Annotated in this window: 48 protein-coding genes (2 of these 48 only partly in view); 14 read left to right on the forward strand and 34 right to left on the reverse strand. The window is 52.7% G+C overall.

The window, feature by feature from the left end; genetic code table 11:
• Both MKY59_RS30015 and MKY59_RS30020 read right to left on the reverse strand, forming a co-directional pair.
• Window positions 1-564, reverse strand: partial view of a HAMP domain-containing sensor histidine kinase gene (locus MKY59_RS30015; protein ID WP_236413404.1) — the start only. It extends 729 nt beyond the left edge of the window; the window shows 564 of its 1,293 coding nt (coding positions 1-564); its start codon is at window positions 562-564; its stop codon lies off the left edge, out of view.
• Window positions 564-1,241: a response regulator transcription factor gene (locus tag MKY59_RS30020; protein WP_236413405.1), complete on the reverse strand. Its 678-nt coding sequence runs from the start codon at window positions 1,239-1,241 to the stop codon at window positions 564-566. Before MKY59_RS30020 ends, MKY59_RS30015 begins: the two co-directional genes overlap by 1 nt.
• 300 nt (window positions 1,242-1,541) lie before the next feature.
• On the opposite strand from MKY59_RS30020, the gene MKY59_RS30025 reads away from it, so the two are divergent.
• The 3 genes from MKY59_RS30025 to MKY59_RS30035 are packed head-to-tail and all read left to right on the forward strand — an operon-like array spanning window position 1,542 to window position 5,402.
• Window positions 1,542-2,360 carry a polyphosphate polymerase domain-containing protein gene (locus MKY59_RS30025; protein ID WP_236413407.1) on the forward strand — a complete coding sequence of 273 codons (819 nt, stop codon included), beginning with the start codon at window positions 1,542-1,544 and terminating at the stop codon, window positions 2,358-2,360.
• On the forward strand, window positions 2,353-3,033 hold the full coding sequence (locus MKY59_RS30030) for a DUF4956 domain-containing protein (RefSeq protein WP_236413408.1): 681 nt from the start codon (window positions 2,353-2,355) through the stop codon (window positions 3,031-3,033). Before MKY59_RS30025 ends, MKY59_RS30030 begins: the two co-directional genes overlap by 8 nt.
• 38 nt (window positions 3,034-3,071) lie before the next feature.
• Complete coding sequence (locus MKY59_RS30035) at window positions 3,072-5,402, forward strand: carbohydrate-binding domain-containing protein (protein ID WP_236413409.1); 2,331 nt, start codon at window positions 3,072-3,074, stop codon at window positions 5,400-5,402.
• Between the two features lie 122 nt (window positions 5,403-5,524).
• On the opposite strand, the gene MKY59_RS30040 is transcribed toward MKY59_RS30035, so the two are convergent.
• Together MKY59_RS30040 and MKY59_RS30045 are read right to left on the reverse strand one after the other, a co-directional pair.
• A complete protein-coding gene (locus tag MKY59_RS30040; protein WP_339275217.1) occupies window positions 5,525-6,100 on the reverse strand; it encodes a class I SAM-dependent methyltransferase in 576 nt (191 codons plus the stop codon).
• 33 nt (window positions 6,101-6,133) lie between these two features.
• A complete protein-coding gene (locus MKY59_RS30045; RefSeq protein WP_236413410.1) occupies window positions 6,134-6,814 on the reverse strand; it encodes an FHA domain-containing protein in 681 nt (226 codons plus the stop codon).
• 179 nt (window positions 6,815-6,993) lie between these two features.
• Here MKY59_RS30045 and MKY59_RS30050 point away from each other — a divergent pair, with 179 nt between their 5' ends.
• Window positions 6,994-7,134, forward strand: coding sequence for a hypothetical protein (locus MKY59_RS30050; protein WP_236413411.1), 141 nt, complete (start codon window positions 6,994-6,996; stop codon window positions 7,132-7,134).
• A gap of 204 nt (window positions 7,135-7,338) precedes the next feature.
• On the opposite strand, the gene MKY59_RS30055 is transcribed toward MKY59_RS30050, so the two are convergent.
• The 4 genes from MKY59_RS30055 to MKY59_RS30070 form a co-directional block, all read right to left on the reverse strand.
• Complete coding sequence (locus tag MKY59_RS30055) at window positions 7,339-9,936, reverse strand: DUF2339 domain-containing protein (RefSeq protein WP_339275219.1); 2,598 nt, start codon at window positions 9,934-9,936, stop codon at window positions 7,339-7,341.
• A gap of 248 nt (window positions 9,937-10,184) precedes the next feature.
• Window positions 10,185-11,501, reverse strand: a complete 1,317-nt coding sequence (locus tag MKY59_RS30060; protein ID WP_236413413.1) for an MFS transporter — start codon at window positions 11,499-11,501, stop codon at window positions 10,185-10,187.
• A 269-nt stretch (window positions 11,502-11,770) separates the two neighbouring features.
• A complete protein-coding gene (locus tag MKY59_RS30065; RefSeq protein ID WP_236413414.1) occupies window positions 11,771-12,415 on the reverse strand; it encodes a bifunctional 2-keto-4-hydroxyglutarate aldolase/2-keto-3-deoxy-6-phosphogluconate aldolase in 645 nt (214 codons plus the stop codon).
• Between the two features lie 72 nt (window positions 12,416-12,487).
• Window positions 12,488-13,285 (reverse strand): IclR family transcriptional regulator, encoded by a 798-nt coding sequence (locus MKY59_RS30070; protein WP_236413415.1) that lies wholly within the window; start codon window positions 13,283-13,285, stop codon window positions 12,488-12,490.
• 279 nt (window positions 13,286-13,564) lie between these two features.
• Here MKY59_RS30070 and MKY59_RS30075 point away from each other — a divergent pair, with 279 nt between their 5' ends.
• Window positions 13,565-14,149: an ATP-binding protein gene (locus MKY59_RS30075; RefSeq protein WP_236413416.1), complete on the forward strand. Its 585-nt coding sequence runs from the start codon at window positions 13,565-13,567 to the stop codon at window positions 14,147-14,149.
• Between the two features lie 95 nt (window positions 14,150-14,244).
• Here the strand turns inward: MKY59_RS30075 and MKY59_RS30080 are convergent, their stop codons facing one another.
• Complete coding sequence (locus tag MKY59_RS30080; RefSeq protein WP_236413742.1) at window positions 14,245-15,300, reverse strand: LCP family protein; 1,056 nt, start codon at window positions 15,298-15,300, stop codon at window positions 14,245-14,247.
• 115 nt (window positions 15,301-15,415) lie between these two features.
• Between MKY59_RS30080 and MKY59_RS30085 the strand changes: the two genes are divergently transcribed.
• Complete coding sequence (locus MKY59_RS30085; RefSeq protein WP_236413417.1) at window positions 15,416-16,393, forward strand: aldo/keto reductase; 978 nt, start codon at window positions 15,416-15,418, stop codon at window positions 16,391-16,393.
• A gap of 111 nt (window positions 16,394-16,504) precedes the next feature.
• On the opposite strand, the gene MKY59_RS30090 is transcribed toward MKY59_RS30085, so the two are convergent.
• Window positions 16,505-16,978, reverse strand: a complete 474-nt coding sequence (locus MKY59_RS30090; RefSeq protein WP_236413419.1) for a MarR family transcriptional regulator — start codon at window positions 16,976-16,978, stop codon at window positions 16,505-16,507.
• Window positions 16,979-17,194: 216 nt separating this feature from the next.
• Complete coding sequence (locus tag MKY59_RS30095) at window positions 17,195-17,872, reverse strand: TIGR00266 family protein (protein ID WP_236413421.1); 678 nt, start codon at window positions 17,870-17,872, stop codon at window positions 17,195-17,197.
• A 306-nt stretch (window positions 17,873-18,178) separates the two neighbouring features.
• On the opposite strand from MKY59_RS30095, the gene MKY59_RS30100 reads away from it, so the two are divergent.
• Complete coding sequence (locus MKY59_RS30100; RefSeq protein WP_236413423.1) at window positions 18,179-19,024, forward strand: aldo/keto reductase; 846 nt, start codon at window positions 18,179-18,181, stop codon at window positions 19,022-19,024.
• Window positions 19,025-19,192: 168 nt separating this feature from the next.
• On the opposite strand, the gene MKY59_RS30105 is transcribed toward MKY59_RS30100, so the two are convergent.
• The 6 genes from MKY59_RS30105 to MKY59_RS30130 all read right to left on the reverse strand — a co-directional run bounded on the left by MKY59_RS30105 (window position 19,193) and on the right by MKY59_RS30130 (window position 25,953).
• A complete protein-coding gene (locus tag MKY59_RS30105; RefSeq protein ID WP_236413425.1) occupies window positions 19,193-20,236 on the reverse strand; it encodes a pectinesterase family protein in 1,044 nt (347 codons plus the stop codon).
• A 51-nt stretch (window positions 20,237-20,287) separates the two neighbouring features.
• Complete coding sequence (locus tag MKY59_RS30110; protein ID WP_236413426.1) at window positions 20,288-21,256, reverse strand: LacI family DNA-binding transcriptional regulator; 969 nt, start codon at window positions 21,254-21,256, stop codon at window positions 20,288-20,290.
• A 21-nt stretch (window positions 21,257-21,277) separates the two neighbouring features.
• Window positions 21,278-22,870, reverse strand: a complete 1,593-nt coding sequence (locus MKY59_RS30115) for an extracellular solute-binding protein (RefSeq protein ID WP_236413427.1) — start codon at window positions 22,868-22,870, stop codon at window positions 21,278-21,280.
• A gap of 58 nt (window positions 22,871-22,928) precedes the next feature.
• On the reverse strand, window positions 22,929-23,810 hold the full coding sequence (locus MKY59_RS30120) for a carbohydrate ABC transporter permease (RefSeq protein WP_339275224.1): 882 nt from the start codon (window positions 23,808-23,810) through the stop codon (window positions 22,929-22,931).
• Window positions 23,811-23,887: 77 nt separating this feature from the next.
• The gene (locus MKY59_RS30125; RefSeq protein ID WP_236413429.1) at window positions 23,888-24,805 is read right to left on the reverse strand and encodes an ABC transporter permease subunit; all 918 of its coding nucleotides are present in this window, start codon (window positions 24,803-24,805) and stop codon (window positions 23,888-23,890) included.
• A 305-nt stretch (window positions 24,806-25,110) separates the two neighbouring features.
• Complete coding sequence (locus tag MKY59_RS30130; protein ID WP_236413430.1) at window positions 25,111-25,953, reverse strand: helix-turn-helix domain-containing protein; 843 nt, start codon at window positions 25,951-25,953, stop codon at window positions 25,111-25,113.
• Window positions 25,954-26,069: 116 nt separating this feature from the next.
• Between MKY59_RS30130 and MKY59_RS30135 the strand changes: the two genes are divergently transcribed.
• Window positions 26,070-27,299, forward strand: coding sequence for an MFS transporter (locus MKY59_RS30135; protein WP_236413432.1), 1,230 nt, complete (start codon window positions 26,070-26,072; stop codon window positions 27,297-27,299).
• Window positions 27,300-27,423: 124 nt separating this feature from the next.
• Window positions 27,424-28,206 carry an ABC transporter ATP-binding protein gene (locus tag MKY59_RS30140; protein ID WP_236413434.1) on the forward strand — a complete coding sequence of 261 codons (783 nt, stop codon included), beginning with the start codon at window positions 27,424-27,426 and terminating at the stop codon, window positions 28,204-28,206.
• Window positions 28,207-28,445: 239 nt separating this feature from the next.
• Here the strand turns inward: MKY59_RS30140 and MKY59_RS30145 are convergent, their stop codons facing one another.
• The 5 genes from MKY59_RS30145 to MKY59_RS30165 form a co-directional block, all read right to left on the reverse strand.
• On the reverse strand, window positions 28,446-29,741 hold the full coding sequence (locus MKY59_RS30145; protein ID WP_236413436.1) for a glycosyltransferase: 1,296 nt from the start codon (window positions 29,739-29,741) through the stop codon (window positions 28,446-28,448).
• Entirely contained in the window at window positions 29,734-29,877 is a 144-nt protein-coding gene (locus tag MKY59_RS30150; RefSeq protein ID WP_236413438.1) for a hypothetical protein, read from the reverse strand. Before MKY59_RS30150 ends, MKY59_RS30145 begins: the two co-directional genes overlap by 8 nt.
• A gap of 20 nt (window positions 29,878-29,897) precedes the next feature.
• Complete coding sequence (locus MKY59_RS30155; protein WP_236413439.1) at window positions 29,898-30,773, reverse strand: diguanylate cyclase; 876 nt, start codon at window positions 30,771-30,773, stop codon at window positions 29,898-29,900.
• Window positions 30,774-30,898: 125 nt separating this feature from the next.
• A complete protein-coding gene (locus tag MKY59_RS30160; protein ID WP_236413440.1) occupies window positions 30,899-32,002 on the reverse strand; it encodes a glycosyl hydrolase family 8 in 1,104 nt (367 codons plus the stop codon).
• Between the two features lie 104 nt (window positions 32,003-32,106).
• A complete protein-coding gene (locus MKY59_RS30165) occupies window positions 32,107-32,574 on the reverse strand; it encodes a MarR family transcriptional regulator (RefSeq protein ID WP_236413744.1) in 468 nt (155 codons plus the stop codon).
• A 334-nt stretch (window positions 32,575-32,908) separates the two neighbouring features.
• On the opposite strand from MKY59_RS30165, the gene MKY59_RS30170 reads away from it, so the two are divergent.
• On the forward strand, window positions 32,909-33,349 hold the full coding sequence (locus tag MKY59_RS30170) for a GNAT family N-acetyltransferase (protein WP_236413441.1): 441 nt from the start codon (window positions 32,909-32,911) through the stop codon (window positions 33,347-33,349).
• 156 nt (window positions 33,350-33,505) lie between these two features.
• Here the strand turns inward: MKY59_RS30170 and rlmN are convergent, their stop codons facing one another.
• The 3 genes from rlmN to greA form a co-directional block, all read right to left on the reverse strand.
• On the reverse strand, window positions 33,506-34,591 hold the full coding sequence (gene rlmN / locus MKY59_RS30175) for a 23S rRNA (adenine(2503)-C(2))-methyltransferase RlmN (RefSeq protein WP_236413442.1): 1,086 nt from the start codon (window positions 34,589-34,591) through the stop codon (window positions 33,506-33,508).
• Between the two features lie 239 nt (window positions 34,592-34,830).
• The gene (locus tag MKY59_RS30180; RefSeq protein WP_236413443.1) at window positions 34,831-36,186 is read right to left on the reverse strand and encodes a sodium-dependent transporter; all 1,356 of its coding nucleotides are present in this window, start codon (window positions 36,184-36,186) and stop codon (window positions 34,831-34,833) included.
• A 396-nt stretch (window positions 36,187-36,582) separates the two neighbouring features.
• The gene (gene greA / locus MKY59_RS30185) at window positions 36,583-37,062 is read right to left on the reverse strand and encodes a transcription elongation factor GreA (protein WP_236413444.1); all 480 of its coding nucleotides are present in this window, start codon (window positions 37,060-37,062) and stop codon (window positions 36,583-36,585) included.
• Window positions 37,063-37,225: 163 nt separating this feature from the next.
• On the opposite strand from greA, the gene MKY59_RS30190 reads away from it, so the two are divergent.
• On the forward strand, window positions 37,226-37,930 hold the full coding sequence (locus MKY59_RS30190) for a 4'-phosphopantetheinyl transferase superfamily protein (RefSeq protein WP_236413445.1): 705 nt from the start codon (window positions 37,226-37,228) through the stop codon (window positions 37,928-37,930).
• Window positions 37,931-38,013: 83 nt separating this feature from the next.
• Here MKY59_RS30190 and MKY59_RS30195 read toward each other — a convergent pair whose 3' ends face one another.
• The 9 genes from MKY59_RS30195 to MKY59_RS30235 all read right to left on the reverse strand — a co-directional run bounded on the left by MKY59_RS30195 (window position 38,014) and on the right by MKY59_RS30235 (window position 54,076).
• Entirely contained in the window at window positions 38,014-38,250 is a 237-nt protein-coding gene (locus MKY59_RS30195) for an MbtH family protein (RefSeq protein WP_236413446.1), read from the reverse strand.
• Between the two features lie 106 nt (window positions 38,251-38,356).
• Complete coding sequence (locus MKY59_RS30200; protein ID WP_339278501.1) at window positions 38,357-45,562, reverse strand: amino acid adenylation domain-containing protein; 7,206 nt, start codon at window positions 45,560-45,562, stop codon at window positions 38,357-38,359.
• Window positions 45,563-45,597: 35 nt separating this feature from the next.
• Window positions 45,598-46,605 carry an isochorismatase family protein gene (locus MKY59_RS30205; RefSeq protein WP_339275228.1) on the reverse strand — a complete coding sequence of 336 codons (1,008 nt, stop codon included), beginning with the start codon at window positions 46,603-46,605 and terminating at the stop codon, window positions 45,598-45,600.
• A 60-nt stretch (window positions 46,606-46,665) separates the two neighbouring features.
• A complete protein-coding gene (locus tag MKY59_RS30210) occupies window positions 46,666-48,300 on the reverse strand; it encodes a (2,3-dihydroxybenzoyl)adenylate synthase (RefSeq protein ID WP_339275230.1) in 1,635 nt (544 codons plus the stop codon).
• Window positions 48,301-48,302: 2 nt separating this feature from the next.
• The gene (gene dhbC, locus MKY59_RS30215; RefSeq protein WP_339275232.1) at window positions 48,303-49,634 is read right to left on the reverse strand and encodes an isochorismate synthase DhbC; all 1,332 of its coding nucleotides are present in this window, start codon (window positions 49,632-49,634) and stop codon (window positions 48,303-48,305) included.
• Window positions 49,635-49,659: 25 nt separating this feature from the next.
• The gene (locus MKY59_RS30220; RefSeq protein ID WP_339275234.1) at window positions 49,660-50,445 is read right to left on the reverse strand and encodes a 2,3-dihydro-2,3-dihydroxybenzoate dehydrogenase; all 786 of its coding nucleotides are present in this window, start codon (window positions 50,443-50,445) and stop codon (window positions 49,660-49,662) included.
• Between the two features lie 136 nt (window positions 50,446-50,581).
• The gene (locus tag MKY59_RS30225) at window positions 50,582-51,442 is read right to left on the reverse strand and encodes an alpha/beta hydrolase-fold protein (protein WP_339275236.1); all 861 of its coding nucleotides are present in this window, start codon (window positions 51,440-51,442) and stop codon (window positions 50,582-50,584) included.
• A gap of 320 nt (window positions 51,443-51,762) precedes the next feature.
• The gene (locus tag MKY59_RS30230) at window positions 51,763-52,812 is read right to left on the reverse strand and encodes an ABC transporter substrate-binding protein (RefSeq protein WP_339275238.1); all 1,050 of its coding nucleotides are present in this window, start codon (window positions 52,810-52,812) and stop codon (window positions 51,763-51,765) included.
• A gap of 49 nt (window positions 52,813-52,861) precedes the next feature.
• Entirely contained in the window at window positions 52,862-54,076 is a 1,215-nt protein-coding gene (locus tag MKY59_RS30235; protein ID WP_339275240.1) for an AraC family transcriptional regulator, read from the reverse strand.
• A 393-nt stretch (window positions 54,077-54,469) separates the two neighbouring features.
• Here MKY59_RS30235 and MKY59_RS30240 point away from each other — a divergent pair, with 393 nt between their 5' ends.
• From MKY59_RS30240 to MKY59_RS30250, 3 genes are all read left to right on the forward strand, one after another.
• On the forward strand, window positions 54,470-54,847 hold the full coding sequence (locus MKY59_RS30240; RefSeq protein ID WP_236413458.1) for a MerR family transcriptional regulator: 378 nt from the start codon (window positions 54,470-54,472) through the stop codon (window positions 54,845-54,847).
• Window positions 54,848-55,129: 282 nt separating this feature from the next.
• Window positions 55,130-55,873, forward strand: a complete 744-nt coding sequence (locus MKY59_RS30245; RefSeq protein ID WP_339275244.1) for an SDR family oxidoreductase — start codon at window positions 55,130-55,132, stop codon at window positions 55,871-55,873.
• A gap of 860 nt (window positions 55,874-56,733) precedes the next feature.
• Window positions 56,734-57,671: the 5' portion of a PLP-dependent aminotransferase family protein gene (locus MKY59_RS30250; RefSeq protein ID WP_339275246.1), read on the forward strand. The gene runs 517 nt beyond the window's last position; only the first 938 of its 1,455 coding nucleotides appear in the window; its start codon is at window positions 56,734-56,736; its stop codon lies off the right edge, out of view.

The following is a 57,671-nucleotide window of genomic DNA, read 5'->3' on the forward strand; positions in this document are numbered from 1 at the left end:
GAAAAAAATGACGATCAACATCACCAATCCTACAATGGCAAATGTATAAACCAGGTTCGTCAGAATGCCTTGCTGCGCCGTAACGTCCATAAATACGATCATGTTGCTTGCACTGCCGGAATCGACGACGTACGCCCACTCCGTTCCGTTCAGCGAAAACTGTCCGACTGCACGGCTCGACCGTTCGGAACGGTCGACTTTCGCGAGCGCCTCTTCATAGAAGCTGTCTTCCGCCTCGAATCTGGACTGCTTCTCCGTCATGTTCCACTGGCTGTCCGTCTTTACCATGAACGACAAGGAACGCGAAGGCGGAGAATTGGGGTCGTCCATGGGGCCTCCCCCGAACCCCGGCGAACGCATGTCTCCCAAGCTGCTGTTTCCCTGTCCGTTATGCGACATTTTGGGCGCATGATAGAAGTCGGATACTTTGTACAGCTCCATGTTCGTATCCCGCTGCACGTTCTGATACGTGATCACATAGATGGTCGTGAAAGCAACCAGCATCATGATGGAGATGGATACCAGATTGACGACCAGGAATCGGTTCCGAAGCTGCCGGAACATCAGGAAGTCTCCTCAAGCACATAACCTACGCCCCGAATCGTATTGATCCGAACTTCGGAGTGCAGAAACGTCAATTTTTTGCGCAAAAAGGAGATGTACACTTCGACGTTGTTGTATTCCACGTCGGAGTCGAAGCCCCACAGCTTTTCGATGATCTGCTCCTTGGACGTAATCGCCTGCTTCCGGGTAATCAGCAGTTCGAGCAGCTCGTTTTCCTTCAGGTTCAGCTTGATCTCTTTGCCTTGTACCTTCAGCTTCAGCTGCGCGGTGTTCAGTTCGATGTCCCCAAACTTCAACGCATCCTCGGGTACAACCTCGCCCTTCCGTCTCAGCGCCGCCCGAATTCGGGCCAGCAGCTCCTCTGTCGCAAACGGCTTGGCGATATAATCGTCTGCGCCGTAATCCAGTCCGGCGACCTTGTCCGAAATTTCCCCTTTGGCCGTCAGCAAAATGACCGGCGTATGATTTCCTTCTGCACGCAGCTTCTTAAGTACGGTAATGCCATCCATTTCCGGCATCATGATGTCCAGCAGCAGCAGATCGTAAATGCCGCTGAGCGCATTATCCAAACCCGATCTTCCATCATGTACGATATCCACGGAGTAATTGTGTTTTTTCAATATTTGCGACACGGCTTCTGCCAGGTGAACCTCATCTTCCGCAATTAATATTCTCATCGTCTTTCCATCCCTCTGCATGTGAATTGGTTTCCTATGTTTTCTTCTATTATACCTGCTCATTGTATCCTTCCAACCTTGAATCAACCTTAATTCGGAGACTCTTCCCCCCTTATCAATAAACGGGTTTGGCCCTTGTTCCAAATTTTTTTCACACAACTATTATAGGAAGGTAAAGAAATGTTAACGGAATGTAAAACCATTTAAGATTCATTCAAGGTTGGCGCTCTAAGATACAGACATAACAGCAAGACATGATGCACCACAACATACAAAACACAGCGAAAGGAATGACATGAAATGGCGATTGAAGTATTCAACCGATACGAGAGCAAATACCTCCTGACGGATGAGCAATACGAAGCCTTCTACAACGACTTGCTGCATTATATGGAACTGGACGAGTACAACAAAAAGCATGAGTTCTACTCCATAAGCAACCTCTACTTCGACACGCCGCAGGATTCGCTGATCCGGGCCAGCCTTTCCAAACCGAAATACAAGGAGAAGCTGAGACTCCGGGCCTACGGCGTACCCGAACAGAATGCCAAGGTATATCTGGAGATCAAAAAGAAAGTGTTCGGCCTGGTGAACAAACGGCGCACCGCGTTGAAGCTGGACGAGGCTTATGAATTCGTCCGCACCGGACAGGCGCCTGACCTGGCTGATTATATGAACAAACAAGTCGTTGAAGAAATCAAATATTTCCTCCGCCTGTACGACCTGGAGCCTAAAGTTTATCTGGCTTATGAACGCAAGGCGCTGTTTGACAAAAACAGCCGCGATCTCCGGATCACCTTTGATACCAACATCCGCAGCCGCCGATATGACCTGAAACTGGAGCAAGGAGATTACGGCGAACCGCTTGTCGAGGATGGGCGATGGCTGATGGAGGTCAAAGCGGAAAAAACCGTTCCGTTCTGGCTGTCGCAGCTGCTGTCTGAGCACGGCTTGTACCGTGTCGGGTTCTCCAAATACGGCAATGAGTTCAAACGACTGGCGAGAACCACCAACTTGAATTACCAAGGCGAGCGCATGCTCGTACCCGGCACGGACTTCAATCCGGCCATGCAACCAAATCAAAAGATCAGAGAAAGAGAGAGTGTAGTATATGCTTGATTCCATTTTCAGTTCCGCCCTGACCGATACCACCCTGACATTCAGCAGCGCCGTACTTACGATTGGCCTGGCCATCCTGATGGGGGCCATCATCAGCCTCACATACATGAAGACCAACGCTAACACATACTCGCAAAGCTTCACCTTGACCATGGTTGTGCTCCCCGTCATCGTCGCCATCATCATCCTGCTCATCGGCAGCAACGTAGCCCGCGCCTTCAGCTTGGCCGGCGCCTTCTCCATCATCCGGTTCCGAAGTGCGCCCGGCGACCCGAAAGACATTGCTTACGTCCTGTTCACCATGGCTTCCGGTCTGGCCTGCGGTGTCGGCGCTTTCGGATATGCAATCCTGTTCACCATCATCTTGTGTGTATTGATGTTTGTACTGAGCCACTTCAAATTCGGCGCCAAGAAGAGCCAGCAAAAATTGCTTAAAGTCACCATTCCCGAAAATCTGAGCTATGAAGAAGCTTTTGACGAAGTCTTCAAACAATTCAATGTGCAGTATCAGTTGAACAAAGTGAGAACGACCGAACTTGGCAGCTTGTACGAACTGGTTTACCTCGTCCACATCGGCCAAAACGTCAATCAAAAGGAATTCCTCGACGCCGTTCGTACACGCAACGGCAACCTGGACATCTCCCTGAACATGGCCCCGACGCCAGAATATTAAGCACCACACATTTCTAATAATGAAGGGAACGATATTGTATGAATAAGAAAACATGGATTGCAGGAAGCAAATTATGGTCCGTCGTCATGATTGCCGCCATTGCTACGGCATGCGGCGCCCCCGCAGCAACCAATACCAGCGCCAGCGCGGCAACCACATCAACTGCGGTGACAGCTTCCAAATCCGTCACCGCCAATGAGCAAACTTCCGTTAAATTCGCCGACCTCGTCTCATTGGATGCGGATGACACCAATGTAAGCTGGAGCGAATCCGATGCTACAACCATCAAACTGAACGGCACGACGGCAGCCATTACCGGTTCGGGTGCCAAGGCAGCGAACGGATCGGTGACGATCTCCGAAGCCGGAACTTATGTACTGAGCGGCAAACTGACAGACGGCCAGATCATCGTCAATGTGACCGACAAGGAGACCGTGCACATCGTGTTGAACGGCGTAACGATCCATGACAACGACAGCTCTGCCATCTACATTCAAGAAGCGAAGGGCAAAGCCGTCATTACGCTGCAGGAAGGCACCGTGAACACCTTGTCCGACGGCAAAGAGTATGTATATGCCGACGACGCCACGGATGAGCCTGATGCAGCCGTCTACAGCAAAGGCGACCTGACCTTTAACGGAACGGGCACGCTGAATGTCACAGGCAATTACAACGAAGGCATTACGAGCAAAGACGATCTGAAAATCGTCAGCGGCACATTTAACGTTAAATCGGTAGGGAGCGGCATCAAAGGTAAGGACATGCTGGCTATCAAAGACGGCAATATTACCGTGGATGCCGGCGGGGACGGTATTAAGTCCAACAATGACACGGATGCGGACAAAGGATTCGTAGCCATTGCAGGCGGTACATTCAACATCACCAGCGCCAACGACGGCATTCAAGCAGAGACGATGCTTGTCACGGATGGCGGTACATTCAATATCGTCACCGGCGGCGGCAGCGCCAATGCACCCGAGAAAGTGGAAGAAGGCCCTAGCGGGGGCGGCTTTGGTGGAGGACGGTTCGGCGACGGCATGACTCCTCCGGATAGACCTTCGGGCGATGGCAGCTCGACTTACGGAACACCTTCATCGGGATCGGCTTCTACCAGCTCCAGCGGTTCGGCAACGGCAGCCCCAACAGCGCCGCCAACCAGCCAAAGCACAATGAAAACGGACACCACTGGCAGCTCCACCGATGCGAGCACGACGGAAACGACGGATACCACCGAAACCGAAAGTACAAGCGCCAAGGCGCTCAAAGCAGGAACCAACATTGTCGTGAATGGCGGTACGTTCACCATCGACGCGATGGATGATTCCGTACACAGTAACGGCAACGTCACCGTGAACGATGGCAAACTATCCATCCTCACTGGCGATGACGGGCTCCATGCCGACCTTACCCTTACCATTAACGGCGGTACAATCGACATCGACAAGAGTTATGAAGGCCTTGAAGGCAGCATCATTAACATGAATGGCGGCGACGTCGATCTGATCGCTTCGGATGACGGCGTGAATGCATCTGGCGATGGAACCGCTGCTACAGCGACAACGGACGCCGCGACAGATACTTCTGCGGACACAAGCACGGATGACGCTGCTTCCACAGAAGCAACAGACAGCACAACAACAGCAGATTCCGCAACAGACAACGGCGCTCCACAAGGCTTCGGCGGTCCTGGCGGCGGCGGAAACAGCAATAACGAGCTGAACATCACCGGCGGTACACTGACTCTTGATGCTGGCGGCGACGGGCTGGATTCGAACGGTTCGATCACGATGACGGGCGGTACAGTTATCGTGAACGGCCCGACAACGGACGGTAATGGGCCACTCGACTATGACGGTACCTTCGAAATGACGGGCGGATTCCTCATCGCTGCAGGCAGCGCAGGCATGGCTCAAGCTCCTGGCGACACATCGAGCCAGTATTCTATCGGGATGACATTTACCGATACGCAAAAAGCAGGCACGCTCGTTCATCTGGAAGACAGTGAAGGCAATACGATCATGACCTTTGCGCCAAGCAAATCCTATCGCTCCGTCGTCATCAGCTCTCCGGATCTGAAAGAAAACGGAACGTACACGTTCTATACGGGCGGTACATCGACAGGAACCGAAACAGACGGCCTGTACACCGACGGCACTTACTCGGGCGGTACCAAAGTAGTTGAATTCCAAACGTCCAGTGTCATTACCTGGGTCAATGAATCCGGCGTAACGACTGCTCCATCGGGCATGGGCTTTGGCGGTGGCGGTCGCGGCATGGGCAGACCGGGAAGCAGCACCCAAACTCAAGGCGGAACGACGGAAACGACGGGAACCGTCGTGGATAACAGCACGACAAGCTCCGAGAAGTAAGCACGCCTCCCGGCAGCACAGGATAAAAAAACAACCTAAGTCCACCAATATGGGCTTAGGTTGTTTCGTTGTCGGATCGTTGTGCGGTCATGTTGTGGCCAATATCAGCCCGAACAAACTTTTTAAAATACATACACGTACACCTTGGTGCGCTGCGCATCCCTGCACGTAATCGTACGCAGCGGCTTCTTGCCCGGCAGCGCAAAACAGACGCTGATCACCCGCGCTCCCGGAGGAAGCTCCTTGCTGAACTTGTCCATAAGCCGTTCCATCGCGCCAGGGAACAAATAACAAATAACCCCGTCGGCATGCTCGTAGGAACTGCTGTAGATATCTCCCCGCAGGAAACGGAGGCGCCCTTCCAGCGACTGGCGCTGGCCAAGCATTCGGCGCAGCCGGATACTCAGGAATGCCAGCAATCGGGACGACCATAGCGGCACAAGCGAGTTTTCGATGCCCAATAACCGTTTGCCCGGACAATGCCGAACGACGTCAAGGCTTAGCGTCCCCCAGCCGGAGCCTGCCTCAATCAAATCGCCGTAACCCGGAATGCGATTGACCTCCCGGATGACCGCCCTTCGGACCACCCCGGACGTCGGCATGGGCGAAATGCCGTTTTTCCAACTATAAAGTACGATGGATATGACCGCCAATAACACGATAACAGCCATAATCCACGGGAGAAAATGAATGGCCAAAGGAAACCCTCCCCGGCATGTACTCCTATTCCGTCAGCCGATCGCATTTTGAACATGCGATTTCATGTACACGCCTTTTTTGTACACCGACTTGATCGTGAAATGCTCTCCCAGCTTCCGGTTCGTCCGGTAAATGAGCGAGTTGATCTCGTCGATCCCCACCGGATCGCTCTCGACGATGCTTCGCTCGGGCCATACTTGGCTGACGATCTGCTCCCGGGTCACAAAATGATCGAGCTGGCTGTACAGCAGCTTGAACAACTGGAATTCCTTTTTGGACAGCGGAATCTCCAGCGTGCCCACCTGCACCGTCTGCAAATGATCGTGTACCCGCACACCCTCGCCGAACAAATCCGCGATCCGGTATTCTCTCGTTTCCTCGATGTCGCTCTCGGCGCGAAGCTGGATGAGCCCATTCACGAGCGTGATGCTGTCCCCTTCAGCAAACGGATATTTCTCGAAAGGAACGAGCCTCTGCCCGTTCAGCTCGGTTCCGTTTTTACTGTCCAAATCCTCAATCCACAACTGATGCAGCCCATCGTAATGAATCCGGCAGTGCAATTTCGATATCAATTGATTGTATACGGATAGGTCCGATTCGCCGCTACCCGTGTATCGCCCCACCGTAATGGATCGGTTCTTGGCAACGTAAGCGAAAGAACCGTCGCTCTCCTGGCCGGGCGTGCGAATGACGATTTTGGCCGTCTCCCGCATGACTGATTCCCCCTTTGAATAGGGCTTTTCCTCTGCCTGGCTTGTCCAATGACAGCTTCATCAGATTTGTTCCATTGTTTGCACGCATTGCGATATTTATAGTGTATACAGGCACCCTTCAGGCCTTTTCCATTTTGGCATTCGCAAACTCAAGCATATCCACCAGAGAGGTACCCCAAATGAAAAAAAAGAACGTTTTGATCTATGTGCTGCTGGCATTTGCCTTGTCCATCACGTTAACGGTATTGTCCCACATGAACGGAGATGACGGTGAGTCGCTCCAAATCACTCCGGCTGCCGAAACGTCCTGGATCAAGTAACCCGTCCATCGGCGCATTGGCGTCAATCCAGCCCACATGCTTTCATTCCATTCTATTATAACGCGAAAAGCGCAAAAAGCGTTTCATTAATGTCATGGAGACGAAACAGGCCCCATCGACTGCCATACGGCAGCCAGGGGACCCGAATCATGTCACTCCGCCATTTCGTTTGATAACTTACGAGGCACGGCCTGCCTGAAGAAACTAAGGAGCAATTCCCCCGTCGCGATCAGACGGCCCCTGCGAAGCATCCCCATCAGGCTTTGCTTTGTTCGGCTGAGCCTCTTCCATTCGGCTCGACACTTTCTGATACAGGTAGGAAATGCCGAGCAATAACACTCCAAAGCTGAAATAGGCGATGATTTTGCTGCCTGCAGTCAACAGGCTAACATCATAGAACACCATTTTCCCGGTAGACAGCAAGGTTAACCCCAGTCCCAAACGGCGAATCATCACGTATCTTCTGCGGAAACCGTAGGCAATGTACAGAATAGCCAGCAGCAGGTAGACTAGGCTGAACAGCAGGCCCACATCCCCCCACTGGAATTGTACTGTCAAAAATACCGTAATGATGCCCAGCAAGTACACCCCGGCAATCACGGGATACCACTCTATGCTCTTGAACTGTCCGCGTATTCCCGATATCAGCAGATCCCTTCCTGCAAAGAAGACACCTGTATTGAAAATGATGAGCACGATCAATCCCACGATTTCCGCTGCCGTGTGGTGCTGCGTATCCGGCTGAAGCGCCGGCATCGTCAACGTCACCGCCAGGGCCATAAAGCAGCCTACAATGTGTAAAAAGTTCGTATAATACCGCACCCAGCGATCCTGCAGCAGCTTCACTTTGTTCAATCCGTAAGCAAGGGCAATCGTCAGGGCAGCCAACAGGATCAGCTTGTAGAACATGTATAACACGAACGACGCATCCACCGCACGCACATATAGCTCATTCGATTCGTACAGAACATAGAACCAAAGGTTTACAAGCGAGGCATATTTGAATGCAGCCAGCGCCCCGGCTTCGAAAGCGCCGTAGCGCCTTTTTTCCCGAGAGAACGCCCCACGATCTGCCAGCGCGTAATACACTGTGATCCATATCGCCCCCAGCGTGACGCACGAATATTTCAGCATGAAATAGGACCTGTCACTGATAATGAACTGTGCCAGTACGTCATAGTACACAAACGTAAAGATACACAGCAATGTCACGCCCCAACCGGCCCGTTCCACGGCTCTGAACCGTTTCAGATGCCCGAACGTCACGAGCAGGACACCTTCGATGAGCCAGCCCATGGACAACCATTTGGATCCAAACTGGAACGGAATGATCAGAATGGCAAAGGTTAACGAGGTCACGTAAAACAGCAGCGTAGTCTGTTTCTCTTGAACCATGCTGCGCTGCACGAATCGGGCCAGCCCGAAGTAAACGAGACAAAATACAAGTGCCAGCACACCATGAGCGTCTTCCCAGCCTTGCGCGCCGAAAAGCAGGTACAGCATCAGACAACTGATGCTCGTATTCAGGGCCAGCAAAGCAAAATCCCACCAGGTCAATTTCACCTTGTGTTTGAACGGGTAGGCCAGCGTGATGCCCAGATACAGGGCAAACGTCACGACGGAATAGCCCATGGCCATGATATGGCTTGGCGAGAGCCACAACAGAATCAGCATGCATGGCGTATTGAACAAAAAGCTGATGTAATGCACGACGGGCCACCGTTTACCGAACGATACCCATGCAATAATGCCGTTTAACAGCAGCAAATAAACCATCGCTGCATACACCGCGTTCCCGTGAAATCCGAAATAGCCCAAATACGAGAAAAACGGCAAATATCCGCCCACCAGGCCGAGCGAACAAATCGTTCTGGATTGGTACCTCAGCGATAGCAGCACTGCTGCGGCCGATACCAGCACGGATAGTCCAAGTGCTGGGTACAGCCCTATGATGCCCAACAGGAAATAGCTGTAGAAGATCGAACCAAACAGCACCGAAATACCTCCACCGAGCAAGCCCATGGCAAAGGTTTGCCGTTTGCGCCGGAACAACCACTCGCCGCCCCCAAGCATGAGCAGCCCAAGCAAAAAGAAGGCAGCCCCCTTCATGTGGTCGTTAAACCATGCGGCATACGAGTATCGGAATGCGGCCCCTACACCAAGGATGATGAGCAGGATGGCTACCTTGTTGATCCAGCTCAGCCCGATTCGCATCTCCATCCGATTTTGGCGAATCCGCCGCTGAATCGTTTCTTCGCTCAGTTCTTCCTCCGCCATATGCTCGTATCCCCGTACCATCTGCTGCCGTACCGCTTCCTCCCTTTCCAGCAACGTTTGCCTGCGCGCATCGATACGTCTCTTCACCTCTGCAGCGAGATAAGCGATTCGCTCCGTGAGTTCGCCCGCTTCTTCCTGCAGCTCCCGCTCCGCGTGATGATACAGCCCGTTTAATTGCGCCCTGGTTCGGTGTTCGTGAGCGTCCAGACGATCGCGGTGCACGGCCGTCCTGCCGTGAAAATACGTCTCCATCTTCTCACGGGATACCCGGATCAGATTGAGCTTCTCATCCAACATTTGCTCCGACAACGCCATCCGCAAGCGGGCGTTCTCTTCCTCCATGCTCCGCATTCTGGCTTCCAGTTGTTCTAACCTAAGCCTGTTGGCTTCATCCTTCTCCCTCAACTGTTCGTTTTGCAGAATCAAATCATCGGACTCATACTCCTGCAGCAGGGCGTTATACTCCCTTACCAGCTGCTTCTGTTGCTCATGGACGTGATGAAGCCGATCCTTAAATTCCTTCATGGACTTCCTCCATTGTTTGTCAAATAATGTTTTCCTTTATTTTACTATATCCATGTCAAAAAATGAGGTTTTAATGCTAACTTTCCATCCCATAGACATGGAGAGCCCACACCACTAATAGACGGATTATCATATAAAAAAGCATCAGCACTCCAGGTTTTTGAAATAACAAACGCCAGGAATATGCTGATGCTTACTTATTTAATCAATGTTGATTTATATAGAACTTATCTTTTCATTCAACAGCTTTAGTGAGCCGCTTTAGGGATAGGTTTTTTCAAGAATACCCCGTAGGATAGTGCACCCAAGAGCAGCAGACCTGCGCCTAGTAAAAATACATTATTAAAGCTGCCTGTCGTATCCAAAATGTATCCGGTTACAATCGGTGCAAGCGCAGCTCCCAGGAATCCGCCAAAGTTCTGGATCGCACCCAAGGAGGCTACTTGTTCACCAGGAGCAATGTCTGCGGCCAGCGTCCAAATCACGCCGGATGGCAGCTGCGAAGCAAAGTAACCCACGGATAACAATACGATGCTCACCACCGTACTATCGATGAACGGTATAGGTGCTACCGAAGCTGCGGCCAGAATGGCTCCGCCAACAATCGGAACCTTGCGTGAGGTGACAGCATTGACCCCTTTACGAATGAAAAAGTCCGAGATCAACCCGCCCAGCAGAACTCCGATAATTCCGGCTACGAACGGAATGGATGCAATCCAGCCGGTTTCTTTCAACGTAAAGCCCTGCTCCTTCTCCAGATAGCTCGGAAGCCATGTCAGGTATACCCAGATGGTAAACATAATACCAAAGTTTCCGACAATCATAAACCAGGTACTTTTATGTTTGAATAATGAACCCCAGTTTGCTTTGGGAGCTTCAACAGCGGCTTTGCCCTCTGTACCCGGGTTCTCGTCTGCAACAGCTTCCGGCCCTTTGATCATCTGCTTCTCGGCAAATGTCGGATCACGGTATACCTTGAGCCAGATCAGCATGATAATCAGACCAATGACGCCGACAAAAATGAACATACCTCTCCATGTCATGGTTAACATCAGAACAGTCAACAGCGGCGGTGCGATTGCGTTGGCGATCTGTGAACCGGTATTAATAATAGAAGTAGGCAGTCCCCGCTCACTTTTGGCAAACCAACGCTCGGTCACCTTCAGGCCGGAAGTGAAAAAAGGAGATTCGGATACACCAAGCAGCATCCGCATCGCGTATAACAGGGAATAGGTGTTGGTGAAAGCACTAAGTATGGTAGCAGTAGACCACAGTCCCGATGCCCATGCAAACATCTTTTTGGGGCCAAACTTGTCCACCAGCCAGCCGGCAGGCAAATTCGCCAATGCATAAGGCCATAGAAAGGCGGACAACAGCAAACCCATCTGAGTGGAAGACAGCCCGAATTCTGCTGCAATGGTTGTATTAGCAATGCTAAGGTTGGATCTGTCCAAATAATTTACAACTGCACCCAGCAGCAATAACAGAATAATTCCCCATCTCAAACCCACTTTCGGAGCTTGAGGTACCGAGGCAGGGGATGGCGATGTTTTTAACGTTGCCATTGAACTCACTCTCCTCAACTTATAAATATCAAATAACTTAAATTATATATAATGAATAAATATGGGAATAAAGGATTATAGCTAAGCCTTACTGCTCTCCAAAAATACGCAGCAGCCATTGAAGTATGCGTTTTCATAACAGTGTTAAAACTTTCGTTAATTCCAGCATTGCTTGCATTCCGTACCTATGCGTTCACAACGGTCAGCATGATTTCTGCCCTGATCGTTGTGAACCTCATTCGCACGGTAATGTATTTGCTTGAAGTTAATTAACGCGCGGCCGCTACTGCCTGCAGAAACTCTTCAGCCGCCTTCGTTACTCGCCCGTAATCACCGGAATCCTTGGCGGCTTTGGTGATATAACTACCCACACCAACACCAACACAACCGGCAGCGATCCATTCATGGACATTTTGCGGTGTTACTCCGCCAGTAGGGGCAATCGCGGCTTGAGGCAACGGCGCAGACATCGCTTTTACATATTGCGGCCCTACAGCTTCTGCCGGGAACAGCTTGACGATATCTGCACCTGCTTCAAGAGTCTCCACGATCTCCTTGGCCGTGAACGCACCACTGACCGTGACCGCCTGGTAACGATTAGCTATCTTGATCATGTCGGGATTAAGCTGAGGACTGACCAGCATCTCTGCCCCTGCCAATATGGCAGCTCGCGCCGTTTCACCATCCAAAATGGTACCTGCACCGATCAGAATACCTTTGGAACAATATTTTCGTGATAAAACCTTGATCACATCCAAAGCTCCCGGCACACTCATCGTAATTTCCAGTGCCCGAATGCCTCCTGCAATTGCCGCCTCTGCAACAGATAGCGCTTCTTCCTCATTGTCCGATCGAATGATCAGTACAATTCCGGTTTCGGCAATTGTGTTCATATTCTTCAGCTTTCGCCACATATCTGTGCCCTCCTCATTCCATATGTCTATTGGTAATACCATGTGTATATTGGGTTTTGGGTTCGCTTCGACCTACTCTTGTGTTCGCGGATATAACCGATCACCGCTGTAACCCAGTTGAGCTGAAAGCTTCCATGCCGCTTCTTTGACCAGCTTTACAATGTTTGCTTCACGTTCCGCGGTCATGGTGGAATACATGCTGGCCACACTGATTGCAGCTACAGGTTCGTCCCACTGATCATAGACAGCAGAGCCAATGCAATACATCTCAAGATGATCCTCCCGGTCATCGATAGAATAACCACGCTCGCGAATCTCCTGCATGTCCTGCAAAATATCGGGAATGGTTACTTTGGAGTAGGATGTACGCGAAGGGATCTCTCCTTCTCCCAAAATCTCCAAAACCTTGCTTGTCGGGAGGGCCGCAAGCAGCGCTTTGCCCAGACCCGTAGTATGCATATATCGGCGGGAGCCCAGCTTGGCTGTCGGCCGCATCACCGAATAACTCTCCGCTTTGTCCAGGTAGACAATCCGTCCCTTATCCTCAATGCCAAGAAAGGCCGTGCTGCCCGTCTGACGATTCAGCTCTTGAAGCAAAGGTCTGGCCATGTGAGGAACACCCATGTTGGACAAATAAGCCATGCCTGTCTCAAACACCGCTATACCTAGGCGGTATGTTTTGAGACGCGCATCATCCATTTCAATAAATCCTTTGTGCAGCAAGGTTTGCACCAATTCGAACCCGCTGCTTTTGGGCATGTTCATCTGTTTGCAAATTTCATTCAGTGTTAGCGGAGTACCACTCTTGGCAAATAAAACGAGTAAATCTGCAACACGCTCCGCAGATTTATTCATGCGAATATTGTCCATGTTATCTCCTTCAAATTCTTCGACGTCGAAGTTCGCATATGTGAACTTATTTCACATCACCGAACGATGCCCTCATTATAGATCAGCCCCTCGGAAAATTTCAACCGCTTTCTTAAAACTTTTTTTGTTTATCCTTTTTCCTCAAAAGGGATTGTATTTCCGAGAAAAACAGTATACTCTAGAAGCGAATGTTCACCAACGCGAATCAGGTTCGCATATACGAACCAAAAAAACACCCATGATCTAAATGGTCTGGGTATCTTTTTAGGGGGGAACCTCATGAAACCTGTTCTGATTTTTCTGATCGGCTCCGCTGGCTCGGGCAAATCCACGATCGGCAAAAAACTTGCCGCCGAGCACCATTTTTGTTATCTGGATAAAGATGTGGTGTGCAACACTTTCACAGGAAAGCTTCTGGAAGCACACGGCTACTCCCCTCACGAGCGCGACGGCAACACCTATTACCGGGATACTGTTATGGATCTGGAGTATGAAACGTTATTAAACGTGGCGAACGACAATCTGCAATTAGGCAGATCGGTCATTCTTGACGCGCCTTTTGTTGGATATTTTCATAAAAGCGATTACATTGATGGATTAATCTCCAAGTATGGCTGGGAAGAGGTTATTCCTGTCGTGTTACGAGTTGATGTGAATGCAGATGTTCTTCAGCAGCGGATCAGAAGCCGTGGCCTGGAGCGAGACAAGTGGAAACTGGAACACTGGGATACCTTTGTCCAAGGAATACAGGCGAATATATGTATGTGGGAAAATATTGATCTCATCGCCGTAGATAACAGCTCAGAGGATTTTGATCTGAGGCATCTGGCTTCTCAGCTGCCTTTATCTGTCGTGCCATCTTGATGTCATAACGAAAAAGTACACGGAACGCGTTAGGCTTCCGTGTACTTCCCTATTTTCATAATGTAAATAATGAAGAGCTTGTTGCTTCTTACGTTCTAGCTCTTATCCGTCGCGCCGGTTTCATCCGTTGATTCCGGTTCAATGACGGTTTCAGCATTCGGGTCCAACCAGCTGGCAATCATGCCTCTCGCATACTCCAGATCACTCTCCGACAGGTCATAGTACCATGTACCGCTTCGCATTGCCCCGTCGCCTTTCAGCATATAATTGCTGATGGCAGGAATGCTGTCCTTCATGTACAACATCTCGGCAAAATCGATGATAAAGTCCGAATTCATGTTGGTCGTAAAATTGCTTCCGGCAATTTTGATGACGTCCGGGATTTTGGTCAAATTTTTGACTTCAAGCGCACGATTCATGAATGCACTCAGAAATATGCGCTGCCGCATCGTCCGGTTGAAATCCGAATCCTCGCGATAACGGACGTACCCGAGCGCCTCTTCCCCGTTATAGATCGGTTTGTTCGCCGCCACAAATAACTTCTCGTGGGACTTTAACTTGTTTTCAATGTCTTTTTTGATCGGCAGCTCCACGCCACCTACGGCATCCACGATATCCTTGAGACCGTTGAAATTGATCGCGGCATAGAAATCGACCTTGTTTTGCAGCAGCTGCTCCACCGTGTCTATCGCCATTTTGGCTTCACCGTGGGCATATGCCGAGTTGATCTTCGATTTCACGTCCCGGCCGACGATTTCCGTATAAGAGTCTCGCGGAATGGATAACAACAATACCTTATTGTCTTCCGGGCGCACGACAGAATAAATGATGGTATCCGAACGGCTTGGTTCATTATCCCTCTGATCGATGCCTAAAAGCAGCAAGGAAAATGGGTCGGTATGTTTTACCACAGGCTCTTCTTCCGCATCTCCCACAGGTTTGAAGGACTCGTCCAGCACATCTTTAACGGTATCCGATGCGAACAGTTTAAACCCCAGCAGGACCAGATCTTTCCTAAACACGAATCCGAGGCCCCCCAATAAAATCAAAACGCTGAACGCGATCAGCAAGGGTTTCTTCCATGACTTCTTCGGTTTTTGCGGCTTCTTTTTGCGGTCCATCCGGCTTAGACTTGCGATACTGTTTTCCATCATATCTCCTTTGTATACGCGTTAATAGAATCATTTAACTACAATAGTAACGTGTTTTCAACAAAATAAGTTATAATCGGCTATACAACCGTTGACATAAAAAGGAGCGATACCCATGCAATATCGACGTCTCGGAAACAGCGGCCTGCGCGTATCGGCCATCGGGCTGGGCACCAATGCCTTCGGCAAACGGTCGGACGAGCAGACCTCCATTCGCATTATTCATGCCGCACTGGATCGCGGCATCAATTTCGTGGATACCGCCAACATCTATGCCGGAACCGAATCGGAACGCATCATCGGACTGGCGCTGGAAGGCCGCAGAGAGCAAACCGTGCTCGCGACCAAAGCGGGCTTGCCTCGGCATGACGGCCCCCATGGACGCGGCTCTTCCCGTCTCCACCTCCAGCAGGAGCTTGAACAAAGCCTGCGCCGCCTGAAAACCGATTATGTAGACCTCTACCAGATCCATACGTTTGATCCATATACGCCTTTGGATGAAACGCTGCGTACGCTGGACGACATGGTTACTTCCGGCAAAGTGCGCTACATCGGGGCTTCAAACTACGCGGCCTGGGAGCTGATGAAAGCTCTGGCCACGAGCGAATCGAAGGGATACGTACGCTATATTTCCACGCAAACCAGCTATTCGCTGGCAGACCGGACGCCGGAAGTGGAACTCGTTCCCCTTTGCCTGGATCAGGGCGTAGGCATTATTCCGTACTTCCCGCTGGCCGGCGGTATCCTGACCGGCAAATATAATTCCGAATCCGGCGTGCCGGTCGGTTCAAGGGCGGATACGGACCCTTCCTTTAACCGCTTTTTGCAGGAACGGAACATCACGCTCGGCCAGCAGGTCAGCGAAAAGGCCGCCGAATACGGATGCTCGCCAAGCGTCCTTTCCCTGGCCTGGCTGCTGAACCGCCCGGCCGTATCCACCGTCATCGTCGGGGCTACGCGTACCGAGCAGCTAGAGCATAACCTGAGCAGCCTGGAATTGGAACTCACCGATGAAATGATGGACGGGCTGGATCAACTCAGCCAGTCTTTCCGCCATGGCGAACCGTTCGCGACCTATCGCATCGATGGATGACACTTGGCAACCCGAAAAACCCCTTCTGGCTCATTTCAGGCCAGAAGGGGTTCTTCACTATAAGGAAACCCGGACATGCAACCACGCGTCATTAATGATTGAGCCGATCAGTTATTCGGAGGATTCGGTGAACGATGAATGATTGATGAATTGCTGCAACGTTTTCATGAACTCTTCCCTGCGCTCGCCCACCCGACCAAAAAATTCCCGATCCGCGGCCTCTACGACCTGAATTGCCTCAAGCGCCAGCTTCGCTCCCGCCTCTGTCGTGTGAATAATGTTGGCACGCGTATCGGTATGGTGGCGTGACCGCGTGATCAGCCCTCTTTTTTCAAGCGTACGCAGTACTTGCGAGGTTACGTTAACATCCACATTGGCAAATTGGGCAATCTGAACCTGAGTGACTCCCTTTTCTTCGTGATCCCGTTCATTGAGCCATGAAACGGCATGCAGCAATACAAATTGGGGCTGCGTCAGGTTCATGGGCTCCAGCACCCTGCGAATTTCCTTTTGCCACATCGTCGTCACTTGCCACAGCAGGTGTCCGGGACTTTCTTGTGCATTTTTAAACTGTGAGCCTGTCATCTCATCTTCCTCCATCATTGATACTTGGGGCCTGACCGCCATCGCTGTTCGCGTATCAAAACATCACCATGAAAACATGCTTTCAGCATCATTTGTGCCATCCTTCGACACATAGACTAGGGCGCAGAAGCCTTGGCGATTGGATCCGGGTCCATGTAGTGTAATAACGCCTGGATATTGAAATCCGTTGCAAACCGTATGCGTATTCATCATTTCCTAACGCGAAGGAATGAACTGCTTCACCCATTGCCCGAATCCTTGAGGGTTTCGGCTCTGGATCAGGACGATACCTTCTCCGCGGAATCGGCATACAAGGCCTTCCCCGCTGGTTACGCTGGAGAACCACCCTTGCGAAGCTTTTTCAATCCGGTAGTCCATGTACTGGGGCCACGCCACCAAATGGGCATTGTCCACGATCACTTCCTCACCCGCCGCCAATGGAAGGGCATGAATGGCCCCGTATGACGACAGAAATACCGTGCCCCGGCCGCTGATCTCGACGATAAAGAAGCCCTCGCCCGAAAATAGCCCCTTTTTCAGGTTTTGCATCTTGCTGTGGACTTGAATGCCCTCCGTGCCTGCGAGAAAGCCGTCTTTCTGCACATATAGGGAATACGAGCCGTCCAGTTCGACCGCTTCCACGCTTCCTATGCTGGAGGGCGAAAGCAAAATTTCGGCGGGACCGCCGACTGCAGTTAATTCCTGAAAGAAAAACTTCTCTCCGCTAAGCATCCGGCCAAAACCGGCGAGCATGCCGCCTTCCGCAGAACCTTTCAATTCGACCGTCGGCGTCATGGATACCATAGCGCCGCTTTCCGCCTTGAATCGTTCCCCGCGCTGCAGACGAACGCGAAGCATCGCAAACGCACCCTCATGCAAAATTTCGTAATTCATCGTTCCTCAGCTCCTTGGATGAAATGCATTAGAATCGGTTCCAACAATCATATAACGTCGGTGGAATAAGTACCGAAAGAATAATTCATAATAGCATCTGCAGGGAACAAAAATCCACTGAACGAAAACCTGCGGTCTGTACCCTAGTCTCTTCCAATGTTATATAAACTTTAATTTCGTATTTTACTATATTATAATATATTGAGTCCAATTCAATCTATATAGATTCAATCGGATCATATTTAAATTATTCATCCATATCCCTTTGTTTAGGGTTGGATATATCAATCCAGAGGAGGTCATTCCATGACAGCACAACATCTACAATCGACGGTAACCTTACATAATGGCGTTCGTATGCCTTGGTTCGGCCTGGGCGTATTTCAGGTAAACGAGGGCTCCGAATTGATTGCAGCGGTCAAAAAGGCCATCGAGCACGGCTACCGCAGCGTGGATACGGCCGCCATCTATGGCAACGAAGCCGGCGTCGGCCAGGCGATTGCCGAAGCGATGAAAGAATACAACGTGAAGCGTGAGGAATTATTCATTACGTCCAAAGTATGGACGGCTGATCTCGGATATGAGGAAACGCTCGCTGCCTTTGACGCAACCATGAGCAAGCTGGGGTTGGAATATCTGGATCTGTACCTGATCCACTGGCCAAAAGCTGGCAAATATAAAGGTGCCTGGAAAGCGATGGAGGAGCTGTACAAAGCCGGCCGCATCAAAGCCATCGGCGTCAGCAACTTCCAGATTCATCATTTGGAGGACTTGCTGCAGGATGCGGAAATCAAACCGATGGTCAATCAGGTCGAATACCATCCCCGACTGACCCAGGTAGAACTCAAAGCCTTCTGCGACCAACACGGCATTCAGCTTGAGGCCTGGTCCCCGCTCATGCAGGGACAACTGCTGGATAACCCGGTCCTGACCGAGATTGCGGCCGCCAAAGGAAAAAGCGTGGCCCAGATCATTCTGCGCTGGGATCTGCAAAACGGCGTCGTCACCATTCCGAAGTCCACCAAGGAACACCGCATTATCGAAAATGCGTCCATCTTCGACTTCGAATTGACGAAGGAAGAAATGGATCGCATCTCCGGGTTGAACGAAAATGTTCGCGTCGGTCCCGACCCGGATAACTTCAACTTCTAAACCACGACAGATGTTGTATCCGAGCTAATCAATCACACCAAGCAGCTAGACCAAACAAGCCAATGGATTGCCCGCTTTTCGGGAAGTCCATTGGCTTGTTTGGCGCATCAACCCATATCGCAGTGAAAGAACCCGCACCCCGGCCTTCTGCATCCGTCGATAACCGAATTACCGAGCAAAGGGCCGCCAATGATCCTCTCCTGCCACAACCAAGGCATCTGCATATTCTGCCGCCTCTTCGTCGCTCAGCACTTTGGCCCAGGGCACACGCTCTCCGGCCTCGGCTGCTCCGGGTCCGCTGCTTTGATATTCGGCGTAGAGCACGGTAGACTCGGCCTCGCTTTTGTTCCAATTATGCCATCCTTCACGCCTTAGATGCGGGCCCATCCAGCAGTGAAGAAAACATGTTTTGGCATCGTTGCGCCATGGCCGACCCAAATAAACGGATCGGGGCGGAGCGTCGCCGGTAAGGCGGCAATTGCTGAACACATAGCCGTACCGGACTCCCTCCGGCGTGGAAGCCGCCGTGATCCAACCGTTCACTTCCCCCTGCGGCATCTCTTGGCCCGAAAACCTGTTCTTGGAGAAGATTTCACACCCTTGAAACAACGCCGTCGCCGAACCGAAAATGAAATCAACGTCCCCTTCGATGTAACAATCCTCGTAATATTGACGAAGCTTGCGCCGCTCCAGCCCATCGCGAGGTCCGCCGAAAAAACTGCGATCCATCGGCTGCTCCGGCAGCGGTCCGGTAAAGAGCGTATCCTGATGTCCGATGAAATGACAGCGCCTGAACGCGGCCCGGTCTCCATCGACGTAAGCGGCGATGGCCTGACCGACCTGCTTGCCCGGGCCAGCCGCGTTCACGAACGAAATGCCTTCTGCGATAAAATCGTCCGCGGCAATCAAAACGGTATATGAATGGAACGTATGGTAGAGCTCGCCGTTCGGAAAACGTTTAAGCGCATAGTCATCATAAGTAATGACCGTGTTATCCGCCCCTTCGCCGACAAGGCGAACGCCCTCCCTGTCGATGGTCAGCTTCTCTTTGTACACCCCGGCTCTAATGGATATGACCGCCTCCCCGGAAACATCGGCCGGAATGGCATTTAACGCCGACTGAATAGTGCGATAATCTCCGCTTCCGTCCATGGCCACCGTGCAGCGGTATGCCGTCTTCCCTGATCCGTCCATCGGCTGAAACGTCGCCATCCGTTCATCCTCCTTCTTTCATTTCTATTCCATGTTCCTGAAAGTGAAGCCTCATCCCCGGCATGGCCCCACCGAGCTGCGATGGTACAGCCTGGGCTGGATCACGACCGGAACATCCACCTCTTCGTCCCGGATCAACGCTACGATTAACTCCGCCGCTTGCACGGCCAGTTCATCCAGCGGAGGGCCGATCGTGGTCAGCGCCACTTCCGCATACTGCATGTCCGGCAGATCGTCATAACCAATAAGAGAAACGTCCCCCGGAACGCTATAGCCCGCTTCGAGCAGCGCGCGCAGCGCCCCCCGAGTCACCAGGTTGTTCAGACCGATGAAAGCCGTTGGCGAATTCGAATCGAACGCATGCTTGCGGATCGCAAAGTACCCGTCTTCCCAGGAAGAGTGGGCTGGCAGCACATGGCCCGGATTGAACGCCAGACCGGTGCGCTGCATGGCCTCGCGATACCCCTCCAGCTTGATATGCTGGGAGTTTCCGATAAATCCGATGCGCTGGTGCCCCAATCCCTTCAAATGTTCCACCGCGCGGAAAATGCCCTCTTTGCGATCAATTTTAATGTAGGGGGAATTGGGGGTCTCATCCGTGCCCAGCACGAAGCAAGGCATGTTCAGGGAAGCAAAACCTTTCCAGAACGTCTCCCGGTTGTTCAGTGCAAAATCCCACAGAATGCATCCATCCACACGAAGCTGGCTGAAGATGTCCAGACCGTCGTCGGCTACGACGAGAATCATCTGATACCCCCGCTTTTTCAGTTCCGCATGCAGATTCCCCGAGATTGTAGAGAACAAAGGATTGCTAAGTTCGTCCAATACAAAGCCGATAATGCTGCTCCTGCCTGTCGAAAGCTGGCTCGCAAGCATGTTTTTGCGGTAATGATGCTTCTCCGCGATAGCGAGCACTTTCTGTCTCGTCTCATGTTTGATGCGGGGGTCGCCATTCAGCGCCTTGGATACGGTGCTGTAGCTCACCCCCGCCAATTTGGCAATGTCCTTAATTGTTATCAAACGTCCTACACCTCAAAAGGGTTATTTTTGTGCGGCCATGTAGCGGTCATATTGGGCCTGCCTTCCGGCAATGACCTGCTCGACGTTCATGTTTTTCAACGTTTCGATGTAACTGTCGAACTGATCCAGCCCCAGCTCACCGCTGATGAATTTGAAATTCATCTCTTGTACATACGTGGTAATGTCAGGCATGGTTGTGCTTTCAATTGAGGCTTCGTCCGGCAGCGCGTACACAAACGGGAACGGTTCATGCACGTACTTCTCCAGTTCTTTGTCCAAGCTGGAGTGCCACTCCGGCACAACCGCATCGGCTGAGTCGGTGGACTGAATGTTCGGCAGATTCACCGGACCGATGCCCAGCTTCTGAATGTATTCGTTGTCCTTGCCTTTGTCCGTGAATTTCTTCTCGCCATTCTCTTCCGTATACGTGTCGTCTTTGATGCCCCATGTATACATGGTCTGGGCTTCCTCGCTGACTCCGTAATCGAGGAATTTGAAGGCGAGATCCGGATTTTTGCTGTTTTTCGAAATGCCGAAGATGCCGCTCACCGGCGTGCGTCCAATGTAGAACTGATCTCCGTGCGGTCCCTTCAGCGGCGCGATGCCTTTGAATACAGGCTCTTTGGGATCATAATCCTTGAACAGCGGGCTGTATACCATCGACTGGTACCAACTGAAGTTGAACGTCACCCCGGTCACGTCCTGCGAAATGCGGGAAGTCACCTGATCGCCCGTCGTGCTGGCATAATCAACCGTCAGCAGTCCTTCTTTATAAAGACCGTTCAGATACGCCAAATACTCCTTGTATGCCGGCTCGTAATAGCTGAAATGCACCTTGCCTTGATCATCGGCATAGAAGTTGTTGGACAGATCCAGACCAAAGGCCGGCCCAAACGCCATCGGAATAAACTTGGATTCCATGGAAAGCGGAATTTCATCGGCTTTGCCGTTTCCATTCGGGTCCCCAGCCTTGAACGCGCGCAGCATGGCGGTAAATTCGTCCAACGTCGTTGGCTCCTGCAGATTCAGCTTGCCCAGCCACCGCTGGTTGATCATGAATAATGGCATATAGTTCCGGGTCAGCGTTTGCTGCGGCACATAATACATTTTACCATCCGGCGTGGTCAGACTTGCCTTAATGGACGGTGATTTTTCATAAATTTTCTTCAAATTGACGCCGTATTTCTCGTACAGCTCATCCAGCGGGAGAAAAAGGCCGCTATTGATATACTTCATTAATTGGTCCTGATCCGGCAAATAAACGATATCCGGCAGGTCCGATCCGGCCGCCAGCCGCGGGCTGACCGCGTCGGCGTAGTTTTGCGGCGGAATGAGGTCCCAATCGACCGTGACGCCGGCATTTCCTTCGATCTTTTTGACGATTTCAGCTGTGGAAAGGTCCACGTTCGTTGTCCAGGCATTGGTCGCCAGAATCGACAGCCTGGCATCCGGCGTGTCGGTCACCGGGCCGGCTCCCGTGTAGTTATAGCTCGACTCTGCTTCCGCCGAAGCTCCTCCATCAGCGCTTCCTCCCGTCCCCCCGCTGCTGCAGCCTGCCAAACTGATCGCCAGCCATGCAAATAATGCGATTTTGCTTGCCCCTTTGAATTTCATCCGTCGACTCCTCCCTTTTCATGAACAACACATGATTAGATATGGCTTGCGGGTAAAGCTATCCTTTCACGGCTCCAAGGGTGATGCCCTTGACGAAATACCGTTGGATAAAAGGGTAGATCATGACGATGGGAACGATGCTGACCACAATGGATACATAACGCACTTGGATGGTGGATACCGCCAGTGCATTGCTGGTCATCGCGCCGCCCATTTTCTGCATGACCTCGGGGGAGGCCATGACAAGCACCCTGCGCAGAAACATCTGGAGCGGCTGCATATCCTGTTTCCCCAAATAAAGCAATGCGGTAAAAAAATTGTTCCAGTGAAACACGGCATAATACAGTGCCAGCACGGCCAACGTAGGCTTGATGATGGGCACGGCCAGCCGGTACAGCATCGTAATCTCATTGGCCCCGTCAATACTCGCGCTTTCGAATATTTCATTCGGAATGCCTTCCAGTGCGGAGCGGCAGATCATAACGTTAAACGTAATGACCAACACGGGCAGTACCATCACCCAACGGGTGTTATACAGGCCCAGCGAGTTAATCAGCATGTATGCCGGAATCAGGCCACCGGAGAAATACATCGTGAATGCGATGAAAAAGTTAAGTTTCCTGCGCAGAAAAAATTGCGGCCGGGATAACGGAAATGCAGCCAGACATGTGGCCACTACATTAAGCAGCGTGCCCACCACGGTATACCAGACCGTATTGTAGAAGGACACCCACAGTTCACGGTATTGCAGCACCATCTTGTATCCGGACAGCGTAAATTCAACGGGGAACAGAAACACCTTCTGTTTGTCGATGGCATCGACGGAACTGAACGAAATGCTGATCACATATAGAAAAGGATACAGGGTGACCACCACGGCAAGAATGGTCAAAATGTGAACCAGAACGTAAAATAACCGGTCGCTTGCGGAAATCTTCATGTTTCGCCTCCTTTGAAGTTAGAAGCTGCGACGAAATCAAGTACCGCTAAGTTTCTCGCAGCTTCTTAATGATGGGCTTACCATAAGGACATCTTGGTCAATCGTCGCGTCAGCGTATTGGCTGCCAGGACGAGAATAAACGTCACGATGGAGTTGAAGAGGCCGACGGCGGTCGCAAATCCGTAGTTTTGTCCGATAATTCCCATACGGTAAACATAAGTGGAGAGAACATCAGCGGTATCGTATGTAGCGGGATTGTAGAGCAGGTACACCTTTTCGAAGCCTACATTCATGATGCCGCCCAACGACAGCAATAACAGGATCACAATCGTGGGTTTGATGCTCGGCAGCGTCAGGTGCCACAGCTCCTGAAATTTGTTGACACCGTCGATTTTGCCGGAATCGTACATTTCGGAGTCGATGCCCATGATGGCAGCGATATAGATAATCGAGCTGAAGCCGAAGCTCTGCCAGATGTCCGAGCTGGTGAAAATGGTACGGAACCACCCCGGCTCCATCATGAAATTGACGGGATCCATGCCAAGCTTCATGATCAGCGTGTTGACGATGCCATCGGTCGGAGAGAGAAAGTTGATGATCATGCCGGCGACAACCACGGTCGAGATGAAATGGGGAAGATACGTCACGGTCTGCGCGAAACGTTTGAACACCCGGTTTTTGATTTCTACAATGCAAATCGCGAACAGGATCGGAATCGAAAACCCGAAGAGAAGCGGAAGGAATGCAAGCAGGAACGTATTCCGCAGCAGCCTCCAGAAATAGATGGAATGCACGAATTGATCAAACCACTTCAGACCCACCCATTCTCCGCTGAACACGCCCTGACCCGGCATAAAATTCCGGAAGGCCAGCAGAACCCCGGGCATTGGAACATACATAAACACGACGTAATACAGAAAGATGGGCGAGAACATCAGCAGCAGGTATTTGTCGCGCCGCATCAGCTTGAACAGCGCCTCCCACCGTCTTTTCACCTTGAATCAGCTCCTTCTCTTCATAAATTACAACGTTTGAAATTTCGAACAAATTTATAGATAAACCAGATGGAATATCTCATAATTAAATAGGATACGTACAAAAATTTATGCTGGATGTTTATAATTACAACGTTGTAATTTTGCCTTAAATGAATACGCTTACATAACATTTTACCCATCATAGCAGAGCCTCCACAATTTAGCAATAAACAAATCCGTCGGAAGCCACTATTTTTTTGTACAACTAGCCCCTTCAAATCACAAAAAACGTAATGCCTTACGCTCCTTCTACAGAGCAGGCATTACGTCTGACGCCGGTATTCGGTGGGTGTTAAACCCTTGAGCCGCAGAAAGGCCCGATAAAATTGGTCGATGCTTGAGAATCCGCACTGCGCACAAATATCCGTCACTTTTGCCTGCGTTCGGCGCAATAACATCGAAGCCTGTTCCACCCGCAGCCTCAACACATATTGATGCGGGGTCGATCCGGTCATCGCTTTGAACGAACGCATGAAATGATACCTGCTCTGATGCGCAACGGCAGCCATCGAATCAATGTTCATTGCACCGGATGTATAACTGTCGTGAATATATTCAAGCACCCGGGTCAAATGTGTGTCTGCGGTCCCCAGGAAAAAACCGTCCACTCGCGCAGGCTTAGCCGAAAGCAATCCTTCTTCCCGGGGGGAATGCTCCCGCCCCTTCAACAAACCGTCCAGATACCTTTGCACCTTGAATTCAAGCTCCTGCATTTGAAGCGGTTCCGGTGCATCCTCCAGCAGAATGGCGCTACAGCTTCTGAACAACGTGTTGATCTCCCGCGTATCGAATACATGCAGGCTCTTCACCTCCTGCTGCCGATGTTCCCGTTCTCCATCCTTCCCACCGGCCACAGGAAGGCTGCGAAATTTGATGACGATAACGCTCGTATCCGAATCCATCTGAAAAAAGTGCTCGGTTTGGGGATGCGCCACAATGGCCTTTCCGGCAGCGAGTTGATAGGCACGGCGTTCCTGAACGAAATCGCATATTCCGCTCACGGGCATCGTGACCTGATACCAGTCGTCATGGACATGCGGTTCATTGGCAAAACGGCCCGAAGCTTTCCATAGTTCCAGATCGTTCATCATTATGTTCAATTCCATATTGTTCTCACCTGCTGACATTATAGCAAAAAGTGCGTACTTTCCCAGCACTTTTCGCAAAGACAAACCGTTTGCGATCTTCTATGATGAGTAGAAAAATCTTCGAGGTGATTTCCATGGCCCAGACGGCCTACATGAAATTGCAAGTGAACCACGCCGCAAACTGGGCACTGGCCGGCGTAAGCTTCGCTCATCTGCTCAACGACGCGATGCAGACGGTCGTTCCGGCATCGTTCCCGCTCTTCCAGCAAACGCTGCAGCTGAGCTTTGCGCAAATGGGATGGATCGCGTTTATGCTGAACATTACCGCATCCGTTCTGCAGCCGTTGATCGGCTATATGTCGGATCGCAAACCGATGCCGATTCTGCTGCCTGGGGGCATGCTCTGCTCGCTGCTCGGCATGCTGGGATTCGCGCTATCCACCGAACTGTGGATGCTGCTTGTGTCGGCAGCCCTGCTGGGCGTAGGCTCTTCCGTGCTCCATCCGGAATCTTCCCGTGTTGCGCACATGGCTGCAGGCAAAGGACGTGGGCTGGCCCAGTCGATTTTTCAGGTTGGAGGCAATACCGGGCAAGCTTTGGCGCCACTGGTCGTTGCTTACCTGATCCTGCCGCGCGGGCAGCACAGCTTCCTGTGGCTTATTGGTCTGGCCCTGGCGGGCATGCTGATTCAGACCTATGTCAGCCGGTGGTACAAAGACAGGCTGGCCCTGCAGCAGGCGAGCTCGGAAGCGAAGCGGTCACTTAAGCGTCAGGAACAGGCCGGAGGCTCAGCAGTATACAGCAAAACGTTCATTGCCTTTACGCTGGGCATTCTGATCCTGCTTCTCTTCTCCAAGTTCGTCTATTTGGCAGGAATGACGGGATATTATTCGTTTTATTATGCCGACCATTACGGCTTATCGTTGTCCCAGGCGCAGATTTGCCTGTTTATCCTTCAATTTGCGGGCATGGTCGGCACCCTGATTGGCGGTCCTTTGGCCGACCGATTCGGACGTAAGCCGATGATCTGGTTTTCCATTGCAGGCACGGCCCCTTTCTCGATCCTGCTCCCTTATGCAGGTCCGATCTGGGCCATGGTGCTTTGCGCATGCATCGGCATCATCCTGATGTCCGGATTTAGCGTAATTATCGTCTATGCGCAAGAGCTGCTGCCAAATCACATCGGTACGGTATCCGGCCTGTTTTTTGGACTTTCCTTCGGCATGGCGGGACTGGGGTCCGTCGTGCTGGGCTCCCTGATGGATGCCACCAGCGTCGCTTGGGTCATCCAGTTGTGTTCTTTCCTGCCGCTGCTGGGCGTGTTCGCCATCTTTCTGCCCAAAGGAAAGCAGGCAGCCGCCTGATTGCGGTTGAACAATGGCGAGCATTCGGTCTACAATGTACAAAAGCTGACATATAAGCATGAATCGCAAAGACGGCATTTTCAGGAAAACGAGGAATAGGTCAATGGAAAGAAGGGTAACTGACATGATGATTGATGTGCAGCATGTAACGTGGAAAAGAGGGCCGCTCACCTTGCTGAACGATGTGACCTGGCAGGTGGGCGATGGCGAGCACTGGGCCCTGCTTGGCCTGAACGGGTCGGGCAAAACAACGCTCCTCAACATGATTACCGGTTATTTGTGGCCGACCGAAGGCAGCATCTCGGTGCTGGGGCACACGTATGGAGACGTCGACTTGCGTCAACTACGAAAGTCCATCGGCTGGGTCAGCTCCTCCCTGCAGGAGAAGCTGTACGGAACGGATCGTACGCAATACGTCGTGATCAGCGGCAAACACGCCACGATTGGACTGTACGACAAGTTGGATGATAACGACCTCGATCAAGCCAGACATTGGATGAATATGCTCGGCTGCGGGCACCTCTGGGACCGCGAATACCGCACCTGTTCGCAGGGAGAGAAGCAGAAGCTGCTCATCGCCCGCGCGCTGATGGCCAATCCGCGCATTCTGATTCTCGACGAGCCGTGCAACGGCCTCGATCTGTTCTCCAGGGAACAGCTGTTGAACAGCATCAGTGCATTGGCTGCCAGGGAAGATACGCCTTCGCTTATTTATGTCACCCATCACACCGAAGAGATTCTGCCGGCTTTCCGGCACAGCCTGCTGCTGCGCAGGGGCGAGGTGGTCGAGCGCGGACTCACCAAAGACCTGATGAACGTGGATGTGCTGACCCGTTTTTTCGAAGCCCCGGTAGAGGTCGACTGGCACGGTGAACGCGTGTATGTGCGTGCCGCGCAGTCATCATAACTCAAGCCATTTATCCATACGATGTGTACAACCTGTGCAGAAACGCCTTTGTCATGCCCCGAATGATTTATCCACATGTGGATAGATATCGGGGCTGTTCCCTTTCAACGGTTATCCCCACAAATTGTGCATACCTCTCCCGTAAATGTGCAAAACGTCGCGCAGTATGCCACGCCTAACGCAAAAAGACCGTCTCCGAAACCAACCGGAAAACAGTCCTTTACGTTTAACAAGCGACATCAGCCAAAGCGCTGGGTTTTGTACCACTTTGTTTCCCTGCGGAGAATTTTGTCCCCGATCAGGGAGATAAATGCCTTCACGGAAATGATCAGGAATAACTGGGCATACGTGAAGTAGGATATGCATGCCACGATAAAATTCCGTGTGTTCAACTGCCCGATATCGGCCGAAAGCGCCAGCGTGATTTGCAGAACATAAATGTAATACATGAGTGCCCAGGCAATCACGAGGTATACGTACACGTCTCCGGCAAACTGGAACGGCGAGACGACATCAGGATTGAATAACGCAACAATCTGATAAATGATGTTGGATACGAAAATGATGTCCGATACGAGAATGGCGATCATGAACCAAAAATAGCTTGCCGCATAATAAAGCACATGCAGCTTGATTCTCCAACTGGTACGGTCAAACAGGTGTTTCACATTATCGATGACCACCTGGTAGTTGCCTTTGGACCAACGCTGTCTCTGTTTCATGTAAACCTGCAACTGCTCCGGCTCCTGCTGATAAGCCTCGGCACGCGGAGCCAGCGCGATAAGCTGCCCACGCGTGAGCACATCGAAGGAAACCGCCGTATCCTCCGTAATCGCGTCCGGGTCCCAGCCTCCGATTTCCCTGATCAACTGGGATTTGATGATATAGTTGGTTCCGGGAATCGTACCCAGCTTGAACAGTTCCCACAATCCGGTATGGTGGACGCGCTGCACGGTCACAAGCTCGAGATTGATACAATGGGAGAGAAAGTTCTGTCCACGATTGCGGGCTTTGTTCCGGCCAAAAACAGCGCCGTGCTTCTCCGGGTTTTCAAGCGCTTTTTGCACCAGAAATAACAATGCGTTGCGTTCAGGCGCGGCATCGGCATCATATACGCAAATCCATTCGCCCGTGGACATTTGAAGAGCGTCATTCAACGCTCCGGATTTGCCGCCCGCGCCGGTTCGCTCAAGAATCGTGAAATCCCGCTCGGCATAGCTCGTATTGGCCTTCAGTTTTTTCAAGCGTTCGGCCGTATCGTCCGTGCAGTTGTCAGCAATGACAATGACCTGCACCTTATGCTCAGGATAATTCAAACGTAGAATATGCTCCACGGTAGACACAATGACAAGCCCTTCGTTATGGGCGGGCACCAACACCGACACCGTTGGAAAGTGATCCATATTCACGGGAATTTCGATGGGTTGCTTTTCCTGGCGATGAATGAATCGAATGGCCCCGGCCATGATGATAATGGCTTCGGTCACGGAGATCCAGATGCTGAGAATGGACAGCAATAACACGGTATCAGCCATTCATTCTCCTCCGATCATATTTTCTGTTGATCCGTTCCCGGAAACGCAGCGTAGCCACGGTCAGTATAAGGATCGAGATGATAAAAAAACTGCTTACCGCAATGCAAAGCGGGATAAACCAGGATACATAATCCATGGATGATCCTCCCCTTCAGTCTAGATGTATTCTCCAATAAGGTCCGTTTCCGTGTTGCGCTCAAGAGCGGCGATTACCGCATCGACATGTTCGTACTTGTCAAACTGCTCTTTTTGGAACACCAATGCCCCGGACTTGATCACGGTTTGCAGCTCGTTTCCTTTTTTGTCGATAAACTGGAGGTTCATCATGGCATCTCTGATTCGCTTCGTCATCTCCGGCAAAAAGTCCGCATTGGTCATCGGACATAAAATAACGAAACGTCCGCGATCCACATAAAACTTATAATCCTCATACCGGATCTGCTTCTGAATCGTATTCGATAGTTCCTGCAAAAATTGGGCATAACGGACGGAGCCGAGCGATTCCTGCACCAGCGACAAAAACTCGATTTTGAACATGGCCATGCTGAAGCCGTATTGGTCCGAGTAACGCTTTGCCAAATTGCTCTGTTTGATGACCGTATCGGCAAAAGCCTCGCGATTTCCCAGCGACGTATCGAGGTCAACCTCGGGATTGCGGTCCTGCAGCTCTTGCAATCGCTCCATCACGCGTGCGCTGCGTACGAGCCCTACCTTGATAAAGGCTGCCACAGCCACGTTAGCCGGAATGAGCAGCCACCAGGAAAACGAGATGACGTTCACATCGGCATACGTTACAAGCCATACAAAATAAGACACCAAATAAATAAATCCAATGACGACAGAGACGCCTACCGGTATAACAAAACCAACGACCAGCGCGCCAAGGGCAGCGATGCTGAATACAACATCAATCAGAGTGTAGCTTTGATTGAGATACAGCTTGAGATAAACGAGCAGCTGTTGAATGACCGCTAACCCGATCAAAATGGCATAACCCCAAGCCATGCGAAGGATGGGCGCTTTGTTTCTCATGGTTCCCTTCTTTCCAGACGTTTTTCCAAACGTTATTTCGCTAATTTATGACACCGTTTGACAATTATATACTAGCATAAACAATCGTAATTGAAATGAAAATTTTTATATACTATTTTCATATACTATTTCAAGAAATGATACAATTTCGTCTCTCCGAGCAAAGCGACAAGGTTATCAAACATATGCGTATTCCCGCCCGAAACGTATCCTCCCGGATAGCGTGAGTCTTGATCCCGCAATTTCACCATCTGTTTGTACAGCTGCTTCGCCCACTTGGGATCGTCTGCCCGAATGGCTAGCTCGATGGCAAGACCGTAAACGGCAGGCGACTCATAAGTAACGGAGGGCGTGCGCTGGGTACGGTTGTATTGGCCCGGAAGGTAGTGCAGCCGGTTCATTTCCTTTTTCAGAAAAGTGATCAGTTTGTCGGGTTTGCGCGGGGTCTCCATCAAATGGTTGGCAATGATCAATTGGTCGATCAAATTTACCGTATCGCTATATGCAAATTGTTTGGTCGATGGATCAAAGGTTTTGGCATAAAACACGCCATCATCAGGCATGCTTTGAAGCAGGCCTTTGTATTTGCCATAGGTCCCCGGCTGCAGCATTTCATGCGACTCCATCGCTTTCAGGGCAGGCAGATCCACATAGACCAGGCTTAATAGATCCGACGAATAACCATTGGAGAAATCATGGAAATCGACATAGTATCCATGCTGCTGCACGAATTCCGTCAACACCCGAGAGATGGCGGCTGCCGTTTGCAGCTTGTCCTCTCTCCCGTCGGCCCACTGGTCGGCTGCGGCCAACAAGGCATTCACGATGCGGAAATCATCGCCAAGCGCATTGGTCGTCACATGCGATGTTCCATCCGCATCCAGCTTCCAGGCTATGTACTTTTGCGGCATGAGAAAATACGTTTTTAACAATGTATAACTCTGCTCAAACATGGCCTGATCATTTTTGGCCACCGCATATTGCATCCACAGGCCGATCGACTCGGACAGTGCTTCACGTCCTGCGACGATATCGGGATTCTCCGAACGCGCGTCCTGCAAATAAGAGGCCAACGTGCCATTGGGATTGGTCATATGATTTTGGATAAACGATGCCGTGGGGGAGTTTTCGTTCATCACGAATCTTTCCTTTAACATAAAAATCACCGCCACCAGCACAACGGTTGCCACCACCAATGCTGGAATCCAGATTCGCCATGTACGTTTCATACTTTCCTCCTGATTCTGAATCTCGTGTGCCGCCTTCTGATCACGAGCATCCCCGAAACAAGTTCGGCGCACGCCCAAGGGATGTAATTCAGCATGTGTAGGCTTCATTCGGTGGAATCCATGTAGGCTCTTCGGCCGCCTTTCTTGACGAACTTCCAATCCACTTCAATATTGTGGCGCATCCGGCGCAGCAATCGGACCGCTGTTTCGATCTCTTCAGGCGTAAATCCGGCAAGCGTAACCTGGTCCGAATGCACGCCTTCCCGGCGAATGAATTCCCAAGCTTCCAGTCCCGCCTCGGTGGGATAAAGCAGCTTGTTCTTTTTATTGCCCTGCTGAGGCTTCTTGACGATAAAACCGTCCGACTCCAGTTTACTGATGGCCCGGGCAGCCGTCGTCCGGTCAACCTTGATCAGCTCGGCCAGCTGATTGGGGATAATGCCGGGATTTTCGCAGATGCGATAAAGATAAAGGTACTGTCCCCGGGACAGGTTCAGGTGCTGAAACTCGATGTTGCTGATGGAATCGAGACAGCGGGCAATCATGCCGATTTCGCGCAAGACCTCTTTCAAGCTCATTCACGCCTTTCTATACCTTTTGTTGCATTCGCAACATAGTTGGTGTTATAACTAAAACATCTGATTGATGCAACTCACAGGAGACAGACCACGTTTAGCGGTTGTTTTACTTGCAATATCAGGATGCTTTAGCTCCGATGTCGATTCTCGCTGATATTATAACTAAACATCTGATGGTGCAACTCTCAGGAGACAGACCACATTTATCGGTTGTTTTACTTGCAATATCAGGATGCATACGCTCCGATGTCGATTCTTGCTGATATTTCAGGACAAGTTCAGTGTACCATGCCGAAAAGGGTTATTACCGACCAAAGGGGACATTTTCATGAATACTACGGTGACAGAAGTTCAAAATCAGGAACAATTGGAAGCCTGCTTTGCCATTCGCAAAGCCATTTTCGTTGAAGAACAAGGGGTGCCGGCAGAAGACGAGTTCGACCAGTACGATGCGCTTCATACGGAAGCCCGTCACATCCTTGTACATGTCGATGGGGAGCCTGCCGCCTCGGCCAGACTGCGTGTTGTCGAGCAAACGGCCAAGCTGGAGCGAATCTGCGTTATGATGGAATATCGCAAGCACGGTCTTGGAAGAGTGCTCATCGACAAGCTGGAACAAATGTCCTTGGATCAAGGGTTGGTCAAAGCGAAACTTCACGCTCAGGTACAGGCCTCCGGCTTCTACGAACGACTTGGATACGCCCCGGCTTCGGACGTTTTTCTGGAGGATGGCATTCCGCACTTGCTCATGACCAAAACATTGAATTAGGGCTGTTCGCGAGCGAAATCGCCACAATACGCCCAAAGATAACGCAAAAACGCCTATGCACCTACTTCTACAAAGTGGAGTGCATAGGCGTTTTATTCGCTTTAGTGCCTTTGCAGTAAGCCCGCAGTCACAGCTTCATTGGCATGCGCCCAGACACTACTGCCCCAGCGCCAGTTGACCTGGCTGCTGTTTTTTCATCTGTTTGCTGCGCAGCTGTCCGCAAGCGGCGTCGATATCTGTGCCGTGCTCCATACGCACCGTTGCATTGATGTCGTTTTTCTTCAGCGTATCATAGAATCCGAGAATCGATTCCTCCGTACTTCGCTGATACTGGCTGTGTTCATCGACCGGGTTGTACGGGATCAAGTTCACGCTCACCATGCTCTTCCGGCTGGAAAGCAATTCGGCCAGCTCGGCCGCATGCTCGCGTTGATCATTGACATCGCGCAGCAAAATATATTCGAACATGATGCGTTTGTTCGTCGTTTGCAGGTAATAATCCACGGCGTCCATCAGCTGCTCAATCGGGAACGCACGGTTGATCTTCATGATCCGTGTCCGCAGCTCGTTGTTCGGCGCATGCAATGAAATCGCCAGATTCACCTGCAGGCTGCTGTCCGCAAACTCCTTGATTTTGTCCGGCAGTCCGCTTGTGGAAACGGTAATGCGTTTCGCCGCAAGCGCAAGACCCTTCCGATCCTTGATCACTTCGATAAAATCGGACATGTTCTGGAAGTTGTCGAACGGCTCACCGATGCCCATCACCACGATATTGGTGACGCGTTCGCCTTTGCTGGCCGCATCCAGATGACGCTGCACGTGCATGACCTGTTCAACGATCTCTCCGGCAGACAAGTCCCGGCTCTTCTTGATCAGGCCGCTCGCGCAGAAGCTGCAGCCGATGTTACAACCCACCTGCGTGGTTACGCAGACGGTCAAGCCGTATTTTTGCCGCATCAAGACCGTTTCGATCAGATTGCCGTCATAAAGGCGGAGCAGAAATTTGACCGTGCCGTCGGCCGACTCCTGCTTCACGTGTTCGCTGACCGAATTCATCGTAAAATGCTCGGCCAGCACGTCAAGACACTCCTGGCGCACATCGGTCATATCCGTAAAATCGCGAGAGCGCTCCTGATATAGATGTTCCCAGATCCGGGAGGCACGGGATTTCTTCTGTCCATGCTCCGGCAGCCAGGAACGCAATTGATCTAAAGTTAATCCATAGATGGATGGTTTGTTCATTATGCTATCCTCTTTTCGCAAAAAGCATATGGTCTATTGATGAACCGCAAGCCAAACGTCTTTCGATAAACTTCCTAATATGGAGACAGACTGCGTTTCGCTCAAAAAACCTCTACACCTTATTGTCCCAAAATTGCAAAAGGAACACAAGGCCTTTCGCTTTTCTTCCAAGAGGTTTTATGGTTGGTAAAACTGAACAATACATGTCCAGGGTGCGGGTGAATTGCCCGCCCTTGGTTTTAAAAATGAATGATGCCTGACGTATGCAGCAATACCAGGAACACAAGAACGGGCGCTACATACCGAAGCATGAACAGCCATACTTTGAACCAGCCGGCGTTCAAGCCGGAGGCTTCGGCTGCATTTTTCCAGAAGTAACCCGCAAAAATGGTCACCAGCAATCCGCCAATGGGCAGCAGGATGTTGGAAGCAACAAAGTCCATCCAGCTGAACACGTCCGTGCCATTGATTTTCAGCTCCGGCATAAGTCCCATCGACAATGCGGCCGGAATGCCTACGATAAAGACAGCGAGGGAAAGCACCCAAACGGAGCGGCTGCGGCTCCACGACAGTCTTTCCATAAAGTATTTGACCGGCACCTCCAGCAGCGATACAGCCGAAGTCAACGCCGCAATGGCCAGCAGCACGAAGAACAGTCCGCCGAACAAGAAACCCAGCGGCATCGCCGAGAAAGCCGCAGGCAAAGCGATGAAGATGAGCGATGGTCCTTGGTCAGGCGCAATGCCGAACGAAAACGTCGTCGGGAAGATAATCAGCCCTGCAATGAAGGCATATAACAAGTCACCCGCGCCGACGGCGACGGTAGCCGCTCCAAGGGATTGATTCTTGTCTACATAAGAGCCGTATGTGACCAAGATCCCCATCCCCAGCGACAGGGAGAAGAAGGCATGTCCGAGTGCCACAAGCGCCGATTCGGTCGTTAATTGCGAGAAGTCGGGGTTCAGGAAGAACGATGCTCCCGCTCCTGCTCCAGGCAATGTCAATGCGCGAACCATCAGCACGAGCAACAATACCAGCATCGCCGGAATCAATACTTTGTTGAATTTCTCGATCCCGCCGGATACCCCTTTGGCAACGATCAAACCGGTAATGAGAACGGAAACGAGCTGCCAAACGATCGGCAAGTATCCGCCCATAAAGGAACTGAATTGCCCGGCAAAGTCCTGATTGTTGTACAAGGCTCCGCTAAAGGATGTTACCGCGTAATGCAGGGTCCAGCCTGCAATGATGAGATAAAACGACAAGATGATGAACGGCGTCAGCACCTGCAGCAATCCTGCAGCCAGCCATCCCTTGCCTCCGCCTGCCTTGATGAAAGCCGTGGCGGCGCTTCCGCGGCCGCTGCGTCCAATCGCAAGCTCAGCCAGCAGAACGGGCAGACCGATCAACAGAAGACAGACGATAAAGAGCAGGAAGAATGCCGCTCCCCCGTTTTCCCCCGTGATATAAGGGAACTTCCACATATTTCCCAAACCCACCGAGCTGCCGATCGCAGCCAGGATGAAACCTGCGCGTGAGAAGCGTTCCCCCTTGCCGGAGCTGTTTGGATCCAAATTGGAATGACCTAAATTCATGTATCTACTCCACCTGTCCTAAATTTATTTCGTTATTATATACTACTCTCCGTGTCAGGTCATTCAAAAAATCGAAATAAGTCAAAATGTTATTTTATTACAATGACTTGGCACAAAAATATGCTGCCTTGCCCTCTATTCAGATTAACCAAATTTGGCCATGATGCGCTTTTTGCGACTCATTTTCTTTTCCCCATGGTCAAATACAATCCGTTTCCTCCGGGATCGTGTTTCGTTCTCGGAGAGCAATATAGAGTCTCGTTATGTTCCCTCTTCAAAAGCAGTGTGGGTCAATGTCCTTGCCTTTAAACAACAAGTTGCCGCGAATGTAACCAAACCACAATAAAGAAGGGGCGAACAACCAAAGAGTTGGTCGTTTGCCCCCAAGAAGTCAGGTCATACCGTTTTGATTTCAAGCAGCTCGTATTTGATGATGCCCATCGGCGCATTGACGTGAATGACGCTTCCCACTTCTTTGCCCATTAATTCCTTGCCGAGCGGGCTTTCATAGGAAATTTTGTTGTCCGCCACGTCCGCTTCTGCCGGACCGACCAGTTGGTACTCCAGTTTTTCCTTAAACTCGATGTCATTTAATACCACGGTAGAACCGATGCCCACCCGGTCCGAATTCAGGTTGTCGGCCGAAACCACCCGCGCCTTGGTCAGCATCTTCTCCAACTGCAAAATCCGAGTTTCCATAAATGCCTGATCGTCTTTGGCTGAATGATACTCACTATTCTCCTTCAGGTCACCGTAACTGATCGCAAGCTTCAGACGCTCAGCCAATTCCTTGCGCTTGACCGTCTTCAATTCCCTCAGCTCGTCCTCCAGCTTTTGCAAACCTTCCTGCGTCAAAATAACTTCATCATTAGCCATATTTCACATCTCCTAATCGTGCATTCTTCTTCTATTCTAACCTATATCCATTCCAAACGGGTAAAATACCCGTGAAAAAGAATTTAGGCCGTGTAAAACGGAGGGCATTTCCTTAAAGGAAAGCCGCTTCCGTATGCCGAATACAACCGTTAGGTGATGACATATGACAATGACGATGAACATGCATATTCTCTCTGTCCCAGCGGTACTAAACGAAGAACATTGGAACCTGCTTCTCTCTCAAGTCTCTTCCGAACGACGGGAAAAAGCGGCCCGCTTCGTGCATCGGGTCGATGCGTACCGCTCTGTACTCGGGGAAGTACTCGCAAGGGTCACGCTGGGACAAAAGCTTGGGCTGCGACCGGATGAATTGTCCTTCACGCAGAATGCCTACGGCAAACCGTCCCTGCTGACCCGCGATCCGGATGGCGATGTGCCGTTCAACCTATCCCATTCCGGCAGCTGGATCGCACTTATCTCGGGCGGCCGGGCTCCGCTTGGCGTGGATGTAGAGCAAATCGCCCCGATCGACATGCACATTGCGGAACGTTTTTTCTCTAAAGAAGAGAACGGCTATTTGGCCACATTGCCTGCAGCGGCTCGGCTGGAAGCCTTTTACCGGTTATGGACGCTTAAAGAAAGCTACATCAAAGCCGTTGGCACAGGGTTGTCCATGCCGCTGGAGTCGTTCTCCATCCTGCCCGACGGAGCCGGGCATTGGCATTGTCCCCAAACCAGGGCGTATCGCTTTTTCAGCCAGCGTCTGGATGACAATCACATGCTGGCAGCCTGCTCGACCGCGGGAGAGCTTCCGCAACAACCGGAGATTGTAACGATGGAAGAAATCCTTGAGGGACTGGTGCGTTGATATGCGCATCGTTCCCCTGGTTCATATTGAACTTCACATCGTTCCATTGCCGATAGCGAATCAAATTCCTCGTGGCGCGCTTCTCAATTCGCACCCTCGTGTACCATACCAGGCGCGCCCTGCTCGTCACATAGGCTGAGCGGCTTCAGATCGGTCCACTGCTCGGCGATATAGTCCAGGCAAACCCGCCGTTTGGCCTTGCCCAGCATCATCGTCCAGCCCGCCGGAATCTCAATGGATGCCGGCCAGAGCGAATATTGGCCCTCGTCATTCATCAATACCACGTAGTTGCCATCCTCCCGTTCAAACGGGTTCGTCATAGGTGTATCCCCCTTTAAAGCGTATAAAAGCAAATGGATCGGATTCAAAACGCAAGGCTTTGCCCCGCCCGTCCAAGGGGCGAGCGGAGATCCGCTTCGGCTGAACTTAGCCGTCGCTGCGTTTGCCCAGTGCATCGAGTTTGGCCGCGAGTGTGCGGCATATCTCCTTAAGCGGCCCGGGCTGGCACAGGTCCTTGTGCCTGCAATGGATATCGTGGCGCTCCATGCCGCCGCCGACATATTCGTTCCACATCTCGGGATCGATGGGGTCGAACCAATCGGGAATGATGGTGGAACGGAAGAAAAGCAGCTTGCCATCGAAGCGCGACGGCTTGTATTCGCCCAGGATGCGCACGGAATTTTCGTATGTCCTGCGCAGCTTCATGATCGTTTCCTCGTCGAGGCTGGCCAGCGCACTGCCCTCGCTGCGCAATATGCGCATCGCCGTAGACATGTCCAGCGGCGCATCGCCGATGCTGTTCGGATCGTATCCGCCCAGTGCCAGCAAGGCGGTCAGCGCCTCTTCCTCGTCCGGTTCGCCCCGGATCGGCAAGTAATGGCTCGGATACGAATCGAGCATGGCCAGCAGCTCGACTTCCTCTCCCTCGGCCTGCAGCTGCACGGCCATGGCTTGGGCGACATTGCCGCCCAGCGACCAGCCCAACAGGCGATATGGCCCTTGCGGCTGGATGGAACGAACGTGGCGGATGTAATCCGCCGTCATCGCATCCAGCGTGGCCGGCAGGTCTTCGGCTTGGGCGATGCCGCGGGCCTGTAACCCGTAAATCGGAACATCCATGCCAAGATGCTTCATCAACCCGGCATAACACCAGCTAAGTCCCCCGGCAGGATGGATGCAGAACAATGGCGACTGCTCCCCATGTGGTCGGAGCGGCAGCAGCACTTGAAGCGAACCCGTGCCCGATTCGCCATCCATTTTCAGCCGCTCCGCCAAACCTGCCACGGTCGCCGTTTCGAACAGGATGCCGATGCCCGGCTCCTTGCCGAGCGCTTCCCGAATTCGGCTCATAAGACGCACGGCCAGCAGGGAATGCCCGCCCAGTTCGAAGAAGCTGTCGTCGATGCTTACACCGCGAAGGCCCAATACCTCGGCGAACAGGTCGCAAAGAATCTCCTCCTGCGGATTACGCGGTGCCCTGCCGCCCGCGGCGAGCTGCATCTCCGGCATCGGCAGGGCTTTGCGGTCCAGCTTGCCGTTCGGCGTCAGCGGGATCGCCTGCATGACAACCACTGCCGACGGCACCATGTAGTCCGGCAAACTTGCCGATGCATGGCGACGCAGTGCAGCCCACTCCGGCGGCGATGCGTTGTCCGCTGCGGGCACGACATACGCGACGAGGCGCTTGTCTCCAGGCTGATCCTCCCGCACGACGACCGCTGCCTGAGCAACGCTCGCATGGCGGGCCAATACAGCCTCAATTTCGCCCAGTTCGATCCGGAAACCGCGAATTTTCACCTGCTGATCCGCGCGGCCCAAATAATCGAGCGATCCGTCATGCAGGCGTTTCGCCAGATCGCCCGTCCGGTACATCCGGGTTCCCGGCGGTCCGTACGGATCGGCGATGAATCGCTCTGCAGTCAACTCCGGCCGGTTCCAATATCCGCGCGCAAGGCCTGCTCCGGCTATATACATCTCACCCGCGACTCCGGTCGGCACCGGTTGCAGCCGCTCATCCAGCACGTACACCCGCAGATCGGGAATCGCGCAACCGATCCAGCTGCTTGCCCCTTCGTCCGCGCTGCCCCGATGCAGTTCCTTGTAGCTCACATGTACCGTCGTTTCGGTAATGCCGTACATGTTGATCAGCTTCGGCGCATCGTCGGCATGGCGTGCGTACCAATCGTCCAGCCGTCCCAGTTCCAGCGCTTCGCCGCCGAAAATGACGTAACGCAGCGACAGCTCCCTTCCGATGGCAGGCTCCTCGCGATCCGCCTGCATCAGCTGGTAGAAAGCGGACGGCGTCTGGTTCAATACCGTTACCCGCTCTTCGGCGAGCAAACGAAGGAATGCTGCGGGCGAGCGGCTGATTTCGTGCGGAACAACGACAAGGCGTCCGCCGTGCAACAAAGGCCCCCAGATTTCCCAAACGGAGAAATCAAAAGCATAGGAGTGGAACAGGGTCCACGTATCGCTTGCATCGAATTGATACCAATGCTGCGTGGCATCCAACAGCCGAATGACATTGTGCTGGGGTATGACCACGCCTTTTGGTTTGCCTGTCGATCCCGACGTATAAATCATGTAGGCCGGGCTGAACGGCGACATGCGGCCGTTACGCTCGTCGTCAGACACATTACGAGCTGGTTGGGCGTTCAATCGTTTAACAGTTTCCTCATCGTCCATGAGAATGCAGGACACCGATTCGACGTTCGGAAGCAGCGCCCTTACCCCGCCGATGGCAATCAGGACGCGGGGATTCGCGTCGGTCAGCATGTGAATCAGCCGGTCTTCCGGATAATTCGGATCAAGGGGGAGGTACGCGCCCCCTGCCTTCAGAACGGCGAGAATGCCGACCACCATATGGATGGACCGCGGCAGCGCGAGCGCAACCATCTGCTCGGGAGCGACGCCCTCGGCGATCAAAAGCCTCGCGAGCCGGTTGGCACGATCGTTCAGCTCCTGGTATGAGATGTGCTGCTCCCCATGAATCAGCGCGACATGGTCCGGATGAGCGGCCGCCTGCACCTCGAAACGTTCGGCAATGGTCGCTTTTGCTTGCTCCGTTTCATCGATTTGGCTCGCCCATTCTTGCTGGAGCGCAGCCCTCTCCTTCGGTGTGATCACCGGGAAGGAGCCGATGGCCGCATCCGCGTGCCATGCGGCATGATCCAGCACTTGCCGCAACCGTACAGCTATTTCTTCTGCCGTGGAGCGGCGGAACAGGTCGGTGCTATACTCCAGCACGCCCGATATGCCAGCTGGCGAGCCGTCATGCCCGCGCTGCTCCGTCAATTCGACCGTCAGATCGAACTTGGATGCGCCAACGCCATGCACCAGCGTTTCTGCCGTAACTCCCGGCAGATCAAGCGGGGTGTCCGGCGTATTTTGGAGCACCAGCATGATTTGGAACAACGGATGTTTGGCGCGGGAACGCGGAGGATTGATTACTTCCACCAGCCGCTCGAACGGCAGATCCTGATGCTCGTATGCCCCCAGATCCACGGTACGCACGCGTTCCAGCAATTCGCGGAACGTTGGGTCACCCAGAGTGCTGGTACGCAGGACAAGTGTGTTGATGAACATGCCGACCACCTCGTCGAGGGCATCGTCGTTCCTGCCGGCGATTGGCGTTCCGATCACGATATCCGTGCCTGCACCCATGCGGGTCAGCAGCACGTTCAAGGCGGCATGCAGCACCATGAACAGGCTGACCTTATTCTCGCGTGCCAATGCCATGAGCTGGCCGTGAAGCTCAGGGCCGATGGCAAACGGAACCGTATCGCCCTCATAGCTGGATACGACCGGACGGGCATAATCGGCAGGCAGCGTCACCTGCTCCGGCAGACCGTCAAGATGATGTTTCCAGTAGTCCAGCTGCCTCGCGATCAGGCTGTCCGCACGCTGTTCGTCGCCAAGCAGCCTGCCCTGCCATGCCGCATAATCGGCATATTGAATGCGCAGCGGGCTCCATGCCGGCGCATGTCCCAGCAGCCTTGCCCGATATGCTTCGGATACGTCCCGCAAGAGCGGCGATAGCGACCAGCCGTCGCCTGCGATATGGTGGAGCAGCAGCAGCAGCACATTCTCCTTTGGAGCGATCTTGAATAGCGTTGCGCGGAGGCAGGTTTCCTCCGACAGCTCGAAGCTGTAACGCGAGGCTTGCAGCAGTAAACCTGGCAGCATATCCTCCTTGGCCGAAACGGTCTCAAATCGAATGCGGGTACGCTCGTCGGTTTTCGGCAAAATGCTTTGGCTCGCTGCGCCCAGTTGTCGCGGATATAGCGTTCGCAGCGGCTCATGCCGATCGATGACGTCCTGCAGCGACGCACGCAGGACGGCTTCATTCAGAACGCCCGACAACCGCGCCACAAGCGGGATATTGTAGGTCGGGCTGGGTCCTTCCAGGCAATACATGAACCACAACCTTTGCTGCGCAAAAGACAGCGGAATGCTGCCCTTCCGGGAAATCGGCTGAATGGATGGCCGTGCCGTCTGGGCATGATCTAGCCTTCTTGCCAGGGCGGCCGCCGTCGGAGACTCGAACAGAACGCCGATGTTCAGCTCGACGCCGAATATATCACGCACGCGTGCCGTCACTCTTCCCGCGAGCAGGGAGTGGCCGCCAAGCGCGAAGAAATCGTCGTCGATGCCGACTCGGGCAACGCCAAGCACTTCCGCGAACAGGCTGCAGATCATCTGCTCCTGCGGCGTCCGCGCGTCCCTGCCTTGGGATGGGGACAGGACGGATGGAATTGGCAGGCGTTTGCGGTCGATCTTTTTATTTGGCGTCAGCGGCATTTCAGGCAGCTGCATCCATGCAGCCGGTACCATGTAGTCAGGCAATGCCTCGGCCACGCGGCTGCGCAGCTCGGTCAGTTCCACATGCCCGGAGGCCTCGTCCGCAACGACATAGGCAGCCAGCCGTCGCTGCCCGGGCTGATCCTCTCTCGCCATGACCGTGACCTGGGCGATGCCCGGAATCCTTGCGATCACCGACTCGATCTCGCCAAGCTCGATGCGAAAGCCGCGAATTTTAATCTGATGATCCGCGCGTCCCAAATAATCGATCTCCCCATCGGGAAGCCATCTGGCCAGGTCCCCCGTACGGTACATCCGGCTGCCCGGCAATCCGTACGGATCGGCAACGAAGCGCTCGGCCGTCAGGTCCGGTCTGCCCAGATAACCGCGAGCAAGTCCATCTCCGGCGATGTACAATTCACCGGCTACGCCCGGCGCCGCTGGCTGCAGCCCCTGATCCAGCACGTAAAGGCGGGTATTCCCGACCGGACCGCCGATCGACGGTTTGCCGGAATGCTCCGGCTTCATGCGTCCTGCCGTGGAGTAGATCGTCGTTTCGGTTGGGCCGTATTGGTTGTTGACCTGACAGCCCATCTCCTCCAACGCTTGCTTCATCTCGGCCGTCAACGCCTCGCCGCCGGTAATGACCGTCAATCCGTCAAATCGTCCGGGACGGCTGTTCACCAGCGACTGCCATAACGTCGGGGTTGCCTGCATGATGGTCGTTCCCTTCTCCCTCATTTGCCGGGCAAGGGCAGCCGGGTCAAGAATCGTTTCCTTCTGTGCCAAGTCGAGCCGCGCGCCTGTAACCAGCGGCAGGAACACCTCCATGACCGAGATGTCGAACGCAATCGTGGTAACGCCCATCCAGCGATCATGAGGACCTACCTTCAGGCGGCCACGCATGTCCTGAAGCAGGTTGGACAACCCCCGATGGGTCACGGCTACGCCTTTCGGCTTGCCGGTGGAACCGGAGGTATAAATGATGTATGCCGGATTCTCCAACGATGCCGGAACCGTCCGATCCTCCTGCTCGGGATTACAGTCGGGCTGCTCTTCCAGCTCGGCCTGAACGGCGGGATCATCCAATCGCATGACAGACACTTGCATATCGCGCAAACGGTCTGGCATACTGTGCTCCACCGTGATCAGGCATGCCGGTTCGGCATCGGACAACATGTAGTTCAGCCGATCTATCGGATAATCCGGGTCAAGCGGAAGATAAGCTGCACCTGTTTTATGAACCGCCAGGATTGCTACGACCACATTCAGCGATCGGGGAAGGGCAATAGCCACGATTTTCTCCGGACCAGCCCCAAAACGGCGGATCAGCGCATGTGCGAGACGGTTGGCCTGTTCGTTCAATTCGGCATACGTCAGCGTATGGCCCTCGCAGGTTACGGCCTCCGCGGAAGGCGTCCGGCGAACCTGCTGCTCGACCATGGCTGCCGAATGCAGCTGGGGAACGCCCTGATCGGTCGCATTCCACCCTTCAAGCACTTGTTTCCGCTCTGCCGGAAGCAGTACATTCAGATTGCCGACCGGCTGGTCTGCGGCGTTTTCTTGAACAATGGTGTCGAGCAAGCGTAAATATCGGAGCTGATGCGACCGCAGCTCCTGCTTGCCATAGATCAACGGATTGGCATCCATATCAACGCGCAGTCCATGACCATGCCCCTGATCCACCACATGGATGGCCAGATCGTCTACAGGCCCTGTCGATAGATTGTGGATCATACCGGGCTGCCCGGCAAAGTTCAGCTCATGATGAAAAGGCATCACGTTGATCATCGGGCCGAACAATCTGCGATGTTCTCCGAGAAGTCCCAGGTCCCTGCGCAGGTCCTGATGACGATATCGCTGATGCTTGCGCACGTTGCGGATCTCCTGCACGATCTGCTTCAAGAGACTGTCCAGCCGTTGTTCCGGCTCCACGTTCAGGCGAAGCGGCAGCACGTTCATCACCATGCCGGGCACCCGCAAAGATGACGTTCCCAAACGGCTCATGACAGGCAGCGCCAGAACGACATCTTGCGTCCCGGTCATGCGTTGTACGTAGACGGCGGCCGCGGCTACGAGCAGATCCGGCCAGGTTACGCCGTACCGCGAAGCCGCGGACTGCAACCGTTCGCGATCCGCGTGGGACAACACGGCACTCTCGCGCAGGAAGCTGTCGGCCGTTCGCGGCGCGCCTTCGCCGAGACTCACGATGTCCGGCGCATCGGCGAACCGTTCCAACCAGAACTGCCGGTCCCGCTCCCTGACGTCGGATGAATGATAGGCGGCATCCTCGTCCAGAACGGAGCATAGCGGGCCAAAAGAAATTCCAGTCTGCACGGCTTCATCGTTTGCCCTGCCGTCCACCATTGCCGTGTACAGCTGGGCCACCCGCCGTGCAAGGAGCGAGACGCCATAACCGTCGATCGCGATATGGTGCACGCGCTGATACCAGTAATAACAGTCGTCCGAGATGCGGAAGAGCGCCTCCCCGAAAAGCGGACCGACGGCGAGATTGACGGTCTGTTCCATATCCCGTTTCATCCAAGACCATGCCGCCTCGTTCGGTTCCGGTTCGTTCCGTACGTCGATGACATGGAATGGCCATTCCTCTGAGCCGCCGTTTGGCGCCTGCCAGGGTCCCTGCTCATTTTCGCCAAACACCATGTTCAGCGATTCGGCCTCGGCAACCGCCTGGCGCAAGCTTGCCTCGAAACAAGCGGCATCCACATGCCCTTGAATCACGACGTATTCGCCGGTGTTGTACATCGGATTATCCGGGTGCAATTGCTGCGCATACCAGATGCCGGCTTGGGCGGAGGACAACGGCATCATGGCATTGCGGCGGGGAGAGAGCTTCGCAGCCCGGCTCAAAAGTAATCTCCGTTCGGCAGTACTTTATGCGGCGCTCCCGCATTCATCAGGCTTGCCCATGCTGCCAGCGTCGGGGTTTCCGCCAAATCCACGAAGCTCACGTCTCTGCCCACCATGCGGAAGCGCTCGGCCAGGCTCATCATTCGAATCGAATCCAATCCCCACACCTGGATCAGGTCGTCTTGGTCGCCAAGGTGCTCCGGCTGCTCCTGCAGCATTTCCGCTACCTGGCTCCGCAGTTCATGCAGCGTCGCCGATGCGGCCGCATGTACGTCCAGAACCTCGGCGTTCGCAATGGGCGGCTCGCCTGCCAGTCCGCTCTGTCCGCTACCTTTGCTCGCCCCGGTACCGTAAACCGTGCCGGCGGATGAGCCCAGCGCAGCGGCCGCTTGCTGCGTGGTCAGCGTGACCGCGCAGCGCTCGGCAGCATACGTCAGTGCCATGCGATGCTTCTCCGCGGAAAAATCGGCGACCGCATCCGCCACCAGAAACGCCTGGATATCTTTCATGAATGCCTCGCAGGACGTCATCAGGCAGCCGATATGGGCATATATGCCGCAGATGATCAACTGATCGCGCCCCTGCTCCTGCATCCATTCCAGCAAGTCGGTCTTCTGGAAAGCGCTATAACGCCACTTGGTCATCAGCGTATCCTGCGGAGCAGGCGCCAGCTGTTCGATGACCTGCTTTTGCACCGGACCGCCGTCGATGCCCGCCCCCCAGAAATCGAGCTGCAAGCCGCGCTGCTCCGCCGTCTGTCCGCCAGGCTGGGCCGAATACACGACAGGGATGCCGAGCTCGTGACACTTCGAGCGAAGCTGTGTTATATGCTCGATCAATTCGGTAACGGGAGAAGCCCCGGCCGTAAAAGCATCCACGAAATATTGCTGCATGTCATGAATCAGCAGCACTGCGCGTTTCGCATCCGGCGTCCAGGCCACCTTGTTGACAGGAAGCTCCGATTCAGTAGGCATGGCATATGGCTTAATCACTGGTAGTCCCATGAATATCCCTCTTTTCAGCATAAATTTGGATTCATCCATCCATGATCGCATGACCAACGTTTAGGATTGGACAAAGGAAGATGGGTGCAATAACCGCTCGCGCAGCGCCTTTTTGCTGACTTTGCCTACGCCCGTCTTGGGGAAAGACTTCACGAATTCGAAGCGGTCGGGAATTTTGTAGGCAGCCAGCCCGCGTTCACGCAAGAATGAACGTAATTCTGTCGCTGTCGGCATGGCCCCATCTTCTCCGTTCGGAACGATAAAAGCGCACGAGCGCTCGCCCAGATAATCGTCAGGCATGGCTACCAAGGCAGCGTCGTGAACCCCTCCATGCGCCAGCAGGTGATTTTCCACTTCCTCCGCAGCCACTTTGTCGCCGCCACGGTTGATCTGGTCCTTCGCGCGTCCCTCGACCACGAGATATCCATCCTTCGTAAAGCTGGCAATATCCCCGGTCCGGTAGAACCCGTCCGCCGTAAAAGAACGGGCATTATGATCCTCGGCTTTGTAATATCCGCGTATCGTGTAAGCTCCCCGTGCCAACAAATGCCCGGATTGCCCCTGTTCTACCTCAACGTCCTCGTCATCCACGATTTTCACCTCGTCGTACGGCGACATCGGTTTGCCCTGGGTATGGATAATGACGTCCTCGGGATCGTCGAGCCGCGTATAATTTACCAGCCCTTCGGCCATGCCGAACACTTGCTGCAAGGTACATCCCAGCACCGGTTTCACACGTCCTGCCACTTCAGCGCTGAACTTGGCTCCGCCCACCTGCAGTACTTGCAGCGAAGGGAGTCTCTTCCCTCTAGCGGACGCGGCGTTAAGCCATACGAGCGCCAAGGGAGGCACGAGGGCGGTGATCGTCACCTGGTGCCTGTCAATCAGCGGAAAAGCCTCGTCCGGACTGGAGCCGCGGGAAAGCACGACCCGGCCTCCGGCATAGATCGTACCCAGAATACCCGGCGAGCTGAGCGGATAATTGTGGGCGACCGGCAGTACGGCCAAATACACGCTGTCCGGGCTCAAACCGCACACCTCCACGCTTCTGCGCAGACTGTAGATGTAATCGTCGTGCGTGCGAGGGATCATCTTGGGCAAACCCGTACTGCCGCCCGACAACTGCAGGAAGGCCACATCGGAACTGAGCGGCCGCTCCGCTTCCGGCAAAGCGACCGGTTCAACGTACAGATCGGATAGCGCCGTGTATGGACCGGCCTCTCCGGCAACGATGACATGCCGAAGCCCGGGTACTTCCGTCTGAACCTCTCCGGCCAGCCCGCGGTAATCATAACCGCTGTCGATGTCCGGAATGACATATGCCTCCGCTTCGGCAAAGCGGGCAAAATATGCGATTTCGCTTTTCCGATGCAATGGAAGAGCAAATACGGGCAATGCTCCCAACCGAAACAACGCAAATATCACTTCAATAAAAGCCGTGATGTTGGGCAGCTGCACGATGACCCGATCCTGCTTTCGAATACCCGTCGCATGAAACCCTGCGGCGAGCCGATTCACCCGTTCATTCAACCCTTCATAAGTTAACGCTCCATCGTCGCCAATAACGGCTACCCGATTGCCATATAATGCCGCCCGCTGATGCAGCATCTCGCCAAACGTGATGCCTTCCCAGCAACCCGCCTGGCGATACTGTTCCGCGAGTTCCTCCGGCCAACCCTGAAATCCTGGCAGCATGCTCATTCCTCCCCTGTAGCTCCTGCTGATTGCAATCCCATCGCACGCAGCATCGTGCCAAATTTCGCCGCAGTCTCCGCAAGTTCTGCTTCCGACGTGGAGCCAGGGACAATTCCAGCTCCTGCATACAGCCGGAGCTGATGACCCTGCACTTCGGCACACCTGATCGCAACGGCCCATTCGCCATCGCCCCTGCTGTCGCACCAGCCGACCATTCCGGTGAACAGCCCCCGGTCAAACGGCTCTTGTGCCTGAATTTCATCGCGTGCATCTTCCACGGGCGTGCCGCAAATGGCCGGCGTCGGATGAAGGACAAAAGCCAGCTCCAACGATGTTGTTGCCCCATCGGCAAGCTCTCCGTAAATATCCGTGGAGAGGTGCCACATGGTACTCGTCTGAATGAGCGATGGCTCCTCAGGCACGCTCAGCTCTTTGCACAGCGGGCGCAATGCAGCCGCAACCGCATCAATGACGACGGCGTGCTCGTGACGATCCTTGGCTGACGCCAGCAAAGCTTCAGCACGGCGTCGATCTTCTTCCGGGTCACCACTGCGTGCAGCCGAACCCGCCAAGGGATTGACTCTCACCCTCGTTCCGGTCCGGGTGACCAGAAGCTCCGGACTTGCTCCGAGAAACGTCCGTGGTTTGCCTTTTTCGCCCACACTAATGACGCGATTATCCGTTGTTACTATACTTTTTGGTAATTGCGATTTACGCATCGGGACGGCAAATGTGTAACCATGCGCATTATCCCTAAAGAGGTTACGCAGCAGTTGATGCGTATCCACCTGCGTCTCCGACGTCACGCACAGGGTGCGTGCCAGAACGATTTTGCTCAGTTCTCCTGCATTCAGACGGGTCAGGACGCTCCGTACGCTTTGTTCATAGACCGCCGCGGCCGGCTCTTCTTCAATGCTGCAATTCCCTGCTGCCGGCAGCCTCTCGCGCATGCGGTCCGAGTCTGCAGGCGGCTCCGCCCACTGCACGCTTTCGGGAACATACAGTTCCACGTCAGCACGCCGCGGATTGAAAGGGATGGCTCCAACCGCAACCGGGTTTACTCCCCCTGCCTGCTTCGCCTCGTTCAGCAGCCCCTGAATCCGATGCAACAGACCTTGAATCGGCTCGTCATACCGCAAGCCGGGATTGGGCTGTTCATCCGTATCCAGAGCATTGCCCCCTATTGACGAAGAAGGCGCATCAGACAACCTTTTCCATTCCCCTTGAGCCAGCATCGTATGCAGCGGCGATGACCAGAAAAAGGATTTGCCTTCTTCGTATTGCTCCAACAGGCGAAGCGCGGAAGTCGCAGCAACAGCACTTGCTTTGGACATTCTCATCATCTCCTTGGATTTGGTTTCAAGCACCAAGTGTGGCGCCTCCATCGATGCGCATGTCATGCATCGTGATATGTCTGGCCTGGTCGGATGAGAGGAAAAGCACCGCATCGGCAATATCCGCCGGATCGGCCAGCCTGTTCAGCGGAATGCCTAATCGATACGCATCCAGCGAGCCGGCAATGGCCGCTTCTGCGCCATGCTCGTCCTTCCACAATAAACGCTGCATCTCGGTATCAGTCGAGCCGGGCGACACCACATTGCAGCGGATATGGTCCCGTGCATGTTCCAACGCAAGGCACTTGGTAAACTGGGTGGATGCCGCTTTCGAAGCCGCATACGCCGACATGTGCATTCGCGGTACGGCAGCGGCGTTGGACCCGACAGTGACGATGCTCCCGCCCCGCCTTGCAGCCATTCTGGCCACAACGGCGCGCGATACGTAAAATACGCCATGCGTATTCACCTCAAAGGTTCGCAGCCACTCCTCATCGCTAAGTTGGCCCACTCTGCCCATGTGCAAAATCCCCGCCGCATTCACCAACATGCCAATCGGCCCGAGCTCCTCTTCAATGCAAGCAACGCCATTCTCCACAGCCATACGATCGGAGATATCCATTGGATAAGCGGCTGCCCGGCAGCCTTGAGCACGCAGGTCGGTAACCGACAGCTCAAGCCGTCCTGCCTGAAGGTCAACCGCCGCCACGACTGCTCCCTGTGCAGCGAACGCCTTGGCTACGGCCTCACCTATGCCTTGGGCTGCTCCGGTAACCAATACCACTTTGCCCTCGATTCCCGTATAACTCACCAGACATCCTCCATTTCTCTGTATCGATTCAGCTTCCCGCTCTGATTTGCAGCCCTTATCCCTGCTCGTGCTCCCTCTTCATATCGGTTCCTTCATTTGCGTGTATCCCTCCGCCACTCTCCATCCGCCGCAATTCTCACCTCTCCGGGCTGCAGGCAAAACGGATCGTACGGCTAATCAGAAACGGAAGCACCGAAACATGGTTTTCATCCTCGAACTCGGTATATCTAATCTCCAGCCCCGTGAGCTTTAACGAGGATAAGCGGTCGGCAAGGCTGGAGGCCTTGTCGTTGTTTCGCGCGGGATGGGTTTTCTCATGCTCCCCCATGCCGATCCAGACCCTCGCGTCGACCGGCTCCTCCTTCATTCGTTCAACGAACCTTCGCTCTTCCGACTGCATCACCTCTTGGTTCCAATGGAGCGATGGACTGCCTGCAATGTAGTACCGAAACGCACCCGGCCTCGTAAACAACGCATGGATCACGAAAAGCCCGCCAAGCGAATGGCCGAAAATGGCCTGCCTGTTGCGATCGATTCGGTACTGCTGCTCAATGTCCGGCTTCAGCTCCTGCTCGATAAAATCCAGAAACGCATCCGCGCCCCCCTGTTCCGGAATGGGCGTCCCATCCGACTTGTGGGTGTACGCCGTCGTCGCCTGCGGCGTGAAGTCGTAGTACCGATGCGGAGAAAACGGACCTGCCGTTTCGTAGCCGATGCCTACGACGATCGCAGGAAGGGCTCCGGTCTTTTCCGGCCTGCGGCCTTGGATGCGTACCGCTTCAACCATCGTGCCGAACACGGAGTTGGCATCAAGCAAATAAATGACCGGATAACCATTTGGCGGCGGCGGTTCTGCCGGTTGGTGCACCATGATTCGGTAGGCATGCCTGCCGGATTGCGATGTCATGGTCCATTGTTCGGAACGCGGTACGAGTATGGTACTGCGGGCAATCGGGTTAAGGGTTCCGGTAAGGGAAGAGTCGGGTTGAAACGTCATTGCAGGTGGTTCCTCCTTGTGATTCGGCTTATATAAGACAACGATCGTTTATATGAGATTGATTCTCATTACCAATTATAAGAGAGTCATGCAGGTGCTCCCATGGACGATATCCAGAAATGATTTTGACTATCTCCATATCTTGATCCGATCGATTCAAATGCGTGCCTTTTACTTGCATGAAAAAAAGCCCGGCCACAGGCAGACAGAACGGAAAATGCCTTCGTTCCCTCTGCTGTGGGGGCCATTGGTTGTATACCTTGCGATGCTAAGGTCCACGAGATCTCTTGGACCAATCCGAACTTAAGCTCTCCTGATGGTTACTGCTGTGTGATTGCTTTCAACGTGTCGTCAATGACGTGACCGTACGCAATCAGCCCGCTGCCAAGCCATGGCGCAGGATCCACGTTGTACACCTTTCCACCTTTGACTGCGGGCATGCTCTTCCAGACGGCGGTATCGGTCATTTCCTTCATGCTGCCCACGCCTTGTTCCACGGTGAAAATGTAGTCTGCATCGATTTCCGGCAGCACTTCCGTCGATACGATCGCGCTGTTCTCCGTTTCAACCAAAGCAGGCTTGCCCAGACCAAGCTGCTGATATACAACGTAGCCGCTGAAATAGTTTCCGCCCATCATGCTGATGCCGCGCGGAGCAAACCGAATGATCGCCGCCTTTTTACCTTCGGCCACTTTGGAGATTTCGGCTTTGGCTGCATCCACCTTGGCATGGTACGTTTCGATGGCCTGCTTGGCTTCAGCCGTCTTGCCCAGCAAGTCACCAATGATCTCCAGCGATTTTTCCACATCGCCCGATGCATTGTTGAACACGTAGGTCGGCGCGATTTTGGAGTAGCTCTCATAAACGCCGTTCTCCGCATAGTTGGCCGTATGCAAAATGATGAAATCCGGATTGTACGCCATGAGCGCTTCCGGCGAAGGCAATCCGCTGGAGAAATCGAGGGTTGGCACCCCGCTTAACTGGTCCTGCAAATAAACGTGCCCCTGCGTACCTGCCGCCCATTGGGCTACCGGTTTGACGCCGAGCGTCAGCAGCGAGTCTTCAAGATAGGGGGCAAACACACGCTCCACCTTGGCAGGTACTACGACATCATGCCCCAGTTCATCCTGCACCGTTCGTTCGCTGGCCTTTTCTGCCGGCTGTTCTTCCTCCACAACCGTCTCCGTCGATGCCGGGGTGGTTGCTTCCGCGGTCTGCTGCTCCTTTCGGGTCTCGCCCGACTCGGAACCCGAACCGCAAGCAGCAAGCAATCCTGTCATTAAAATCAACACCAGCGACATCAGGATTCGGGTGCTGCAGAAGGTGCGAGCACCCGACCGATGAACGGATTTTTTTCTCTGTTGAAACATTGGACATCCCCCTTGATAAACATTCTCATTTAGATAGAAGGATTATATGTCATGTCGCCCGGGAATCGCCATGGACGGTATCCAGATGCCGATTTGGACAATATCCCGTAAACATCAGCAGAGCTTCTTCCAGCATACGCATCACCCCGACCGCAGAATAATCAAGCCAGGGGTCGCCTGCGATCAGGTGTACTTTATACTGACGCACAGCCTTGAGCCCGCGCCATGCAGGAGCATGCTGCAAACTGAGCCAATGTGCACGTGAAGCCGCCTCGGGGCACACCATCACCATAATCCGGTCCGGATTCAGCTCTGCCAGCTGCTCTAGCGTCAAAGGGGCGTTTGCCCTTACGTCAGGGAATGTATCTAAACAAAGATCGTGGTACAGCACCTCTCGGATGCCGGGATTGCTATAGAAATATAAATACTGTCCGTAAACACGGATGACGGCGACCTTTTCGCGGCCTACCTCCTTTTGTACGGCTTCGCGTGCCTGGCCCACCCTGCGATCATAAAGTTCAATCCATTGCTTGGCCTGTTCCTCCCGCTCAAGGAACGAGGCAATCGTGCGTAGTTCGCCGCGCCAATCCGGGTTGTTTCTGTGCACGATGCAGCATGGCGCAATTTTCCTCAATTTGTCCTGATCGGCCGCGCTGATCTGGTCCGTGCCGATAATAGCATCCGGACGAATGTGGACCAACCTTTCGACATTGGTATCGAACCGCCAGCTCGTATACGGGTCTGTCAGCTTAAGATGGCACTCGATGTCTGTGCGATGCGCATTATAATAATAAGCCGTCCACTTGGGATCAATAGGTGCGGCGACAGGCATGATTTGCAGGGCAAGCAGTTGTCCCGTCACGCAGGAGGAGCAGATTGCTATCCGTTTGCGAGCCGTCTTGGCATAATCGGAAGGAGACACGCCCACTTCTTTCTTGAACTTCCGGCTGAAATAGAACTCGTCGCTATACCCTACCTTGAGCGCAATGTCCCGCAGCTTGTGGCCTGATTCCTTCAAATAACGTTTGGCCCGGTTGATCCGGAGATCCGTCAAATACTCCATTGCACTCTGCCCGTACGTCTTTTTGAACAGATCCACGAAATATTTCGGGCTGATGCTGGCTTCCTGTGCCAGATCGGCAATCGTCAGCGGTCGGTCGAAGTGTTCATCCATATATGCTTTCACCTTGGCAAGATCCGTCTTGGGGCTGCGGCCGGCAGCAGGCACGGAACCGTCTGACCGCGAACCATCCTCCAGTAACATGTGGCCACTCCTTTCGATCTGCTTGATGAGTATGAAGATTCGATAAAACTGTGATATCATTCATAACGAAAATGATAATCATTATCAATAAAATTATCATATTCTTTTCATCTCAGTCAATCCATATATGGAAAAAATAACACACCTGATGGCATCAGCATCAGAAGCTTACAGGAAAGGGGGACGCGCTGATTTCATCCTCCATGGCTTCATTGTTCTGTGAATTTTGTATTGAATACATATTAATCCATACAGTAAACTCCAAGGTGAACGTTTGTTGAATTCGCCATTAAATGAGAATCCCTTTAATAATCTCAGCTATTAATGCCAGTAATATGGAAATGAATGAAGGAAAAAGGTTAGAGTTTACTTTGATGACTGGAGGAGAAAGCGATGTCCACGATTAAAGAAATTTCGGAGAAAACCGGAATTACCCCATATACTCTTCGATTTTATGAACGGGAAGGAATTCTGCCATACGTCAAGCGCGATTCGAGTGGCAATCGATTGTATGACGAAGAGAGTATGGAATGGCTGAATTTTATTTTGGCGCTGCGAGCGACGGGCATGCCGCTTGCCGAGATCAGGAAATACGTGGATTTATACCAAGAAGGCGAGAGCACCCTTGAGATACGTAAACAAATGATGCTTATGCACAAGGAAAAAGTGGAGAAGGACCTCTCGGAAACCATTAAATATTTGGAGCAAATCAATTACAAACTGGCACTTTATGACATGCAGGAAAAAGGATTGGCCAAGATGCTGCCCTAGATGTTGGTTTGCAGATTTCACTCTAAAATGGAGCGCGTTTCCCCGATGGGGACGCGTCTTTTTTGGTGCTTATATTAGAGTGAGCTCTAATATATTTTGCGCTTTTATTCCCTTGAAATTTCCATTTCATGTCCTGTATCATCAAAAATACCACGAATTTATGGGAATTCCGCCTATTCAAATTATTTAATATTCGAGACTTGACTTATATTAAACTCTAATTGATAACCTTGAAGCAAGCCAACGATGAGTGGCTAAACCAAGAACAAAGGAGAAGTACATATGAACACAAAAGTAGCAATCATTACAGGTGCAAGCAGCGGAATGGGAGCGGCCACGGCGAAACTTCTCGCTCAACACAACATTAAAGTCATGCTTGCCGCTCGCCGTGAAGACCGATTGCAGCAGCTGCAAGAAGAAATCCGTAACGCTGGAGGTGAAGCCAGCTACAAGGTGACTGACGTCACTTCGCGTGTTGATCTGGAAGCATTGGCGGATGAAACGATTAAAGTCTATGGACAAATTGACATTTTGATTAATAATGCGGGGATCATGCCTCTTTCGTTCTTCAAAAATTTGAAAGTCGACGAATGGGAGAGAATGATCGATGTGAACATTAAGGGCGTCCTCTATGGGATGGCGGCAGTGTACAAACATATGGAAGAACGTAATGAGGGACATATCATTAATTTCTCGTCCATTGCGGGGCATATCATCTTCCCTTCAAGCTCTATTTATAGTGCGACCAAGCACGCTGTAAGGATTTTAACAGAAGGTATGCGAACCGAATTGGGATCCACACAAAATATTCGGACAACACTCATCTCCCCCGGTGCGGTGGAGACCGAGCTGTACGGTACCATTACCGATAACTCCATTTATCCGGCATTGGAGAAATTGGGCAGCCAGGAATGGAGTCAACTTGACCCAAGCGACATTGCGAGAACGATACTATTTGCCATTCAGCAGCCGACTAACGTAACCATTAATGAACTGATTGTCCGCCCCACATCTCAAAGCTTATAACTTTGTGACCGCCAAAAGGGCAAGTAGTTTAAGCTTGCCCGGGAAGGACTTTGTACTAAAAACCTGGTAAGATTTTTGAAAACTGATCCCCGTCTATGAGACTGGGATCAAAACACCTTGCAAGTTAAAGCAGCCAGTCGTCGATAATCAATCGGGGGTATCATGTCAGTAGGGAATCTGGATCCCAAACAACCCCAAAATACAAAGCTAAAGAAATACATAATTACGATTCCAGCGGTAGCCGCGAACATGTCATTTCATAGGATAAAGAGTCAAAATTCACGCTAATTTCAATTTTTGCGACAAAAATTTCAAAATAGTGGTTAACTTCCCTGATTTAAAGTGGTACTATAGGGGTATGAGGAAGAAATTGGGCACTATGACACATGTCTTTTTATCAACTTCGTTCATTTGAACTAACCAGGTTGGCCCTCTTTTTCATACTGAACGCTGTGAAAAGCGCGCATATCGGTCGTTCAGTGATAGTTTTTCAGATTTCCCATCCATTCGACAACAATTGGAAGACCCATTAGAACGAATGTAGTAGTACCATAGATTTACCATAGCAATGCCACATTCCCTTAGCAAGCAAGATTTAAGTTTCAATATAGCCATCCATGTAGCACGAATCAGAGGGACAGATAGCTATCGAATCCAGATCATGTAGCCTGATAACGAGAAGTGGGAATTTATAGCGTTAGAATTCTAGAAATAAGCAAGCAGTCGTCATCAGCCCGGCAGAAGCCAGGGCTTTTTGTCGTGCCTGTATAACCTGGACCACTCCGGCACAGAATCGGAGGTATCGTGGTTCTTTCTGGCGGGTTTATAATATGGCAAGATACCATTAAGGGAGTGATGGGATGTATTCCGATCTGCAGTTGACGGATGACCGCCCTGTATATATACAAGTCAAGGATTACATGAAACGGTTGATGCTCAAAGGCGGCCTGCAGGCGAAGCAAAAGCTTCCCTCCACCCGTGAACTAAGCACCCTCATGAAAGTGAGCCGCAGCACCGTCCTGCTCGCCTATGCCGAGTTGGAGGAAGAAGGGCTGATCTATGCGGTCAAAGGAAAGGGCAACTACGTCAGTCCTTCCATCGGGACCCCGGAAACGGAGACGCCGCCCTGGGAACCGGACTGGTCTGACCGTGTCAGCGACTACGCCCTTCAAGCTGAACAGCTTGACCTGATGAAGCACGGATCCGGAGCGGAGCGAGGCGAGATTTCCTTTACCAGCATCGCCCCGGACGAGAAGCTATTCGACCTGCATAACGTGAAACGGGCCTTTCTCGACCGCATGTCGCTGGAAGGGGAAGTTCTGCTTAATTACGGGTATGCCAAAGGCTACCGCCCCTTGATGCAATATTTGCTCAGATACATGGAAAACAAAGGCGTCGATCTGGAAGGCAAAGATATTTTGATCACCAACGGGTTCACCGAGGGTTTTGACCTCGTGCTGAGCGCTTTGCGCAAACGAAGCGGCCGGGCATTATGCGAAAATCCGACGCACCATACGGCCATTAAAAATCTCAGGCTCCATCAGTTTGAGCTCACAGGCGTCGATATGGAATCCGATGGGCTGAATTTAAAGCAATTGGAAAACAAGCTGGCTTCGGATGCGTACGATCTGGCTTATCTCGTCCCGTCCTATCACAATCCGACCGGCATCGTGACCTCACCGGCCAAGCGGGCCGAGATTATCCGGCTTATGAACCAGTACAAGGTGCCGGTCATCGAAGACGGGTTCAACGAAGAACTGCGCTATTCCGGATCGCACGTTTCCCCGCTGATTACAAG

Origin of the sequence: Paenibacillus sp. FSL W8-0426, from assembly GCF_037969725.1 — a bacterium.
Lineage (GTDB): Bacteria > Bacillota > Bacilli > Paenibacillales > Paenibacillaceae > Paenibacillus > Paenibacillus hubeiensis.

Coding starts and splice junctions, on each gene's coding strand:
- MKY59_RS30090 (WP_236413419.1), bottom strand. CDS start 16,978: ATGACAGGCTCACAGTTTAAAAATGCACAAGAAAGTCCCGGACACCTG.
- MKY59_RS30105 (WP_236413425.1), bottom strand. CDS start 20,236: ATGGCGACGTTTCAGCCGATGGACGGATCAGGGAAGACGGCATACCGC.
- MKY59_RS30075 (WP_236413416.1), top strand. CDS start 13,565: ATGAAACCTGTTCTGATTTTTCTGATCGGCTCCGCTGGCTCGGGCAAA.
- MKY59_RS30100 (WP_236413423.1), top strand. CDS start 18,179: ATGACAGCACAACATCTACAATCGACGGTAACCTTACATAATGGCGTT.
- rlmN (WP_236413442.1), bottom strand. CDS start 34,591: ATGAACAAACCATCCATCTATGGATTAACTTTAGATCAATTGCGTTCC.
- MKY59_RS30160 (WP_236413440.1), bottom strand. CDS start 32,002: ATGAAACGTACATGGCGAATCTGGATTCCAGCATTGGTGGTGGCAACC.
- MKY59_RS30115 (WP_236413427.1), bottom strand. CDS start 22,870: ATGAAATTCAAAGGGGCAAGCAAAATCGCATTATTTGCATGGCTGGCG.
- greA (WP_236413444.1), bottom strand. CDS start 37,062: ATGGCTAATGATGAAGTTATTTTGACGCAGGAAGGTTTGCAAAAGCTG.
- MKY59_RS30120 (WP_339275224.1), bottom strand. CDS start 23,810: ATGAAGATTTCCGCAAGCGACCGGTTATTTTACGTTCTGGTTCACATT.
- MKY59_RS30035 (WP_236413409.1), top strand. CDS start 3,072: ATGAATAAGAAAACATGGATTGCAGGAAGCAAATTATGGTCCGTCGTC.
- MKY59_RS30200 (WP_339278501.1), bottom strand. CDS start 45,562: ATGATGCCGTTGTCCTCCGCCCAAGCCGGCATCTGGTATGCGCAGCAA.
- MKY59_RS30180 (WP_236413443.1), bottom strand. CDS start 36,186: ATGAATTTAGGTCATTCCAATTTGGATCCAAACAGCTCCGGCAAGGGG.
- MKY59_RS30240 (WP_236413458.1), top strand. CDS start 54,470: ATGTCCACGATTAAAGAAATTTCGGAGAAAACCGGAATTACCCCATAT.
- MKY59_RS30065 (WP_236413414.1), bottom strand. CDS start 12,415: ATGTGGCGAAAGCTGAAGAATATGAACACAATTGCCGAAACCGGAATT.
- MKY59_RS30225 (WP_339275236.1), bottom strand. CDS start 51,442: ATGACGTTTCAACCCGACTCTTCCCTTACCGGAACCCTTAACCCGATT.
- MKY59_RS30045 (WP_236413410.1), bottom strand. CDS start 6,814: ATGCGGGAGACGGCCAAAATCGTCATTCGCACGCCCGGCCAGGAGAGC.
- MKY59_RS30210 (WP_339275230.1), bottom strand. CDS start 48,300: ATGCTGCCAGGATTTCAGGGTTGGCCGGAGGAACTCGCGGAACAGTAT.
- MKY59_RS30245 (WP_339275244.1), top strand. CDS start 55,130: ATGAACACAAAAGTAGCAATCATTACAGGTGCAAGCAGCGGAATGGGA.
- MKY59_RS30145 (WP_236413436.1), bottom strand. CDS start 29,741: ATGGCTGATACCGTGTTATTGCTGTCCATTCTCAGCATCTGGATCTCC.
- MKY59_RS30230 (WP_339275238.1), bottom strand. CDS start 52,812: ATGTTTCAACAGAGAAAAAAATCCGTTCATCGGTCGGGTGCTCGCACC.
- MKY59_RS30235 (WP_339275240.1), bottom strand. CDS start 54,076: ATGTTACTGGAGGATGGTTCGCGGTCAGACGGTTCCGTGCCTGCTGCC.
- MKY59_RS30205 (WP_339275228.1), bottom strand. CDS start 46,605: ATGGGACTACCAGTGATTAAGCCATATGCCATGCCTACTGAATCGGAG.
- MKY59_RS30135 (WP_236413432.1), top strand. CDS start 26,070: ATGGCCCAGACGGCCTACATGAAATTGCAAGTGAACCACGCCGCAAAC.
- MKY59_RS30095 (WP_236413421.1), bottom strand. CDS start 17,872: ATGAATTACGAAATTTTGCATGAGGGTGCGTTTGCGATGCTTCGCGTT.
- MKY59_RS30030 (WP_236413408.1), top strand. CDS start 2,353: ATGCTTGATTCCATTTTCAGTTCCGCCCTGACCGATACCACCCTGACA.
- MKY59_RS30150 (WP_236413438.1), bottom strand. CDS start 29,877: ATGGATTATGTATCCTGGTTTATCCCGCTTTGCATTGCGGTAAGCAGT.
- MKY59_RS30170 (WP_236413441.1), top strand. CDS start 32,909: ATGAATACTACGGTGACAGAAGTTCAAAATCAGGAACAATTGGAAGCC.
- MKY59_RS30055 (WP_339275219.1), bottom strand. CDS start 9,936: ATGAAGGAATTTAAGGATCGGCTTCATCACGTCCATGAGCAACAGAAG.
- MKY59_RS30020 (WP_236413405.1), bottom strand. CDS start 1,241: ATGAGAATATTAATTGCGGAAGATGAGGTTCACCTGGCAGAAGCCGTG.
- MKY59_RS30080 (WP_236413742.1), bottom strand. CDS start 15,300: ATGGAAAACAGTATCGCAAGTCTAAGCCGGATGGACCGCAAAAAGAAG.
- MKY59_RS30130 (WP_236413430.1), bottom strand. CDS start 25,953: ATGGAATTGAACATAATGATGAACGATCTGGAACTATGGAAAGCTTCG.
- MKY59_RS30085 (WP_236413417.1), top strand. CDS start 15,416: ATGCAATATCGACGTCTCGGAAACAGCGGCCTGCGCGTATCGGCCATC.
- MKY59_RS30050 (WP_236413411.1), top strand. CDS start 6,994: ATGAAAAAAAAGAACGTTTTGATCTATGTGCTGCTGGCATTTGCCTTG.
- MKY59_RS30060 (WP_236413413.1), bottom strand. CDS start 11,501: ATGGCAACGTTAAAAACATCGCCATCCCCTGCCTCGGTACCTCAAGCT.
- dhbC (WP_339275232.1), bottom strand. CDS start 49,634: ATGTCCAAAGCAAGTGCTGTTGCTGCGACTTCCGCGCTTCGCCTGTTG.
- MKY59_RS30070 (WP_236413415.1), bottom strand. CDS start 13,285: ATGGACAATATTCGCATGAATAAATCTGCGGAGCGTGTTGCAGATTTA.
- MKY59_RS30195 (WP_236413446.1), bottom strand. CDS start 38,250: ATGACGAACCCGTTTGAACGGGAGGATGGCAACTACGTGGTATTGATG.
- MKY59_RS30155 (WP_236413439.1), bottom strand. CDS start 30,773: ATGAGAAACAAAGCGCCCATCCTTCGCATGGCTTGGGGTTATGCCATT.
- MKY59_RS30190 (WP_236413445.1), top strand. CDS start 37,226: ATGACAATGACGATGAACATGCATATTCTCTCTGTCCCAGCGGTACTA.
- MKY59_RS30140 (WP_236413434.1), top strand. CDS start 27,424: ATGATGATTGATGTGCAGCATGTAACGTGGAAAAGAGGGCCGCTCACC.
- MKY59_RS30025 (WP_236413407.1), top strand. CDS start 1,542: ATGGCGATTGAAGTATTCAACCGATACGAGAGCAAATACCTCCTGACG.